Source organism: Myroides sp. A21, assembly GCF_000807225.1.
Taxonomy (GTDB): Bacteria; Bacteroidota; Bacteroidia; order Flavobacteriales; family Flavobacteriaceae; genus Flavobacterium; species Flavobacterium odoratimimum.
Genome location: NZ_CP010327.1, coordinates 3,994,432 through 4,052,102 on the forward strand (window position 1 = coordinate 3,994,432; position 57,671 = coordinate 4,052,102).

A 57,671-nucleotide genomic window follows, 5' to 3' on the forward strand; every position below is an offset into this window, starting at 1 on the left:
GTTACTACTATTAACAACACAATCAACTACTTTTTATCATGAAAAAGGGACTATCACTTGATAGCCCCTTTTTTAATTTATCTATAATAGATTCTAAAAAATACTCTTTATTCTTACTTATGATGCAGCTACTACTTTAAGCCCAATAATAGACCCTATCAAAGTAGCGATAAAAAACATCCTCCAAAAAGTAGCAGGATCTTTAAATACAAATATTCCTACTAATACTGTTCCTACAGCACCTATACCAGTCCATACTGCATAGGCTGTTCCTAGTGGTAAGGATTGAGTTGCCTTTACAAGGGCTGCCATACTACAAACTAAGGCTATCAAAAAAGCGGCATACCATCCTACTGCTTCTGTTCCCGTAGCCTCCTTAGCTTTACCTAAGCAAAAAGTAAAACCTACTTCAAATAATCCACCAATAATTAAAATTATCCAGTTCATTTGTTCTAAAAATTTAAGCGTGCAAAGGTGGATAATATAATTTTATTATTTTTTATCAAATGAAAATAAAATTGTTATTTATTTTTAATATAGGAGCTTATCTACTAAGCCTAATTATACTTGACCTATAAACAAGAATTAGCAAATGCTAAAATACTTCGGTTTAAGACAGCATATAGTTCTGCTGACAGTTCCTTATACCTCTGCTCTTGATTATCATTACTGAACTGTCCTACATCATTCCACGAGCCCATCCCCCCGAATACATACGCTCTATCAGTAGCTTCCATTAAGGCTAAAGCCTCTTCTGTATATCCTCCTTCTACAATCATATCTTTTAGATAGGTAGTAGTAGACGGTTTCTTATTCTCTAATACGCTCTTAGCTCCTGCAAATATAGTTTCCCAATTAGAAAGTTCTTCTACCTTACAAAAAGCTACTAGCTCTTCTAATACTGACATAAGGGCTAAGCTCTGTTCTTCTATCTCATATTTAATGCTTGGCAATTCGTCAATAGGAGCAAGTCTATAGGTTACATCCCATATTCTATCTGCACCTAACTGACGTTTATCCTCATTGACCTCCCACTTGCTATACCAAAACTCTGATCGATCTTCTAACACAGTCTCTACCATCCATACTCCCCCACCTCCTACAAAGCCTGCTGTCATATACTCTGGTGTATTCGGTTTTGCAAAAGATTGATAGAATAACTTTACTTGCTTTACTCCTCTGAATTTCAAAGAAATAAACCAGTCTATAGGTGCTTGAGTTGTATATTGATTCTTATCTCCTACTACAGGAATATGAAATAACACTTTATTACAATACATAGAGATTTTCTCTCCTTGATTAGAAATCTCTGGTAAATGATCATTTAAGTATGCGTTAGAATAACTAACTACACTAACCATCTGAAGGATCGATACATTCATAGCTATAAAATAAAGCCCTAAATTATATAAATATACGATAGGACACAAAAACTAAAAGCCAATATTCACAAAAATATTGAGCATAAAAAAGTATATCTATATGCTAAAAACTGTATATTGCTGGAATAGATAATACTTAATATTTCTAATCATGGCTAGTCCGGTTAAAATCCCTTATCAGAGTTTTATAAAAATAGATAGAAACTCTACTACTGCAGTATATATGCAAATCGCTAATCAGTTTAGCAATGCTATACAACGCAACTTTATCCCTGAAGGGACTAAACTACCTGGCACTAGAACAATCGCAACATTGCTTTCGGTAAATAGAAATACAGTAATCGCGGCATTTGAAGAAATAGCAACACAAGGATGGATAGAAATGATCCCTAATAAAGGGTGTTTTGTATTGAGCAAAAAGTCTATTCGCCCTAAAACAAGTACTGATATAGATTATCAGAATATTCAACAATATCCAAGTAAACCAGGATATTCCTTTCAAGTCAATAATGTGCTAGATTCTCCTTATGAGACAAATCATTGTGACTATATGTTTAATGATGGTACGACAGATACAAGAATAAGCCAACTGAGTCAACTATCTTCTTTCTATAGTGCTAACCTCAAAAGAAAAAGCAATCGAAAAAAACTATACAATATAAAAAGTGAGGATAACTACCCATTCAAAAGTAATATGGCGAATTATCTAAACCTATCTAGAGGACTACATATCAGTAAGAATAATATACTGATCACACGTAATACCGAAATGAGTATCTACATCGCTTGTAGAGTACTACTATCTCCTGGTGATAAAGTGATCGTAGCTAAGCTGAGCTACTACTCTAGTAATATGACATTTCAAGAAACTGGAGCTCATGTACTAACAGTACCTGTAGATGAGCATGGTATAGATGTACAAGCTATAGAAGAACTGTGTAAATCTCATACTATTCGTATGCTGTATTTAACACCTCATCATCACTACCCTACTACTGTAACACTAAGTGCACAGCGCAGAGTAAAACTTCTCAACTTAGCACGTAAGTATGGTTTTATTATTCTAGAGGATGATTATGATTATGACTTCCATTATGACAAAAGCCCTGTATTACCACTAGCAAGTGTAGACTCAGATGGTATGGTAATATATATAGGATCATTTGGCAAATCATTAGCGCCAACTTTTGAGCATGGGTTTATTGTAGCACCAGAAAGTGTATTAATAGAAATGCAGAAATACCTGAGATTACTAGATCCTAGAGGAGACATTATCATGGAACAGGTACTAAATGAATTAATAGAAGAAGGCGAAATCTTTAGATATCTAAAAAAAGCTTCTAAAATATACAAAGAAAGACGAGACTCTTTCGCTGAGTTATTACAACAGTTCTTTAATAATGATATTCATTTTACAGTACCTGCTGGTGGATTAGCTATTTGGACAGAATGGAACATTCCTATTAACCTGATGCAACTACATAAACAATGTGCTAAAAATAACTTATATCTACCTAAAACCCTACTCTATCAAGACAGAAAATTAACAGGAATGAGATTAGGATTTGGTCATTTAACAAAAGATGAAATGGAAGTTAACCTAGATATTCTTTATCGTACTATACATGCGCTAAAACCTTCTAAATAGAAACCAATTCACATTATTTTAAATACCCATATTTAATTTTTATCACTATATTTGTTTAGTATTTCCTAATTTTAACAATTAATATGAAAACATTTAAGACTAGTATTTTTATAATATTATGTGGAGTAGCCTTTTATAGCTGTAAAAAGGAAGAGAGCTTTAAACTTCCTGAAATGTCAGAACATGAAAAGTCATTAAGCATACATGTGATTGGTGATTGGACAGAATTCACTCCCTTTAATGAGAATAAGCCTAAGAGTTTTTCTTTAAAAGAGAATGGAGACGCTACATCAGTAAATATGATGACTAGTGAATATGAGAATTGGTGGATACAGAATCACGAACTTCTAGTGTTATCTAATAGAGATACCTTACATTTTACAATCAAAGCAAGTAGTGAGAATATCCTTATTTTAGAAAAAAACAATCAAGAGTTTACCTATAAAAGAGTAGGTACAAATTAATTTATACTTTCAAACATAAAAAAGAGAGGGAAGTATCATAACGTATACTTCCCTCTCTTTTTTATGTTGTCATATATCACCAAATCGGTATTTTATGTAGATAAGCTTGCTGGAATAATTTGTCCTCTATAGCATCACTTCTAATATATCCTTTATACTTAGGTGAGCTCATTTCTTTATAAATTCGCCTAGCTTGTCCTACTAGACCTTCTTGCTTTATAAAGTTATTAAAACCTAAACAATTCTCTTCATAAGAAGCAAAACATGCCATAAAATCTAATGGATAAACAAATTGCTTAGGAGACATATTTACATTAAATCTCCACCCTTGTTCAATAGTATAAGCTATCAGTGCCTCTCTATTTCTAAACTGCTCAAATATAGGATTCACATAAGTAGAAAGAAGCTCACTGAAAACAGCTGTTTGATCATCAATGTTTTTGGAGTTAATTTCCCAACTAAACTTCTTCGGGAGAGCAGGAATAACATCATTAAGATTAGCTATAAAAACAGTATCTACTGCCAAATCCTTACTTCTGTACTTCTGCAACCTCCATGCTTTTAACTGTTCTGACACCACCATGACAAGGCATGATAACTGTACACTAGTTTTCACTTCGCTCTGAATAGCATGAAACTTCAATACTAACTCAAAATCTGATGATTCTATTCGTTGTTTTAATATCAGACCTTTCTGAGTAGCTACAAAGCCTTCATGTAGATAAGGTGTACTGATATTCTGAATAAACTGTAAAAAAACTTGTTTCCCTGACATAAAAACAGTTTAAGAGTTGTATTTTATTCTCTTACTAGTTCAATACAGTTTGCATTCTCCTCTTTGTTTTCATGCTCTAACTTATAGATTAGGGCTTCCATCTTTCTATAGAAATTAAAATATGAAGCGAACACAAATAAAGTAAGTAACGATAGTGCATTAATGATTATCCCTAGTTCGATAATATACATAACATCTATTCTCGTAGCCATACTATACTGATAGATACGCAACAAATAGATCAATAAGAAACTAATCCAAATCAATAAAATCCAATAAGACCTAAACTTCTGTAATCTCGTAGTCGTATTCTTATGTATATACGATACCGCACTGATCGTCATCTTATTTAATAAACGATATGGCATCACTAGATTAAAAACAGGTATTAACCATCCAAAGACCACCCAATATTTAGAATCATGAAGACGAGTGTCTAAAGACTGCATATTCACATAAGCTCTATAAAACCATACAATAAATACAATAAGAAAAAAGGCCCCTGCTACAATATTCAATATCGTTACGATAAAATTTATAGTCTCAAATCTTACTAGGTCCTTATTGATATACTGTACTCCTAGATTCGCTTTAGTATATATATTGTGCTGAATAAGCAAACAGTTCAAGCTTGCTACAGATGATATAATCAATAACTTAATTGCGACCATTAAGGCGTCTCCTCTACTTACATTAGATAATAGCATATCTCTAATTTGTATTTATAGTTTATCTCCAAAGTTCTTGACTCTGAATCTTTATTTCTTTTACTGTATTTCCCTTTGTGTCTCCTATTTTATTCTCACATACTACCCAGTACATTAGTTTTCTTTTGCTCTTAGGGTTAGTATAAACACAGCTAAGCAAGGGAGAATCAGGACTGTTACCTCTACCATTCTTATACTTCATAGGTGTAGTACAGTAAGGTTCTAATTCTTCTATCGTTGTATTATATAGATATGTAGGGTCTGCAAATTCTACTTTGCCTTTGGCATCTTTGGTATATGTGCTTTGCATTAAAAACTGAAGAGTATAGAACAACTTCTCTCCCTGTTTTAGTTTCTCAACAGAAAAACGAGATTCTTCTGCAGTTTTATACGGAATATAATACAAGGTATCTCCTTCATAATTATCATATATACTGTAATCCATAGCTCCTTCTTTCATCTCTTTAGGAGCAATAGCTAAGGTCTTTAATATTTCTCTTACTTGACTATTATCAACATTCTCCTCTGTAACTAACTCCATTAATTGACCTATCTTCTGACTAAAAGATTGCTCCTGTGCACACATAATTGTTACACTAAGCAAGGCTACCATAGTAAATACTATTCTATACATAATTCTCCTTTTAATTTCTCTAAATTAAAACAATTGAAAGTGAACACAAAATAACTAGTACGTAAATTTCTGAATATATTCAGCTCGTTTCTCTTTACTGATTTTGAGTCCTTGCTCAATATAATTATCAACAGAACCGTACTCCTTCTCTATTCCTTCAAACATCGCTTGAATATAAATAGGCTTAATCCAAGAAAAGTTCTCTATAACCTGATAGTTAATCTTCGGAAAGATTACTTTGCCTACTTTAGCAAGCTTCATTCTTCCCTCTACTTCACTTACTCTATAATTATTAGATAACATATATTCAGAAATGATAGTCTCTCTCTCTACCTCTAAGATGCTAAGTATCATAGCTCCTATCATACCTGTTCTATCTTTACCTGCAGAACAATGGAACAACACTGCTTCTTTTGATTCAAAAACGTCATCCATTATCTCTCTAACTAACTGTGGGTTCTCTGTCATATACAGTTTATAAAACTCCATCACTAGGCTATCAGCCTGTACAGGAGTCACTCTTCCCTTAAGTACATCCTTTTTAGTCTTAGAGAACATATCCTCAGAATCGTCATACACTTGTACATTCTTATACGTTACGCCCTCAGGTATTCTATCTAGTTTCTTCGTTATTTCTTTATCCGTACGCAAGTCTATAACTGTTTTGACATTTAGATTTTCAAGTTTAGTATATTCTTTCTCCTTTAGCTTAGAGAGGTGTCCACTTCTAAAGAAATGCCCCCATATGACCTGTTTTCCGTCTTTATTTCTAATCCCTCCCATATCACGAAAGTTGTGAACCTTCTTAAACTCAATATGCCTATTTGATCGATACACAGTATCATGATTAGAAATAACGGGAAATACTTGTCTTTCATTAGTATGCACAAAGTACTTACCTACCTCTGTTTCTACTTGAGTATTTTGACCTAACACAAGCTTTTCATCAGGAGCCAATTGCACCATATACCCTTTTTTGCTTTCTGTTACACTATCATTTTTATCTAAATCAGAAAAAGAAATAGGTTGGTAAGTTTGATACGAACATCCTACAAATAAAGTTGATATAAATATTATCTTGAATAAAGTATAGTAGCGCATAAATATTGATATTACTGTTACTAACAAAAATAAGTATAATAATCTAGAATACAACTTCTGACATGGTTATGAAAAAAAAGATCCCAAATGCAAGAAGCAAAATGGGATCTTTTAAAATATATAGATAACTATTATGAATTCATGTGTTTACTGATGTCGAAGTTCAGTCCTTGTGCAATTCTAGTACCTAATTCAACATTAGCTCTAAACCAGTGACATAGCTGTCTTCCGATAATCTCATCACGCTTAGGTCCGTCTACACCACCCATTGCTGCAACGATATTAGCAACAGTATTCGTTTTCTCTTCTGCAGTCATAATCTCGTATAGTTTTCCTGGCTGACTGAAGTGATCATTCTCTCCTTCACCATTTCTATCATATCTATCAGCCACAACACTATGCAACTCTTGAGCTGGTTCTTTATAACTTTGATCTACTGTAATATTATCAAAGCTATTTGGGAAGTAGTTAGGTGCGTCATCACCATTACCATCTACTCTCATATAGCCATCTCTCTGATAGTTATTAGTCATAAATGGACAACGGTTCACTGGGATTTGCTCATAGTTAGTACCCAATCTATAACGTTGTGCATCTGGATAAGATAAAATACGACCTTGTAACATCTTATCTGGAGAGAATCCAATACCATCTACAATATGTGTTGGCGCAAAAGCTGCTTGCTCTACATCTTGGAAGTAGTTTTTAGGCATTCTGTTTAATTCAAGTACCCCTACATCGATTAGTGGATAATCACCATGTGGCCATACTTTTGTTACATCAAATGGATTAACAACTGCTTCTTTGGCTTGTTGTTCAGTCATCACTTGAATTTTTAGATTCCATTTAGGGAAATTACCATTAGAGATATTTTCATATAGATCTCGTTGTGCATAGTCCATATCAGTCGCTCTCATTTGGTCTGCTTCTGGCCCTGTAAGGTTTTTAATTCCTTGAGCTGTTTTAAAGTGGAACTTCACGAATACTCTTTCATTCTCGCTATTAATCATAGAGAAGGTATGGCTACCATATCCATTCATATGTCTAAATCCAAATGGAGTACCTCTATCAGACATCAAGATCAATACTTGGTGTAAACTCTCAGGGTTTAATGACCAGAAATCCCATACCATAGTAGGTGATTTTAGGTTAGTACCTGGGTGTCTTTTTTGAGTATGGATAAAGTCAGGGAATTTCTTAGCATCTTTAATAAAGAATACTGGTGTATTATTACCTACTAAATCCCAGTTACCATCTTCTGTATAGAACTTCACTGCAAAACCACGTGGATCACGCTCTGAATCAGCAGACCCTTTCTCTCCCCCTACAGTAGAGAATCTAACAAAAACGTCTGTTTGTTTTCCTACTTCACTAAATAATTTAGCTTTAGTATATTTCGTGATATCATTTGTTACTGTAAATGTTCCATAAGCTCCTGAACCTTTTGCATGTACAATACGCTCTGGAATACGCTCTCTATTAAAGTGAGCTAACTTCTCATGTAAAATATAATCTTCTAGTAATACAGGACCTCTAGCACCTGCTGTTAATGAATCCTCATGATCTACATAAGGTCTACCTGAAGCTGTTGTCAATTTCTGTTCTTTCATAATTATTATTTTTGTCGTTTATCTCTCTTTTTCTTTTACAAACTTACAGCTATAATCCACTGATAACTAGATTTTAGCATACTTTGAATCAATATATGTATTGATAAAATCTATCACTATTAAAAAACATATAACTCTTTTCAATACCTATGTTTATTTAGTGCACTCAAATTTTAAGCCATTTCTATATCTAAAAATACGTTTTTTTTAGCTTATTAACTTTATTCTCTGATTATAAAATAGTTAATAATAATTTCAATTAAAATATATTTATCTCTGTAAATGCAGTATCTTTCTAACTCTTAGCAAATGGTAATTTTCAACACACAATGAATACAGCAGAATTTAGCTTTATATGTTTTGATCAATTAAATTCAGTTCAGAAAGATAACTTAGTACAAAAAATTAAAGAACTAAGTAACTTACCACAATACTTACAGGCAGACAGTGGCAAAGTAAAATATTGGAATTCTATTTTTAAAGTATTTTCTAGTCAGCAATTTATAGTACTAGAGAATAATAACCTTGTTGCAACTATACATTGTGTGCCTTTACATTTAACTAAAACAGAGTTCGCTAAACTCTCAGATGGAGGGTGGAGATGGGCATTAGAGAAATCATTTGCCGACCATGAACGTATCCTAAAACCAAATACTCTGTGTTGCTTATCTATTTTTACGAATAAGTCTTATTCTGAAAATGAAGTACACCAATATGTAATAAACAACCTAAAGCTTTATGCTACTCAAGAAGAATATCAAAACATTATCTGTCCCATAAGACCTAAGATGAAACAACATTATCCCTTACAAGATATAATGAATTATTCTCAATGGATTAATAATTCGGGATTACCATACGATATTGAAATTAGAAAACACGTAATCAATGGAGCTATTATTCAAGGTGTCTGCACTACCTCATTCTACGTCGAAGGTACTATTCTTCAATGGGAAAAATGGACTGGGTATACTTTTCAGTCTTCTGGAGAATACATTTTACCTATGGGATTAACTACGCTTAGAGTAAACGTTGAGCTTAACAAAGGATATTATACAGAACCTAATATCTGGATGATATACAAGTTATAGATTTACCTATTTTGAATAGAAAAAGAGATAGAAGTACCCATTCCTTTTTTACTCTTTACAATGAGTTTTGAATTCACTCCTCGAAGTCGTTCTTCCATATTTTTAATTCCCAATCCTCGCTTAACCGATTTGAGATTAAATCCTTTACCATTATCAATAACTTCAATTCGAAAATATTGATCTGATAGATATTCTATTACCAATTTACATTTTTTAGCTACGGCATACTTCTGTACATTTTGAAGTGCCTCTTGAAGAACTCTATAGATATTCACTTTTACCTTATGGTTTAACTTTTCTAGCTCTACCCTAGAATCTATTTCAATACTAAAAACTGTACTGACATTTCTATTCTGTAAATAAACTAGCTCTTCTAAAAGCTGTCCAAAATTACTAACTAAAAACTTCTCTTCATTATACAGCGCATGAGAACTATTTCTAATAAAACGCTCTACCTCTTGTACTTCCTTAACTAAAGATTCTTTGACAAACTCTAGATTATCACTTTCTAATTGAAGAAGAGAAAATCGAGTAACAAATAACTTGTTCAATACTCCGTCGTGTAATTCTTTTGCAAACTTCTTACGTTCGAGTTCTTGCGCTCTTGTTATACTATTCTGAATATGGATAATAGAATCATAATACTTTTCTGTATCCTTTTGATACATTTGCACCAGAGCTATTTCCCTTGCCTTATTTCTATAAAAAATAACACATAGTATTCCAATAAAACTAAAAATAAGTGCTATACTCGCATAAGTAATGAGATTATTCTGATCTTTTAAAATCTGATTAGATCGAATAAGCGAATCTGATTCATATTTTAGTCTAGCGAACTTACTTCTTACAGCATTGATATCCTTATTTATCAATTCATTAATCTGCTTATAATGATAAAAGTTAGATTTAGAGTCAATCTTATCATACATCATAAGTAATTCGATTGCCTTTTTCTGTATTCTTAGATCATCATATTGAGTAGCAGAGGAAAGGACCTCTTCTAATAATTTAACCCCATTTACAAGCTCTCCTCTTTCTAACTGATATTCAGCATATAGTATTTTATTCAGATTATAAGCATGATAGTTACCTATAGTTAGACTATGATCCATCGCTTCCACGATATAACTTATTACAGAATCATAGTTTTTATTCTTTAGCTGAAGTGATGCATTCGTATGCAGGAGCATAGAATAAAAAGACTCTTTATCCTTATTCTCCAATTGTTCTAAATACCTAAAAGCTTCTTGAATCGCTTCTTCTGCTTCGTTATACTCTCCTTTCTCTATATAAGCTCGAGACAGATTATTTTTAATAGAAATCTTATTCATCAATATCTGCTCCCTTGAATAGAAGTTTTTAAGTACTTCTAAGTCTAAATATGCTTCAGCTTTTTTTAGCATAGTGATAGCCTCATCATTTTTTTCTAAGCCCAACTCTATCACTCCTAGTACAAAGGCTTGACTGTACAACGTATGTTTCGATACATTATATCCATTTAATGACATAGCTTGTAACAGCTGTATTTGGGCCTCTAAAAAAACACCTCTACTTGCTAATAATATACTGAAGTACAAATACGTTTTTTGAAGATCTTCAACGTTCTTTATTCCCTTATAATACTGAACAGATTTATTGTAGTAATAATAACTACTATCCGAAATAGCAGTGTATTGGTAATATTCACCTAGATCAAAATAAGTGTTCGCTAGTGATGCACTATCCTTATTCTTTAAAGCACTGACATACTCATAGGTTAACTTATTTTTTTCATTATAAGCATCCTCTTTATTCGCTAGATTATTTTGTTTATAATAATATGCATTACCTAATAACAGTAGACGTTTAGCCAAGCGACTTGTTTCTACATAATGAATAGAATCACTATTCTCTTCTTTGTCTATTAAATCTAGTTCTTGTGTCTGTTTTTGTACATCTAATTGCCTCTCCTTACTTTTAGTACAACTAAGAAAAAAGGGGATTAATAAGCAATATAAAATGTATTTTTTAAACATTATACTTCTTGATTCTAAGAAAAGTTAAATGTATGAAAAATTACGCTATCTCACCTATATCACCAACCTTTTTATTAATATTTTACACAATACGACCAAAATACATTAATATTCTCTCAATCCCTCCTTAAATACTTCTAAAGCTCTTTCTCTAGCAAACTTATGCTCAACTATTGGCTGTCTATAATAGAGTTCTCTCCACTCAGGAACCCATTTATCCATATAGCTTCCGTCTTTATCGAACTTTTTTGCTTGCTCTGTAGGGTTAAATATTCTAAAGTAGGGTGCCGCATCACAGCCACAGCCAGCTACCCATTGCCAATTCCCATTATTAGAAGCTAAGTCGTAATCTAGTAACTGTTGAGCGAAATATGCCTCTCCCCAACGCCAGTCGATCAATAAATGTTTTACTAAAAAGCTAGCAACTACCATACGCACTCTATTATGCATAAACCCTGTAGCATTTAACTCTCTCATTCCAGCATCTACTAACGGATATCCCGTATTACCTTCACACCATGCCAAGAAGTCTGCCTCATTATTGCGATATTTTATACCCTCATATTTAGACTTAAAACAATGCTTTTCTACTGCAGGGTATAAATACATGATCTGACTAAAGAACTCTCTCCAAATCAACTCTGATAGCCATACATCGTTTTCTTTTAAAGCAATACGTACACATTTCCTAATAGATACTGTACCGAAGCGCAATGCTGTACCCAATAGACTAGTCCCTTTTATACTTGGATAGTCTCTATACTGATCATACCTCGAGACGATAGCTAGATCTACTTCATTGGTTATCTTCCTGTTTTCAGAAGGACGATACCCTAGCTGTTCTAAAGATAGAATATCACTTTGAAAACGATGAAACAATACCTTTTCTAAGGCTACGGTATAATCAAACAAATGATTTTCTGTCAATAATGATCTCCATTTTTTAGCATAAGGAGTATATACTTGATACGCTGTGCCATCTTGTTTTAAGATTTCACCTCCTCTAAAAATAACGTGATCTTTATATTGATAAAAAAGGATATTCTTTTGTTGAAGAAAAGAAGCTACCTCTTGATCTCTTTGAATAGCCTGAGGCTCATAATCTTCATTGCTATAAACAGCCTTTATTAAATAGTTATCTGCTAATTGTTCGAATGCCTCAGATACTGTACTGTGATAACATTGAACGCTTGAATTATACTTCTTCAGCTCGTCATTTATCTTCCCGACCTGCTCGTGAATATACTGCACACGCCTATCCTCTACATTGCTAAACTGCTCTAAAATATCTTTATCAAAGATAAATAGAGGTAGAATAGGGTATCCACTCTCTGCTGCATGATAAAAGGCGACATTGTCTTCTAATCTTAAATCACGTCTAAACCAAACTACTACTACTTCTGCTTTTCTCATCGTTTTCTTATTTATCCCCAGATTACCTTCGTATTATCAAAAAAGGGCTAAGCATTCTTTTATTCCCGAAAGATATAAAAGAATACTTAGCCCTACATAATCAAATTATAAACTACTTATTAAAAAGCTCCTATTAAACTCATCCAACTCGTACCTACTACTAAATAAATAGCAAGTAACATTACTCCGATGATTAGACCATAAGTCCACCACGACTTTAACTCTACATATCCACTTCCGAAGAATACTGGTGCAGGACCATGTCCATAGTGTGTTAATGTTCCGTAGATAGATCCCATAAAACCTAACATCATCGCTAATAATACAGGTGGTACTCCTAACGAGACTCCTACTCCTAATAAAGCAGCATACATAGCAGCTACGTGAGCAGTCGCACTCGCGAAGATGTAGTGGCTAAAGAAGTAAACAATCACAATAATAGGGAAAGCATAATGCCAATCCATATCACCCATTTTACCTTTTACTAAATCACTGAACCATCCGATGAAACCTAATTTATTCAATGAACTCGCCATCATCACTAATACAGCGAACCATACAATAGTATCCCAAGCTCCTTTTTCTGCCTTTACATCGTCCCATGTCAACACAGAAGTCAACAGTAAGATCGCTAAACCAATAAACGCAGTAGTAGTCGCATCGATACTAAATAAGTCTCCAGTAATCCAAAGTGCTAACAGAATAACGAAAGTCATTAACATCAAGATCTCTGATATAGATAGCTTCCCCATTTCTCTTAATTTTTCAGCAGCCACCTTAGGTGCATCCCCTGTTTTCTTAAGTTCTGGTGGGAAGATTTTATACAATACTATCGGAGTCAAAATAAAAGCAACTAACCCAGGTACAAAACCTGCAGCCGCCCATGACATCCATGAAATATTAATTCCCATATCAGCAGCGAACTTCTGACACATCGGGTTACTCGCTGTACCTGTTAAGAACATAGACGATGCAATCAAGTTCATATAATAACAGTTCAGTGTCAAGAAAGAACCTAACTTCTTATGTGTTTCTGGTTTAGTCGCATCAGAACCGAAGTTCATAGCCATAGACTTCATAATAGGGTAGATGATTCCTCCTCCACGAGCAGTATTACTAGGAATAGCAGGTGCTAATACTAAGTCTGCTAAGCCTAGTCCATACGCTAATCCCAATGTACTTTTTCCAAAAGCGCGAATAAATAAAAACGCTATTCTATTTCCTAATCCTGTTTTGATAAAACCTCTTGCAATAAAGAAAGAGATACCGATTAACCAAATTACTTTATCTCCAAAACCACTTAAACTCAGTGCTATTGACTTACCTGGATCTCCAGGTGCTAACAATTGAAAGAATGCTGTTAGACCTACTGCTAACATACACATTGTTCCCATCGGTGCGGCTTTTAGGATAATACCTAAAATGGTACTTACGAATATGGCAAATAAATGCCAGGCATCTGGAGTTACTCCTTCTGGAATTGGACAAAACCATAGTGCAATCCCGATTACAGCTGTAATCGCAAGATTCTTAAGATTTACTTCTTTCATCACTTATACGTCTTTGTGGTACAATTAGAATCTACATTGCAATTGGATAAATGCTAGATTAGAATTATAAGTTTTCGAATCTTTTATATTTTCTTTAAAGTTGTCTATTTGCATCCCCAGTTGGATTCTTGCTCCATAATTTTTAAGGAACTCTAAACTAAACATAGGTGTCAATGTCTGACGTGCATTAGAGTTTAACTGTGACTCCGCATCTAGATACTCATATCGACATGCGAACTCGATAGCTTGGAAGTGCTTTTTACCTACTTCATATCGAATGTTTGGTAGCACATAGAAACTCTTCATCACATAATCATCTAACTTACCTAAGCGCTTATCAGCTGCCAGCTTAAAGAACGCATCGTGATTAGTCCCTTGCTTAGCCTCTGTTTGAAAATCAAAACACCAACGATCACCGATAGGAAACTTAGCTGCTGCCTCTACTCCTACTGCATATACGTTTTCTTTTTGCACCTCACCTATACCTCCACTAATACCTACATTAAAATCATGCTTCTTATTCAGGTTAAATAAAAGTCTACTTGAGTAATGCTTACCATCATCACTATCCGTCTTATTCTTTCCATTACCATTCGTCACAGAGAACCCGTAACTCATTGGCACCTTCCCTAAGTCTACGCTACCTGTAATAGCAGCACCTACCTGGAAGCTCATCCATCCGTTATTACCGAATAGATAATAAGAGTTAGAATAATCTATGGACTTAACGATATCTACTGCATACGTCTCTTCTAATCCGAATAGAGGTCTAAACTGTCCTACTGTAATCTGAAAGTAACGGTTAACCGTATACTTAGCATACGCATTTTCTAAAACACGTGTACTTACGTCTTTATTCTTAAAGTCCGCAAAATTAACAAGAGCTGTTACTTCTAAGTTTTCAGTAATCTTCGCATTCATAGAAACACGCATTCTCTTGATATCAAAAGAATTGTTAGCATAACTTGTCTTTTCTGGCGTTTCTGAGTGATGTAGTCCATCTATATCCACACCTTTTTTAAAGTTATCTAAGTATCGAGTCTGGAATACTCCTCCTACTTTAAACTTAGGATATTTCTGCGGTTCAGGATTGATAATAACCTTTTCTTCGAAGACTTGGATTGTATCTGTCTTGACTTCTTGAGCGAATGAAATAGCGGAGCAGCATAATCCTGCTCCTACTATTATTTTAAATTTTAAGCTATTATAGAGTGTGAGAGTGCTCATAGGCTTATTTTTTATTTGTTATTTCTTAAACTTTAAAAAGCTAGCACGATTGTACTCATAGTTCATACGTGCAATGTTTAGTACAGAAATACCTTGTGGGCATTCTACTTCACACGCTTCTGTGTTAGAACAGTGTCCGAAATCTTCTGCATCCATCTGCGAGATCATTCTCAACGCTCTTTCTTTACGCTCTTCTTGAGATTGAGGTAACAGGGCTAATTGAGTAATCTTAGCTGATGTGAATAGGGCAGCACTACCATTCTTACAAGTAGCCACACATGCTCCACATCCGATACACGCCGCAGAGTCAAAAGCTGATTCTGCTGTCTCATGTGACACAGGGATTGTATTAGCCTCCGGAGCCTGTCCTGTATTTACAGATACATATCCTCCAGCAGAGATAATACGGTCAAAAGCACTTCTGTCCACTTTTAGGTCCTTCTTCACTGGGAATCCCTTTGCTCTAAAAGGCTCTATTAATACCGTCTCACCATCTCTGAACTCACGCATGTGTAACTGGCATGTCGTTGTATTCTCTAATGGTCCATGAGGGTTTCCATTGATTACTACACCACATTGTCCACAGATACCTTCTCTACAGTCATGGTCGAACTCTACTGGTTCTTCTTTATTTACAATTAATTGTTCGTTTAATGTATCCAACATCTCCAAGAAAGACATATGCGGATTTACATTTTCTAACGTATAATCAACAAGTTTTCCTTGTGTTTTACGATTTTTTTGTCTCCAAATTTTTAAATGCAGTTTCATAGACTTTTTTAATTATTTATAACTACGGATAGTTGGTTGTACGAATTCGAATTTTAACTCCTCTTTATTCAAGATAGGCTCTTTATCTAATGACCCTGGCCACTCCCATGCAGAGATGTATTGGAACTCAGCGTCATTACGCTCAGCTTCCCCTTCCTCTGTCTGGTACTCTTCTCTAAAGTGTGCTCCACAAGACTCGTTTCTAGTCAATGCATCATAACACATTAACACACCGATCTCTAGATAATCTGCTACACGTCCTGCTTTTTCTAATTCAGCATTCATGGTATCATTCTCTCCTGGAACATGAACGTTTTTATAAAATTCATCTCTTAACTTTTTAATCTCTTCGATTGCATAAGTTAACCCTTCAGCTGTTCTAGCTAGACCACAATAATCATATAATAACTTACCTAATTTTTTGTGGTAGTAGTCCACTGACTTATCCCCTTTTATATTTAATAATTGGTCTATTTTTTCTTTATTCTCAGTCACCACTTTGTCGAACTCTGGATGATCTGTAGAGATCTTACCTACTCTAATCTGATCTGCTAGATAGTTTGCGATCGTATAAGGTGCGATAAAGTATCCATCTACAGAAGCCTGAAGCAATGAGTTCGCTCCTAATCTATTCGCTCCGTGATCAGCGAAGTTCGCTTCTCCTAATGCAAATAATCCAGGAATAGTAGTCATTAACTCATAATCTACCCATAGTCCTCCCATAGAGAAGTGAGCAGCAGGAGATATCTTCATTGGTTCTTTATACGCATTGATACCTGTGATCTTCTCATACATACGGAATAAGTTTCCGTACTTCTCAGCAATTTTTGGTTGTCCTTGTTCTTTGATTGCTTTAGAGAAATCTAAGTATACCGCATTCTTTAATGGTCCTACACCATGTCCAGCATCGATACGCTCCTTAGCTGCACGAGATGAGATATCACGAGGTGCTAAGTTACCGAATGCAGGATAACGACGCTCTAAGTAGTAATCTCTTTCATCCTCTGGGATATCATTTGCCTCTCTTGTATCATCTGCTTTTTTAGGTACCCATATACGTCCATCATTACGCAGTGATTCTGACATTAATGTTAGTTTAGATTGGTAATCTCCAGACTGAGGCAATGAAGTTGGGTGAATCTGAGTCCAGCTAGGAGAAGCGAAATACGCTCCTTTTTTATGTGCTCTCCAGATAGCAGATCCATTACATCCCATCGCTAAAGTAGATAGGTAATAAATCTTACCGAAACCTCCTGTTGCTAATACTACAGCATGTGCTGAGTGTTTCTCTATCTCACCAGTCTCTAAGTTACGCACTACTACACCTCTTGCTTTACCATCGATCACCACGATATCTAGCATCTCATGAGAAGAGTATAGTTGTACTGTTTTCTTATCCACTTGACGCATTAACGCTTGGTAAGTACCTAATAATAACTGTTGTCCCGTTTGACCTCTTGCGTAGAAGGTTCTACTTACCTGTACTCCTCCGAATGATCTATTGTTTAAGTATCCTCCGTATTCTCTACCGAAAGGAACCCCCTGAGCTACCGCTTGGTCGATCAAGTTAAGAGAACATTCTGCTAGACGATATACGTTCGCTTCACGCGCTCTAAAGTCTCCTCCTTTTAATGTATCTACGAACATACGGTACACACTGTCACCGTCGTTTTTATAATTTTTTGCAGCGTTCACCCCACCTTGTGCAGCTACAGAGTGCGCACGACGAGGTGTATCTTGAAAACAAAAAGCTTTTACATTATATCCCATCTCTCCTAGAGAAGCGGCTAATGAACTTCCTGCTAATCCTGTTCCGATAACGATTACATCAAGTTTTTTTCTATTCGCAGGGTTTACCAAACGAGCAGTTTTTTTATAGTTAAACCATTTTTCTTCTAATGGCCCCTGAGGTATTTTTGCATCTAATTTCATAGCTAGTTTTTAAGATTAGTGATGTAAATAAAAATTGGCATTGCAGCAAATCCTACACAAATAATTACTGAATAAGCAACTCCGAAGATATTAACCCAACGTACAAACTTTGGGTGAAATAAACCTAACGTTCTTACTCCACTCGTAATTCCGTGGATCAAGTGATAACACAATGCTACCATCGCGATAACATATACCACTACTAACCACAGCTCTTGGAATGCTGTAACTACTACTGCGTATAAATCTTTGTTTCCATTAGCATCGATGCCTATTTCTCCAAACTTATACACATACCAAAAGTTTTGAAAATGCAGAACAATAAAGATTAAAACTATTGTCCCTAATACTCCCATATTTCTGCTGTACCATTTACTAGCTCTACCTCTATTATCTTTTTTATAAGTACCTCCAGAAGCCTTGTTCTTAGAAGTAATAATTAAAGCATAGATGGCATGTCCTATAATAGAAGCATATAAAACATAAGAAACCATTTTTACCAATGGATTTCCGGTTAGAAAATGCGAGTACGCATTAAAGCTAAGTCTTGCGTGTTCTGGCTCTAAAAATAACTGTGTATTTCCTAAAAAGTGAATTAATAGGAAAAAGCAAAGAAATAATCCTGTCGCGGCCATTACAATCTTGCGTGAGAGTGTGTTCATCTTTGTACTTTGTTTTTAATAATTAATGAATCCTTATTATTGTTACTAAAAGCCTATTTAGAAAATCAGTACTATATTTTACTTCTATTTATTATGGAGTATTTTTTCGTTTTTACTTCTTTTAGATACATACATTCTACAAGAGTAAAATGTCTTGATACACTCAAAAACATCCTATAAACAATTTTATATTCTAATTTCAAATAGACTCTAATCGTTTTCTTTATTTATATGTTAAAAGTATAATTTTAGTGTTATTTCAAAGATGACATATATCAGCCCTCATTTGGTTTTACTCACTACCTATACACATTAACGTACATCAATATAATATTACAATCAATGTGAACTTGTATTTAAAATTATCAAATATTTTTAACATAAATAACGTTCCTTAAAAAAATAATTAGTTATAATAAAGTATATAATCATTATAAATAGCACTAATACTTCTAAAGAATACGCTGCTCTTTTAACAAAAAAAACAAATTCCATACCACAATGCTCTTTTTAACAAATTTAATTAGCACTACAAATAATAATACATCATACTTTTTATGTATTCTTTCAAATAAACACAACTAAATAGTAGTAAAAATCATTATATTCATTTCAGATCCCTAAAAAAGAAATCTATTATATTATTCATAATTTATAAACAGATAAAACCATGAAACCCTCTTATTTACTACATTTAAGTACATATTACATATATTCTAAAAAGTTATATAAACTGACTAAATAACTTTCTATAAAAGTTGTAATAAACCTAAATAAGCCTCATTTCTTCTTCTTTTATACACTAAACTGTATTTTCCTATTAATGGTTCATATTAAGAATTTAGTCTAAAAAGAAGTAATTCCTCTCCCGAAGATTACTTTTTCTACCTATCAAACCCTAAAAAGAGCGATTGCAGAATCCTCAATTTTACACTTCTATTTTTCTCTTTCTTTTAAAAGCTGTCATTAGAAGTGTGTTTAAATCAGAATAGGATAATGTAAGTGTATCAATGGAGCTTCTATTCCTATCTAATTTAGATTGAATCATAACATGGAATACAAGAACAGTAAGTGGAGTATAAAAGCACATTTGTTGGACTAACCCATGCTCTGCTCCACCATTATCGAGGTATTGTCCATGTATTGTCGAAGGATCTTCTTATAACACCTTTAAATACTAGGCTTGAGAGCTATTATAGATAAGTGCTAAAAAGAACATAAAACCAATTAACAAACTTATTATTAACTAGTTAACATAATTTCATATCAAAAAAAACACTCCTTATTTTTTATAAAAACAGCTATATATCCTTTATTTCATCTTTAAAATGAAAAAAAAAGAGTCTAAAAACTATATAATTGGTCTTTTAAGAGGCTATTTTCTACTCAAAAAGAAAAAAATGAGAAGCAATTTTAATAGAATACAAAACTAAAGCACATAAAAAAGCAATAGTAAACCAAAGTCTACTACTGCTTCATAATATATGTTTTCTGACCTATTCCTCTAAGACTGAAGTTCTACTTTAACCTAGATACGAGATAGACATCTAAACGAAAAGTAATTATACAAAATAGCTCTGAATTAGTGCGTAAAGCATACTATAATATGGTTTAAGAATTAATGAAAGAGTTATGAAGTAGAATTACCTTATAGTATTTGGTTAATGCGAATCTGGGTTTAGATACTTAACCAAGTACTTAGGTACATCCTCATACCCCTGTCTGAAATAGAAGCGATGTGCATCTGTCCTTCTACTATGACTGTGTAGTTCTATTCTATCACACCCCCTCCTTTTCGCTAAGGCTGTGACGTGTTCTTCTACTAACCTCCCCACGCCTTTACTCCTGATATCCTGATCTACAGTAAAATAACTTATCCTTGCAAAATCACCTTCTAAGGCTATCTGAGGAATAAAGTGTACTGAGATGAAGGCGATGACATGTCCCTCGTCCTCTACTACTAAGAGCGACTCTCTCTCACAGTTATTCATTTCTGCTATTCTATGAGGTAAAAAACCTAAGGTACTAGGATATCCCATTTGTTCTAAAAGATTAGCAACTACATCAGCATCGTTGATTTCCATCTTTCTTATTTCCATCTCTACTTATTTTAAAGAAAAGTAACTATTTTAAAAAACAGAGACAATGTTTTTATTCTTTTTTATACGTACGTACTCCAGACATACTTGATCCTGCATCTTTACTCAGATTAGTAAATACTAAACTAGACAGTATCGTGATCAATCCCATAACTAAGAAGGTATATCTAAACACACCTATCTTATCACCTGATTCTGCAATCTGACTGTTCTGAAACAACATCAACACCATCGCTGATAAAGATATTCCTAAACTTACTGCTAACTGCTGTGTCACAGATAGCAGACTGTTTCCTTCACTAGACGTATCTTGGTCTAAATCGGCTAAAGAAATGGTATTCATAGAGGTAAACTGTATCGCGTTAAAAGCACCGTTACCGATCATCAGTAAGATAATTACCCAATAAGGTGTAGTAGGCGTTATGAAGAAGAAACAGCTGATTAACAAGCCTGTCAGTACTGTGTTCGTAATCAACGTACTTCTGTATCCAAAACGTCTTACAATAGGTACTACGAAATTACGAGAAACCAAATTAGAAAAGGCTTGTGGTATCATCATCATCCCTGCGTACATCGCTGAGTACCCATATCCTACTTGTAATAATAAAGGGATCATCAATGGCATTCCCCCAATTCCGAAACGTGTAATTAAGTTACCAATCAACCCTAAACGAAGCGTGGTAATCTTAAATAAGCTCAATTTAATCAAAGGTTCTTTTGTCATTCTAGCATAGAATACATAAGCTACTCCCATTAGCATCGCTACAATAAATAGTGTAATTAATTGTACTGATGATATTGTCGGGCTATTCCATTTCTCTATTACTAAAGTTAAGGTAGTCAGTCCTCCACTAAACAACACCCATCCTAGAAGGTCAAAACGCCCTACCGTATTGGTAAAATTAGGGATAATCTTTCTAGCAAAAAGTACTGCTATCACACCTACTGGTACATTGATTAAGAATATCCAATGCCAAGACAACTTCTCTACTAAAAAACCTCCTACTGCAGGTCCTAGCATAGGTCCTATCAATCCTGGTATGGTGATAAAGTTAATCACCTTTAACAACTGGTTTTTAGGATAAGCATAAATTAAAGTTAATCGAGCTACAGGCACCATCATCGCTCCTCCAACAGCCTGAAATATACGTGCTAACACTAACTGATCTAAGGTAGCTGACATAGAACAGAATACAGAACCTAACGTAAATAGTCCTACTGCTAGTATAAAGATCTTCTTCGTACCAAATCGGTCTGCTAGCCATCCACTCAACGGAATCAATAAAGCGACTGTCAATGTATAGGACACGATGATACTCTGCATCCCTAAGGGCGACTCTCCTAAGCTCTTCGCGATAGAGGGTAATCCTGTGTTTAAAATTGTAGCATCTAGTGCTTGCATAAAGATGGCTAGAGCTCCTAGCCATGGCAAATATTTGCGTGTTCTTTCATCTTTTATTACTCCTGCTTGCATTGTATTCTAAATCATTTAGTAATTAATAATTTCTTTTTCACAGTGCAAAATTAGAGTATCTATTCTCATTTATTTAATGAATTAGATAGATATTTTTTATCCTAAATAGGCTTTAAAATGATGAAAAAACAGTAGTTATATCAATTATATAATTCCCTATATCTTTCTTTGTTAATATAGAATTTTTATAGCTATACTATTACTAGATAGATAATTTTTATATTATTTATACTGCAAAATATGATAGATAAACTCTATAATGATTGATAAAAAAATGCTATTACAAGCAAAACACAATAAATAATTTAACCATTATAGGGATAACACCCAATTATTTATGATTTCTCTACCATGAGAAGTAATATATGATTCGGGATGAAACTGTACTCCCTTAATATTATATGTTCTATGGCGAATAGACATGATAACTCCTTCATCACTAAGCGCTACTACCTCTAATTCTTCTGGAAAATCATTAGTCGATAAAGCCCACGAATGATATAACCCTACTGAAACAGGGGTATCTATAGTAGTAAATAAAGTGTCTTCTGTTCTATAATGTAAGGTAGTAGACTGTCCGTGATAGACATAAGACAGATTCTCTAATCTAGCTCCGAAGTACTCTCCGATAGTCTGATGCCCTAGACAAACACCTAAGATCGGTTTGTCTGCTTTATATCTATCTAATATTCGAAACAAGATAGGGTAACTACGAGGGACATCTGGTCCTGGAGATAAAACAAGCATATCAAACTTATGCAAAGATTCTAAAACAACCTCATCATGAGGAATTACTGTAATATTACAATGTTCGTTCTCATCAAAGAGTTGAACCAAATTATAAGTAAACGAGTCATGATTATCTATTATAACAATTTGTTTGATTTCACTCATAAACTATTTTGTACTTTTGAACCTTTAAACTTGATTAAATATGGTGCTCAAAGATACAACTATCTCTCTAATGAACTCATTGGGATCACAGAGAATTCCTTTCCTTTTTATCATTAGCTATGATGGAAAAGACTGTATCATCCACCCCTTAAAAGATATTGATCAAGAAGAAATAAAATATAACTTCAACGGAATAAGCAATACACAACCAAAAGAGCGTATCTCTGATCTAAAAATAGAAGCTACTCCCCTTAGCTTTGAACAATATCAAGAGAAGTTTGATATCGTCAAACAAGAGTTACAGCTAGGAAACACATACCTTATTAACCTCACTGTGGCTACTCCTCTAACTTCTGCGTATACCCTAGAAGATATCTATCATACTACTAAGGCAAAGTATAAACTACTAGTAAAAAATCAGTTCACTTGTTTTTCTCCTGAGATATTCGTTCAGATCAAGGATAATGCGATATACTCCTATCCTATGAAAGGAACTATTAAAGCAGATATTCCCAATGCTAGTGAATTGCTCTTAAAGGATAAAAAAGAGACGGCAGAGCATTATACGATTGTTGATTTAATCCGAAATGATTTAAACATTGTTTCTAAAAAAGTAAGAGTGAACCGATTTAGATATCTAGATCGATTAGAGACTTCTAAAGGACCTATCTTACAAATGAGTTCTGAGATAGCAGGAGAGCTATCTCCTAATTGGCACCATGGAATAGGAACTATATTTAGCAAATTACTACCTGCAGGCTCTATCACTGGGTCTCCTAAAGAAAGTACAGTAAATATCATAGCCAAAGCAGAACAATACGACCGCAATTACTATACTGGAGTATGTGGTATCTATGATGGCGAGAGCATCGATAGTGCTGTGATGATTCGCTTTATAGAGCAACAAACTAATCAACTGGTGTATAAAAGTGGTGGAGGAATCACTTCCTCTAGTGAGGTAGAAAAAGAATACGAAGAGTTACTTCAAAAAATATACATACCTAGTTGATTAATTTCAATTAAAATACAAATCAACTAGTATAAATTCATTTTTATCATTTTTAAAGTGATAAACAACTCTTATTAATAATAGTTAAAAAACAACTCTACTGAGCGAATTTAAATTATTCAATTATCATATTGCACTACTTTTTCTTGCATTTTAGTTAATTAAAATCACTAAAAACAAGCACTTTATCTATTCATAATTGATTATTTTATTTTTATATACATCTTAATTCTGTAAATTACCCCTACCAAAAACTAATTTAATAAAGAATGAAAGATTTGTATAAACAAATCGGTGAATTACTCATCGATCAGAATTACGATGCCTTACATGATCTAAAAATCGAAAAGCCAGAGTACTTTAACTGGGTACAAGAAGTGTATGAAGATATACACGTAAAAGAGACACCTGAGAAGACTGCCCTATTATGGACAGATGGAGAAGTGACTCATCACTACACCTTTCAGACCTTACATGATAGGTATAACCAATTGATTAACTTCTTGCGTTCTAAAGGGATTCAAAAAGATGATGTGATTCTAACACAAATGATGCTACAACGCATTAACTGGGTAACGCATTTAGCTACAATAAAAGCGGGGTATAGATTATCACCTGCTGCAAGTATATTAGGTGTAAAAGATCTAGTATACAGATTCCAAAAGATAGCTCCTAAAGTAATACTAGCTGATAGTGACAATGTAGAAAAGATAGATCAAGCAGAGAAAGAATCTGGTATAGTGATCCCTGTAAAGATTATCGTAGATGGACAAAGAGAAGGTTGGTACCCACTGACTGTACTAGATGAACAGAGCAAAGAGGCAAAAGGTGAAATGACTAAACCTGATGATACCCTATTTATGTTCTTTACCTCTGGTACTACTGGAATGCCTAAGATAGTATGCCATACTCAGTTAAGTCAACCTCTTGGGCACCTTACTACTACCTCTTGGATAGGACTTACTCGCAATGATATTCACTATAATATCTCACAACCTGGGTGGGCTAAATTTGCTTGGAGTAGTCTGTTCGCACCTTGGAATGTGGGCGCTACAATATTTGCTTTTGCTACAAAAGAACGCTTCAATGCTGCTAAAACACTAGAGATGATAGAGAAACACGAGGTGACATCTTTATGTGCTCCTCCTACTGTACTGCGTTTCTTTATACAAGAGGATCTGAAGAAATACAACTTTAGCCTAAAGAAATGTGTAGCAGCTGGTGAACCTCTAAACCCTGAGATCATTGAGGAATGGAAAGAAGGAACTGGGTTAGTCGTTAGAGATGGTTTTGGTCAAACAGAAAGTACTTGTATGATCGCTAACTATCCTAATGCTAAGCTAAAATATGGTTCTATGGGTAAACCTACTTTCTTATACGACATTGTCATTGCAAATGATGATGGAAAAGAAGTAGCGATCAATGAGGAAGGGAATATCTGTGTAAGAACAGGTACAGGACAGCTAAACGGGATATTTAAAGAATACTTATACGACAAAGTAAAACAGAGTGAAGTATTTAAACATGGATTATACTACACAGGCGACAAGGCATATAAAGATGAAGATGGTTATATCTGGTTTATCGGTAGAGATGATGATGTGATCAAAGCTTCTGATTACCGCATCGGCCCATTCGAAGTAGAAAGTGTATTATTAGAACATCATGATGTAGTGGAGTCTGCTGTAGTAGCAAGTCCTCATCCTGTAAAAGGGTTTGAAGTAAAAGCGTTTATTATCTTAAATGACCATACTAAAGCATCTGCAACTTTAGCACAAGAGTTATTTAAATACTCTCGTGAACATCTAGCACCTTATAAGATGCCACGTAAGATAGAGTTTGTGACAGAGCTACCGAAGACCATTAGTGGTAAAATAAAGCGCGTAGAACTAAGAGCATTACAAGCTGAAAGAATTGCTAAAAAACAAGATGTTGAACTAGAGTTTGACTACGTAAAATAAGAAAAGAGAAAAGGGCTGCCAGATATCTGACAGCCCTCTCTAATTATAAATAAAAAACTTACTATTCTAACGTAAAACTAATAGACACATTAGATACTACTTCTAATTCTCCTAATGCGATAGTTTGTTCTCCGAAGTCTGCTGATGCTTTCATCATTGCCATCGGTCTAACGATAATGGGTGTAGATGCACTACTGTCAGATACTAAAATAGCTTTACCTACTTTTTGACCTAATGCATTTGCATAATCAGTAGCTTTTTGTTTTGCTTCTTTTACTGCTAGTGTACGAGCTTCTGCTTCATACATTGCTGTCTTAGAAGACTGGAAGTCTACTCCATCGATTCTATTCACTCCAGACTCTGTAAGTCCTACCATTAACTTCTCATACTTAGAGATATCTGTCAATGTAATAGATAAAGTCTGAGATGCTGAGAAGTAATCTTTCTTCTCTTCATAGTCTCTAGATTTATAAAGACTCACGCGTTCTGTTTGCATGTCTTTATCTTCTATTTTCATTGATTTTATGTACTTAATGATCGTTGCGATAGCTTTATCATTTGCTTTTTTAGCATCTGCTGCTAAATCAGCTTTATTCTCTACTCCTACTCTAATGACTACTTTATCTGGTGTAACATTTACCTTCCCTACTCCATTTACTTGAATCTGTGGAACAACTACACCGTTGTTATTTTGAGCTACGATAGCTGTTGTTGTCATTAATAATGACGCGAACATAATTGACATTTTTTTCATTTGTGACTTTCTTTTTGCTTTGTTATATTACAAATGTATCTAAAAAACATACTGTAAATAGTACCAAGGTCATAAATAATTGCCAAAAAAAGTCTATTGAATCCTTTTACTTCTATACATTCCCACTAAAATCAGTACGGGGATTAATAGTATTGCTATTAATTTAAATTCTGTTTGGATCAAGATAGGATATTTTAATACAATCAATATTAAACCTGCTAATGCTCCTCCAATATGTGCTGTATGTCCTATACCATCATTATTCTTCTTCATTCCATAAAGTGAATACAGTAAATACCCTACTGCAAATATATAAGCAGGGATAGGAATCGGTATAAAAAACATATACAGACTCATAGAAGGATTAAGCATGATAGACGCATATAATACTCCCATAATAGCTCCTGATGCACCTACTGCTCTGTAATGAGGTTGGTTCTTATAGAACTGATAGGTCAATATATTTCCTACCAATAAACTTGCAACATAGACTATCAAGAAGTATAATACTCCCGAAACCTGGATAATAATATCTGCAAAAAAATACAGAGTTAACATATTAAATGCGAAGTGCATCCAGTCAACGTGTAAGAAACCTGATGTTATGAAACGATAGCGCTCTCCTCTATTAATTTGATTAATATCAAAGCAATACTGATTAAAAAAGCTAAAATCATTTAACCCTTTGTAAGTAACAAGTCCATTTAACCCCAAAAGAATTAGGGTAACCGTAGATATATCCATATAAAAATATTTGGTTAAAAATAAAGAATTGTTCGCTACTCGCCTATTAAATTTGTGTTAGATTATGGTATTAAACTATCTTTGCACAAAATCAAACAGAATGAATTTCCTTATATATATAATTGTTTACCCTATAATATGGCTAATCTCTAAGATGCCTTTCCCTATATTTTATTTTATCTCTGATATCTTCTATATATTGTTATATAAAGTTGTCGGATATAGAAAGAAAACAGTGAGAGAGAATATCAGAATGACTATGCCTCACTTATCTGAACAAGAGATAAGAATAGTAGAGAAAGAATCTTTTAGACATCTATGTGATATCTTCTTAGAGATGATCAAAACATTTACTATCTCAGAAGCAGAGCTCAAGAAGAGATTTACCTTTACAAATCTAGACACTGTCTTAGAAGTAGAGAAACAAGGAAAGAGTGTCATGCTGTTCTGTGCACATTATGCTAACTGGGAGTGGATCATCATCTTAGACCGCTTTATTCAATTCCAAGGTTATGCTGTCTATAAGAGAATTGCAAATCCTTACTTCGATAAGTTAATTAAGAAGATTCGTTCTCGCTTTAACACCGTACTTGTCGAAATGAAGGAAACCATCAAGGTAATCAGACAAAATGAAGTGAATAAAAACCATGGTGTCTATGCTTTTATTAGTGATCAATCTCCTATGGTGAGTAAAGCCAATTGTTGGCAAGATTTTATGGGGATAGAAGTTCCCGTATTTACAGGAGGAGAAGCACTGTGTAAGAAATTCGATATGGTACCTATGTATCTTAAAGTAGAATATGTTAAACGCGGGCATTATAAGACAACTTTTGTTCCTTTATTAAAAGAAGGAGAAGCACTAGAGGATGTTCCTAATTATGAATTGACTCATCGATTCTTAGGTGAATTAGAGAAGCAAATTATAGAAGCGCCTTCATACTACTTCTGGACACATAAGCGATGGAAACACCAAGGCAAAAAACCTGCTAATATCAAATAGTAATATCATTAAATCCTTTCTAATCAGAAAGGATTTTTTATTTACAATAAAAGTAAGTCCACATCGCTAATATCATTGTAAATTATTACATTAGCACATTATAAGTATTCTAATTTTTTATGAAATACATCAAATTATTAATTAAGATAATCTTAATTTCAATCTCTACTTTAGGGATATGTGTTATTATTTATTTTTTAGCTGCCAGAGGACTTTCGAATATTACAGTAAATGAGATACAAGAAGAACCTCAAGAATTCACCATGTACCTTACCACTAATGGTATGCATACAGACTTCGTGTTTCCTGTTAAATCAGATTTAATTGATTGGAGTAAAGAGCTAAAATTCGAACATACAAAAGGACAACGTAGAAACTTCGCTTATATCGCATTAGGTTGGGGAGATAAAGGATTCTTTTTAGACGTAGAGGATTGGGATAACGTAAAACCAGGTATAGCTATCAATGCTGCCTTTGGGTTAGGAACTACTGCAATACACTCTACTTACTTATCTAATATAGAACTAGACGAAAATACAAGAGAGGTGAAATTATCCAAACAACAGTACCAGATACTCATCGATTACATCTTATCTTCGTTTAAACGAGATACAGATAACAATATAATTAATATCAAAACTGATAAAGCATACGGATTAAACGATTCTTTTTATGAAGGAGAAGGAAAGTATAGCTTCTTATATACATGCAATACTTGGGCTAATTCTGGTCTAAAAAAAGCTAAGATGAAAGCTTGCTTATGGACTCCCTTCCAAGAAGGTATCTTTAGAAAATATAATTTGTAAACATCTTTTATATCGGAATGAGGATTTCCGTATAGTTTTATTATAAAGGTGTAGTACCTTTGTTCATGCGCTAGGTAAGTGATTCTGTACTAAGTATACTACTATACAGAATTCAATAAATACTTATTATACAAATAAAGGGAACCGATTTGGTTCCCTTTGTTATTTGCTATAATTCTATAGTTATATTCCAGCAATCACTTTTAACTCGTCTATCATACGCAAAGCTAAACTGTCTGCATCTTCTTGTGTTCCAGCTTCTGTATATATACGAATAATCGGCTCTGTATTAGACTTTCTTAAATGTACCCATGACGAAGGGAAGTCTATCTTCACACCATCAACTGTAGATACTTCTTGATTTTTATAATTCTCAGCAATCTGTTCTAAGATCATATCTACATTTAATTTAGGCGTAAGTTCTATCTTATTCTTACTCATATAATACTGAGGGTATGAAGCTCTAAGCTCTGCCACAGTCATATCTAAGTTAGACAAATGTGTTAAGAATAAAGCTACACCTACGATAGAATCACGTCCGTAATGTGTCTCTGGATAAATGATACCTCCGTTACCTTCTCCTCCGATTACTGCATTAGTAACCTTCATCATTTCCACTACATTTACTTCTCCTACAGCTGATGCATTATAAGTCCCTCCATGTTTCTGAGTAATATCTCTTAATGCACGTGATGATGATAAGTTAGACACTGTATTACCAGGTGTTTTACTTAATACATAATCTGCTACTGCTACTAAAGTGTACTCTTCTCCAAACATTTCGCCATCATTCGAAATAAAAGCTAAACGATCAACGTCTGGATCAACTACTACACCGAAGTCTGCATTCTCTTTTTTCACTAAGGCACAGATATCACCTAAGTGCTCTTTTAGAGGTTCTGGATTATGAGGGAAGTGTCCTGTTGGATCACAATAAAGCTCTACTACCTCTACCCCTAACTTTCTCAATAAAGCAGGAATAATAATTCCTCCAGATGAGTTAACAGCATCTACTACTACCTTAAACTTACGTTTCTTAATAGCTTCAACATCTACTAACTTTAGTTTTAATATCTCCTCTATATGGATGTCCATATAGTTGTCTTTATGTTCTATAGTTCCTAAACTATCTACATCTGCAAAATCAAATGCATCTTTCTCAGCAATCTCTAAGATGATTTGCCCTTCAGCACCACTTAGAAACTCTCCTTTACTGTTCAATAATTTTAGAGCATTCCATTGTTTTGGATTATGAGAAGCAGTTAAGATAATACCTCCATCTGCCTGCTCTAATGGAACAGCTATCTCTACAGTAGGCGTAGTAGATAAACCTAAGTCTATTACATGAATACCTAACCCAACTAAAGTATTTACTACCAAATTATGAATCATAGGTCCTGAGATACGAGCATCTCTACCAATCACTACTTTTAAACTTTCTTTATTTGAGTTGTTTTTAAGGAATGTTCCATAAGCTGATGCAAATTTCACTGCATCAATTGGAGTAAGATTATCCCCTACTTTTCCTCCTATAGTACCACGTATACCAGATATAGATTTAATCAATGTCATAATTACATATTTTTTATTAACACAAAGATATAGAATTATAGGTGGGACAGCCTGAACAATTTTGTAAAATACCGTATTTTTATAGTCAAAATGAGATTATGAACTTCTTAGCCCATATATACCTCTCTGGGGATGACACTTTACTTAAAATAGGAAACTTTGTAGCGGATAGTATTCGAGGAAAAGACTACCTCAATTATCCTACTAAAATTCAACAAGGTGTAATCTTACATCGAGAAATAGATACTTATACAGATACTCATGAAATATGGAGAAAAAGTAAAAAGCTTATTGTACCTCAATACAACCATTACGCAGCAGTATTAATAGATATGTATTATGATCACTTTCTAGCGAAAAATTGGAATCAATACAGTTCTATCCCATTAGAAGAATATGCTCAACGTTTCTATACCGAATTACAAGAGAACTTTACTGCCCTACCTGTTAAGGTTCAAAACTTCTTACATATTATGCTTGAAGAAAATTGGCTTGTAAAATATCGTTCTATAGAAGGGTTAAGATATATACTGACACAAATGGATCGTAGAACGAAAGGAGTCTCTAAGATGTCTTTTGCTACAACAGAACTAGTAGAACATTATGATACATTCGAAGAGCATTTCTCTACTTTCTTTACAGAATTACAAAAACATTTAATTGATTTTAAAAAAACAGAGCGTTACTTATTAAAATAATATCTTATCTTATATCTTTCTATTATCACGAATAACAAAACTAGATAATTATTACCAAAAGGGTTTTCTTTTACATTATTTTTGCAATATGAAAATTATAAATCCCAAGAAAATAAAGTACTACGCTGGTCAAGTGTTTAAGTATGCTGAAGGAATACTATTCTTCCTGAAGTCTATCTTAAGCAATAGGCAGTTTTTATATTTCTCTTGCGTCTTAGTAGGGGCATCATCTGCTATTGCTGTTACAGTTTTGAAGTACTTTGCTCACAATGTATTTAAACTTGCTACCTATATAGACAACATCTCTCATCTACCTTATATGAACAGTATTCTACCTATTATAGGTATTTTACTTACCGTATTCGTTGTTAGAAAATTTCTAAATGGATCTATTGAGAAAGGTACATATCAGATCATGATTGCTGTTGCTAAGAAGTCTGGTATTATGCCACGTAAGCAGATGTACTCACAGATTATCACAAGTTCTTTGACTGTAGGTATGGGAGGTTCGTTAGGTCTTGAATCTCCAATTGCTATTACAGGGGCTGCTTTTGGTTCTAATTATGCTCAGAACTATAAGCTTAATTACAAAGATCGAATACTATTATTAGGTTGTGGTGTAGCTGCTGGAGTATCAGCTGCTTTTAATGCGCCGATAGCTGGTGTTCTTTTTGCTATAGAAATTATCTTAGTTGATGTTTCTGTATCTGCTTTTATACCTATTATGATTTCTGCTGCTACAGGTACTATTGTAACGAACTTAATTATCAAAGAAGACATTTTACTTTCTTTTAAAAATCAGTTGGTATTTGATACAGGTAACACAGCTTACTATATTTTACTAGGTATTTTATCTGGTTTCTTTTGTGTATATCATGCTAGAATGTTCCGAAAGACAGAACACTATATATCAAGTATGAAGTTTGGTGCTTATAAGAAAGCATTAATAGGGGCTTCTATGTTAGCAGTCTTAATTTTTCTCTTTCCTACACTTTTTGGTGAGGGATATGAAAGCATTAAAATACTAACTAGTGATGCGCCTCAGTCTATTCTAAATAATACTTTGTTAGCTGATTTTTCTAATAAACAATGGGTATTATTACTCTTTGTTGGAGGGGCAGCATTAGTAAAAACTTATGCTGTAGGATTAACAATGGGAAGTGGAGGAAATGGAGGTAACTTCGCTCCTTCTCTATTCGTAGGTTCTTATCTTGGTTTTACTCTAGCCAAACTATTACAGTTATTAGGTATAAAGGAGATTCCTGTTCAAAACTTCACGGTAGTAGGAATGGCAGCTGTAATCAGTGGATTGTTTCATGCTCCTCTGACAGGTATTTTCTTAATTGCAGAAATAACAGGAGGATATGGATTAATGGTTCCTCTATTAATCGTATCATCTATTAGCTTTGCAATCTCTAAGCACATGGAAAAATACTCTATGGATATTAAATCTATAGCTACAACGGGGATGGTCTTCACTTCTGATAAAGATTCTAATATATTATCAACTATAATAGCAAGTGATTATATTAAAAATGATATTAAGACTTTAACACCACAACACACTACCGCAGCTGTTGTAGATATTTTTGCAAATACTAAACAGACCTTTATTCCTATACTAGATAGTGAACAAAAAATCATTGGTATCGTTAACCTTGATAGTGTAAGACCTATTATATTCAGTGAGTTTCAAACCAAATTCACACCTATTAAAGACCTAATAGAAACACCTATAATTGTATCTAAAAACGATTCTTCTAAAATCATTATGCAGACTTTAGAAACTAACAACTTAGAATTTGTACTAGTACAAGAAAACAAAAAATATATAGGATATCTAATTAAAGCAGAATTACTTAAAGCATATCGTATCAACCTAAAGTCACTGTTATTAGAATAAAAAAGGGTTCCTTATTGAAGGAACCCTTTTTATTTTAAGTATGTATTTTTTTTTGTTTCACAAATTTTGAAATAGAACAACAAAACCAAATCCCTTTTTAAGTAGCCAGCTCAAAAGAAATTAAAATAAAAAATCTATTTCAGAAACAAAACACATAACTGATTGAATTACTTCGCCTTTGTAATTCTCTAACAAAGATAAAATAATATTGTATAGTAAAAAGAGAGATCCTTTGTTTTTAACAACTATTATCCCAAATAGATACTTTGCCACTATCCGTCTTCTAAATAAGCCGTTTTAAATACATTTCATAAATAAACCACTATGGACTGAAAGTCCATAGTTTGTTAAAGCAGACTAAAGTCTGCCTGTGTGGAAATACAGAACTTAGTAGTTTTACTTAAAACTAACTTTTAAAATATCGTAATTTCAGAATGCACTAGATAACCAATTCACAAATAACAACAACCAATATTGTGAAAGGTTTTTAGAAGCTGAAAGCTAAATGCACTAAAGTGCATAGTTTTAACTACCGTCTGCGACCAATAAAATGAAAGTTTTGTTAAACACTCTTCAACCTTCGTTGTACAATTCTTACATTTACATAATAATGTATTTATTATCAAATATTACTATAGTTATGTATATTAAAAGGTATTTCCTTTATTGTATACATACTTTAATTCAAATTACGTTTATTCATGCAAAATGATTTCGTTAGAGAGATACTGACACAAAATGAAAGTTCACAATCATTCTTAGACAAACAAAGAATTGAAAAATTCACTGATACGTTATTTCATTTTCTATTTCAATTAGAAGATAAAAAATACTTATCAGAAGAAGCTATCAATATCCGTTTATCTACACTAAAGTTAGAGTTACTTTCTATTGTATTTAAAATTAATAATGATGTAGATAAGTCTCAAAAAATAGCTAATGACTTTTTCGAAGCTTTACCACATATTTTCTTTACACTTAAAACAGATGCGCAAGCTATTTTAGAAAATGACCCTGCAGCTACTTGTTTACAAGAAGTATACATAGCTTACCCAGGATTTTATGCGATTGCTATTTATCGTTTTGCACATCAACTACACACACAGAAAGTAGTGCTATTACCAAGAATATGGACAGAACATGCACATAGTAAGACAGGTATTGATATTCATCCTGCTGCTATCATTGGATCTCATTTCTGCATAGACCATGGAACGGGTATCGTGATAGGAGAAACTTGTGTTATTGGTCAAAACGTAAAAATATATCAAGGTGTTACTTTAGGAGCTATTTCTGTATCTAAGGACAAAGCAAATACAAGAAGACACCCATATATTGAAGATAATGTTATTATTTATTCTGGTGCAACTATATTAGGAGGTGATACTATTATAGGTCATGATACTGTAATAGGTGGTAATGTATGGTTAACCAAAAGTGTAAAGCCTAACTCTATAATGTATAGTAAAAGTAAAAGCTATTCTAAAGATCAAGAAAATTATCCTGAACCAATTAATTTCATAATTTAATTAATCAAAAAAATCTAAGAATCATGAAAATAAATAGTGTACTTGAGGCAATAGGAAATACCCCTCATATTAAAATAAACAAGTTATTTCCAAATGATATTAATGTTTGGATTAAACTAGAGAAACAAAATCCAGGAGGAAGTTTAAAAGACCGTATTGCCTTAGCTATGATTGAAGATGCTGAAGCAAAAGGGTTAATCAATAAAGACACTACTATTATAGAGCCTACTTCAGGAAACACTGGAGTTGGTCTAGCTATGACCTGTGCTGTTAAAGGTTATAAATTAATCCTAGTAATGCCTGAGTCAATGAGTATCGAACGCAGAAAGCTTATGGCTGCTTATGGAGCTAAATTTGTCCTAACGCCAAAAGAATTAGGAACATCTGGTTCTGTATCTAAAGCAACTGAACTAGCAGAAGAAATGGAGAACGCATGGGTACCTCAACAGTTTAACAACTTAGCAAACCCAGAAGTACACCGTAAAACAACTGCTCTAGAAATCATCAATGACTTCCCTGAAGGTATTGACTATCTAATCACTGGAGTAGGAACAGGTGGACACATCACTGGAGTAGCAGAAGAGTTAAAAAAAGTTTTTCCTAAATTAAAAGTGTTTGCTGTAGAACCTGAAAACTCTCCTGTCTTAAGTGGAGGAAAACCAGGTCCACACCCATTACAAGGTATTGGTGCAGGATTTATACCTAAAGTAGTGAATACAGATATCTTTGATGGTATTATCACTATAGGTAAAGAAGAAGCGTATGCTTATACTAATAAAATTGCTAGTCAAGAAGGTATTTTGGCTGGTATTTCTACAGGTACATCTTTAGCTGCTATTGCTAAAAAATTACCAGAAATAGAAAAAGGAGCTACTATTTTAACCTTCAACTATGATACAGGAGAAAGATATTGGTCTGTTTCTGAATTATTTGATGAAAAAGCAGCAGAAATAAAGTAATTATTATTCATACGATCTATATCAAGGGAGTTTAATCATAAACTCCCTTTTTGTTTTTCGTTTCTGTTTATTTAACAATTTTTAAAGAAGGCTAACTAAGCTGTATTCCTCTAACTGTAGCTCTCTTCCAGATTATTATTGTATTTTTGTGCTTGTAACAGAAAATAATAAAACACATGCTTAAAAGATCTTTTCTAATAGCAGCTTTAGCTTTTACAGCTTTAACTGCATGTAAGTCAGTACCACAAGGAACAACTACAACATCAGAAAACGCCTTAAACAACATTGAAGTAAATGGAAAGTTATACTCAGCTGTATTTCAACAAAATGCTGCTGAATATCAAGCATTAGCTGCTCAGGCTTTCAATATTGCTACATTGCAACTAGATCGCATTCTTACAGAACAACACAATAAGCCTCTTGCTATTGTTACTGACATCGACGAAACTTTCTTAGACAACTCTCCTTATGCTGTACAAATGGCTAGAGAAGGTAAATCTTATGACCAAGCAACTTGGACAGAATGGACTTCTAAAGGAGAAGCTCTTCCTCTATTAGGAAGTTTAGAGTTCTTTAACTATGCTAAGTCTAAAGGTGTAGAAGTATTCTATATCACAAATAGAAACCAGAATGACAAACCTGGTACTATGAAAAACTTAGTAAAGTATAACTATCCTTATGCAGATGATACACACGTTATCGTTAGAACTGCTGAGTCTAGTAAAGAGGCAAGACGCCAAAAACTAAGCGAAACTCACGAAATCGTAATGCTTTTAGGAGATAACTTATCTGACTTCTCTACGCTTTGGGATAAAAAGACTCAAGAAGAGAGAATAGAGAATGTAAGAAACAATAGAGAACAGTTTGGTAAGAAATTTATTGTTTTACCTAATACAGGTTATGGAGATTGGCAAGCGGCATTATTCCAATACAGAAAAGACCTTTCTAAAGAGGACAAAGATAAAATCTACGACAAAAGCGTAAAAGGTTTTAAATAATAACAAAAAACTAACAACTTAATATCAATGAAAAAATTAATGGCTTTAGTACTTTTCGTAAGTGCTACTCTATCTTTCACAGCATGTTCTAACGATGACAATGCTCCTATTAGATCTGAGATAAATGCTGAAGGAACATGGTATGCAGATAAATTATCTTATACTTATGGGACAACAGAAATGACTCATAACTATACTGAAATGCCTGGTGAAAATGCCGTATATCAAACAGATAAACTAGTCATTATTAATAATAAAGTTACACTTACAGAATATTTTAAAAATGTTTCTGAACCTGTAGTTACAACAGGTACGGTTAAAAACAATATAATTACTTTTGATAAAGAAGGATACGCTCCTCGTCAAATCAATGGTATTGTTAATGGGCAATTATCACTTACCTATAATTACACAATGAGAGGTGCAACATTACCTGTAACTGTTACTTATGGTAATTCTAACCCTACTCAATACATTGGTACTTGGATTTCTCACGAATTGTCTTATACTTATGGAACAACAGAAATGATTCATAACTATACCGATATGCCTGGTGATAATGCAGTAAATCAACCTGATAATTTAGTATTAACAGAAAATACTGCTGTTCTTACTGAATACTTCAAAAACAAAAAAGAACCTGTTATTACTAACGGAACAATTAAAGGTAATATCATTACTTTCGAAAAAGAGAATTATACTCCACGTAAGATTAATGGTATTGTTAAAGGTCAATTATCTCTTACTTATGACTATACAATGAGAGGTTCAACATTACCTGTAACTGTCACTTACACTTCAAATAAATAAACTAATATTAGTTAATACACTAAGCCTCATAATTAATTTTATGGGGCTTTATATTTTATTACAACATTCAATTCATTTTTTTTATATATTTCCACACAAATAACAAACCATCATAAACTAATGAAAAAACTATTATCTATCAGTTGTTTCCTTTTAACTACAATTCTATTCACTAGCTGTAGTAATGACAGTGGAATCACAGTAAAAACTTATTTTGGAAAATGGGAATCTAACACTATCAGATTAAAAGATGGTAGTACAGTTAAATACACTGAAATCGGTACCTTTAATAAAAATGAAGAACTAGAGGTTTTCACAGATCAACTTGAATCAGTCAAATTAGTTCAATATTATAGTAATGAAATAAAACCTAAAGTTAAGTTAGGTAACGTTTCTGATGATTTTATTGTTTTTGAAAGTGTTAATGACAAAAGACAAATTGTCAAAGTAGAACAAAACGAGCTCTCTTTAGTAACTAGGGTAAGTATAAATGGTCAATTAGAACTTGTTCAAATAAATTATACAAAAATAGGTCCTCCAAGAGATGAAGAACCTATAAAATAAAATTATCAGCCTATAAGACAAAGCCTCATAATTAATTTTATGAGGCTTTTTTATTACAACATATTCATTATAAACACTTCTCACACAAAATCCATACTTTAAAGGATTAGCAATAAAACGGCAATATGTAGTTTTATTCTAAATAATATTGTACAGATATTAAATTCTATTGATTTTTATGTATCTTCAAGCTCTTTACAAACAACATAAAACAATCATGAATATTGAAACTAAAGTCAAATCCAAAAAAATAACCTTATTACAATCTCTAATCCCTATGATAGTCCTTATTGCACTATTAGGTACTAATGTATTCGTTTATGGTAGTGCTGCTTTAGCGGGTTCTAACCAATTCGTTCTATTAATAGGTGGGCTTATCGCAATCGGAATAGGTCTATACAATAAAGTCGATTACGAAGATATTATTAAAAAAATCACTAAGAACGTTAGAGAGACCACTAGAGCTATCTATATACTGTTATTAGTAGGAGCCTTATCAGGAACTTGGTTATTGAGTGGTATTATTCCGACAATGATTTACTATGGTTTACAGATTTTAGAACCTCATATATTCTTACCAGCGACAGTAATTATCTGTTCCATTATCGCCTTGGCAACAGGTAGTTCTTGGACCACATCTGCTACAGTAGGTATTGCTCTAGTAGGTATAGGTAATGCGATGGGTATTGATCTAGCGCTTATTGGAGGTGCTGTAATATCAGGAGCATACTTTGGAGATAAGTTATCTCCACTATCAGACACTACTAATCTAGCCCCTGCTATGGCTGGTACAGATTTGTTTACTCATATAAGATATATGATGTTCACTACTATCCCTACCTATGTACTAACCTTAATCATATTTATCATAATCAGTTTTAATCTTGATGTACCTGAGACCATAGATATGTCCGCTTCATTACAGGCAATTGACCAAACATTCAATATTACACCTTGGTTATTCTTAGTTCCTGTCATCGTAATTGGAGCAATATTAAAAAAGATGAAACCAATACTTGCTTTAACTTTTAGGAACCTTATTAGGAGCTGTATTCGCTCTATTTTTTCAGCCAGATATAGTAGCCTTTGTAGGAGAAGGAACTTCATTGACACCAGTTACAGCCTATAAAGGAATTATGAATGCCATCACTACAGATATTGCTATCCTATCTCCTATGGAAAGTTTAAATAGCTTATTCGAAGCAGGAGGAATGAAAAGCATGCTAAACACAGTATGGTTAATTATCTGTGCAATGTTCTTCGGTGGAGCAATGGAAGCTATTGGAGCTTTAAAGAAAATAACACAAACCCTATTGAGCATAGCAAAGTCAGTTTTTGGATTATTCGCAAGCACAATGGCAAGTTGCGTTGTTGTAAACTTAACTGCTTCTGAACAATATTTATCATTAGTAATACCTGGTAAAATGTTTTCTAAAGCCTATAAGGATAAAGGACTTGCGCCTGAGAACTTAAGTAGAACACTAGAAGATTCAGGGACTGTGACATCAGTACTAATTCCTTGGAATACTTGTGGGGCTTATCACTCAGGAGTACTAGGAATTGATACAATGACATATGCTCCTTACGCATTCTTTAATATTATTTCACCATTTGTATCTCTTACTTATGTTGTATTAAATATTAAAATAAGACGTTTAGTAGATACTATAAAAGCATAATTACTCACTTATCTTATAAAAAATAATAGGGCTATTTCGTACGAAATAGCCCTATTATTTTAATTATATCTCTAAGGTTGTTGCGAATTTGTAATCCGTAACATACCATCTAACACTATCTAGAATAGTTAGGTGCAGATTTAGTAATCGTAATATTGTGAGGGTGACTCTCTCCAATACCAGAAGCTGTTAACTGAACAAATCTAGCCACTTCTTGTAATGTAGGAATATCTTTAGCACCACAGTATCCCATACCAGCTCTAAGACCTCCTATGAACTGTAACATACTCTCGCTAAGCTCTCCTTTATAAGGCACTCTACCTTCGATTCCTTCAGGTACCAATTTTTTCACATCATCTTCTACATCTTGGAAGTAACGATCTTTAGAACCTTGCTTCATAGCTGCTACAGATCCCATTCCGCGGTAAGCTTTGAACTTTCTTCCTTCGAAGATAATAGTTTCACCTGGAGATTCCTTAGTACCTGCTAGCATTGATCCTAACATTACACAGTCTGCTCCTGCTCCTAACGCTTTAGGGATATCTCCTGTATAACGAAGACCTCCATCACCAATCACTGGTACACCTGTTCCTTTTAGAGCAGCTGCTACTTCCATGATAGCTGAGAACTGTGGGAACCCAACCCCTGCTACTACACGTGTAGTACAAATAGATCCAGGTCCGATACCTACTTTAACAGCGTCAGCACCATTCTCTACTAAGAATAAAGCAGCCTCTGGAGTAGCGATATTACCTACTACTACATCGATTTCAGGGAAAGCAGTTTTTACCGCTTTTAACACCCCTACCACTCCTTGAGAGTGACCATGTGCAGTATCTATAATTAACGCATCTACACCAGCTTGTACTAATAATTTAGCTCTATCTACAGCATCAGCAGTTACTCCTAAAGCAGCTGCAACACGTAGTCTACCGAACTTGTCCTTATTAGCATTTGGTTTTAAAGTAAGTTTAGTGATATCTCTAAAAGTGATTAATCCTACTAATTTATTATCAGCATTAACTACTGGTAATTTTTCGATTTTTTTCTCTTGAAGAATTTCTTCTGCTTGATCTAAAGTAGTACCCTCAGCAGCAGTTACTAGATTATCTTTAGTCATTACCTCTGTGATAGCACGATCGTTTTGTTTTTCGAAGCGCATATCTCTATTCGTAATGATTCCTTTAAGAAGCCCATTGTCATCAACAATTGGAATACCTCCGATTCCGAATTCAGCCATTGCCTTTTTCGCATCACCTACAGTAGCTGTAAGAGGAAGAGTTACTGGGTCTATAATCATACCTGACTCAGCTCTTTTTACCTTTCTTACTTCTTTTGCTTGCTCTTCAGCAGTCATGTTCTTGTGAATCACTCCGATTCCCCCCTCACGAGCCATAGCAATAGCCATTTCACTTTCCGTTACAGTATCCATCGCAGCAGATACTACAGGAACGTTCAAAGTAATGTTTCTAGAAAATTTTGATTTTAAACTAACTTCTCTTGGAAGTATTTCTGAATAGTTTGGAACTAGTAATACGTCATCGTAAGTAAGTCCTTGACCGATGATTTTAGTTGTGTGTGCTTTCATGTGCAATGTCGTTGAATTGCACGCAAATTTACTATTTTTCTATGTAATAAAAAACTTTAATGGTAAAAATTAAATATTTTTAAAGCTTCATTATATGAGCTTTCAAATGACATAGCACTCAAGTTCGTATCTACCTTATTTGCTGTAAAGTAGCTCAACATCTTCTCTGTTGGCATATTTCCAGTCAAATCATCTTTTGCCATTGGACATCCCCCATAACCTTTTATTGCACCATCATAACGTAGACATCCAGCCTTATAGGCCGCATCAATCTTCTCAAACCAACTATCAGGAGTAGTGTGTAGATGTGCTCCAAACTCAATATTAGGATAAGCTGGAATCAAATTGCTAAATAAATAATCTATCACTTCTGGTGTAGAACTTCCTACCGTATCCGATAATGAAAGAATCTTCACTCCCATCTTTGACAGCTTTTCAGTCCAATCCCCTACGATATCTACATCCCACGGATCTCCATAAGGATTACCAAACCCCATAGATAAATAAGCCACAACCTCTTTATCGGCTTTAGTAGCGATATTCAATATCTCATCTAAAGTAACGATAGATTCTGCAATAGTCTTATGTGTATTACGCATCTGGAAGTTCTCAGATATAGAAAAAGGGAATCCTAAATACTGTATTTCTTTATGCTCAGCAGCTTGTTCTGCACCTCTTGTGTTTGCGATAATAGCTAATAGCTTGCTCTCTGTCTTACTCAAGTCTAACTGAGCTAATAACTCAGCCGTATCCTGCATCTGAGGAATAGCCTTAGGAGAAACAAAACTACCAAAATCTATGGTATCAAACCCCACTCTTAAAAGAGACTGTATATACTGTACCTTTTTTTCTGTTGGGATAAACATCTTAATGCCTTGCATGGCATCACGAGGACATTCTATAATTTTTACTGCTGGTTTCATATAATTCAAATATAAATGAAAAGCCACAATTTTACAATGTGATTTTCTTTATTTTATTTACTTAACATACTCAAACAACATTCTATTGATTATCTGACACATAGAGTTCCTATAAACAAAAAAAGTTCTAAAGATATTATCCTTAGAACCTTTTTTACTATTATTTTCTTCTTAGCTTACTAGTAGAAAAACTGCTAATCCACTAAAAACGATGATTTGAAGCCACTTTAAAAATATATTGACATATTTATTATCTCTCATATAATCTGTCAGCTTAGCTGCTATAGTACAGATGATAAAGAAAATGACTACTGCTTCTGTAATAAACACGGTACCTAGTACAAAAACTTGTTTCTGTACACTCCCTGCACTTTCTGTAATAAACCCTGGGAATAAAGCCAAAAAGAACATCATAACCTTTGGATTTAATACATTCATCAGCAATCCTTTTCTGACAAATCCCATAAAAGTCTTATCATTCTGTCCTGAACTAGATTCATCAATGACGATTACATTCTCTTCCTGAAATACTTTATAAGACAACCAGAATAGATATAAGGCTCCGAATAACTTAACACCTTTAAACAGTAATTCAGATTGCGTAATTAAAGCGGAGATTCCAAAAGCAAATAATGATAAATGGAATAATAAACCTCCTACCTGTCCTACCACTACCGCATATCCATACTTACGCCCTCTGGTAATGCTCTGCGAAACCACATATAGAATATCTGGCCCTGGAGTAATAATCAATAAAAAACAAGTTATAAAAAAAGTATATAATACTTCTGTTGACATAATTAATTCTAGTATTTAGATAATATGGCCTTATTAATCTTTTTAATCAAGCCTGGTCCTTCATATATAAAGCCAGTATAAAGCTGAATTAAGCTTGCTCCTGCCTCTAGTTTTTCTATCGCATCTTCTGCAGAATGTATACCTCCCACACCGATAATAGGGAATGCTTTATTACTCTTCTCAGATAAGAATCGAATAACCTCTGTACTTCTCTTCGTCAGAGGCTTTCCACTTAGTCCCCCTGTCTCCTGCTGATGAATAGACTTCAGATTACTGCGATCGATAGTAGTATTCGTAGCGATTACTCCAGCTATTTTTGTTTCTGTAACAATCTCTATAATATCTAATAACTGATCATCTGTTAAATCTGGTGCTATCTTCAGTAAAATAGGCTTAGGAGCCTCTTTCTGATTATTTTTAACTTGTAATCCGTGAAGTAACGCTTTCAGTGGTTCTTTATCCTGTAATGCACGTAAATTAGGTGTATTAGGTGAACTCACATTTACCACGAAATAATCTACATAAGGAAACAACGCTTCAAAACAGATTTCATAATCTTCATTTGCTTGTTCATTAGGAGTCACTTTGTTCTTCCCAATATTCCCTCCTATCAGCGTTCCTTTATTCTTCTTTAGACGCTCAATAGCCTCTTCTATCCCTCCATTGTTAAATCCCATTCTATTGATAAGACCATTGTCTTCTTTTAGACGGAATAATCTCTTTTTAGGATTTCCAGGTTGTCCTTTTGGAGTAAGAGTCCCGATTTCTATAAAACCAAAACCAAAGTTTTCTAATTCTCTGTATAACTTAGCATCCTTATCCAGACCTGCTGCAAGACCTACTGGATTCTTAAACTTTAATCCAAATACTTCTCTCTCTAATCTAGGGTCATTTACTTGACAATTGGCGCGAATAAGTGCGGATACACCAGGAATACTATTCACGAATTTAAGAGCACCGAAGGTAAAATGATGCACTTTCTCTGGGTCAAACCTAAAAAATATAGGCTTAATAATGCTTTTATACATACTAAATGACTTTGTGTTGTTGTGTGTCTAAATTTTGTGCAAAGGTAGTATTTAAACCTTGGATTTCATAGCGGTCTTTTTTTGTTTTTTATGATGGCCTTCCAATAGTTATTTCTAACACTAACCAATTAGGTCAAAACAGTTTACAAAAAAGTCCTTCTAAGTAATCTCTACTAATCTTTCTCTACCAACCAAGCCCTATTTTCCTTGCACTTTCTTGAGGTTTTCTTGGAGATTCCTTGGGGTTTCCTAGCCCAGAAAGCATTTTTCTCGAAGAAAGGTGCAAGAATACCTCAAGAAAACCCCTAGCAATCTCGAAACATTATAATTTAAACATTATTCATCACCATACCTCCAACTACCGCATCTTATTTAAATCCAGTATAAACAAAGCGTTCCACTCTTATCTTTTTTATATGTTTTGTAAATTGTAGCATATTAAAAAAGATAGAAATATGTTACCATTACAATACCAAAAGTTCAAAGAAGAACTAGCTAATCACTTAGATTCTGATAGAATTATCACTAATCCGATTCAACTATTAGCGTATGGTACTGATGCTAGTTTTTATAAATTAGTTCCTAAAATAGTTGTTCAAGTACACAATCACCAAGAAGCTGTAGCTACTCTACAGACTGCTACAAGGCATAATGTAGCGGTGACGTACCGAGCGGCAGGAACAAGTCTATCTGGACAGGCAGTAACAGATTCTGTCTTGATGGTGGCTACTCATCAATGGAAAAAATACGAAATCTTAAACAATGGGCTTCAAGCGAAGTTTCAGCCTGGTATTATTGGAGGAAGAGCTAATATTATCCTGGCTCCTTATGGACGTAAAATCGGTCCTGATCCTGGCTCTATCAATGCCGCAATGATAGGCGGTATCGCGGCTAATAACGCTAGTGGAATGTGCTGTGGTACTTCGCAGAACTCTTATAATACAATTGCAGATATTAAGATTGTTCTTTATGATGGAACCGTATTAGATACAGCAAGCGATGAAAGCAAAAAAGAATTCGCTGAGAAACACCCTGAAATCATCAAAGAAATAGAGCGTCTAAGGGATGCTATTCACACAGATCGCACACTATACGATCGAATAGAGCGCAAGTTTAAAATCAAAAATACCACAGGATATAGCCTTAACGCGTTTATAGATTATCACGATCCTTATGAAATCATTAAACATATTATGATAGGGTCTGAGGGTACATTAGCCTTCATCTCTGATATTACATATAATACAGTCATTAATTACAAACACAAAGCGTGTACATTAATGATTTTTGAAACGATAGAAAAAGCCTGTCAAGCTGTACCTTTTTTAAAGAAAAGCCCTGTAGCTGCAGTAGAGTTACTAGATAGAAATAGTATTAAATCTATCGAAGATGAAGCTCTTGCCCCAGAATATTTCAAGACATTACCAGAAACGGCTTGTATCTTACTTGTAGAAGCACAAGCAGAGAATGAAACTGAAATGTCAACTAAACAACAACAGATTAGAGAAGCTATCGCTTCTACTCCTACTTATAAACCTTTTGAGTTTACTTCAGAACCTCAACAATACGCATTCAATTGGAAGGCTAGAAATGGTCTGTTACCTACGACAGGAGCATTGAGAAAGACAGGTACTACTTGTATCATTGAAGATGTTGCCTTTCCTGTAGAGAAATTAGCCGATGCGTGTATTGCCATGAAAGATTTGTTTGCAGAATTACAATACCATGATGCAGTACTATTCGGGCATGCCTTAGAAGGAAACTTACACCTAGTATTCTCACAAGATTTCTCTACTCAAGAAGAAATAGACAGATATGCTCGATTAATGGATGGGTTGGTAGAAATAGTAGTAGATAGATTTGAAGGTTCATTAAAAGCTGAACATGGAACAGGGCGAAATATGGCTCCTTTCGTAGAGAAAGAATGGGGTAAACAAGCTTATGACATTATGCTAAAAGTCAAAGCAATCTTTGACCCACATAACTTAGTGAACCCAGGTGTAATTATCAATGCTAATCCTCATGTTCATTTAGAGAACTTCAAAGCTTCTCCTGCTACTAACGAAATAGTAGATAAATGTATCGAATGCGGATTCTGTGAATCACACTGTGTATCAGAAGGGCTCACACTATCACCAAGACAACGTATCGTGGTAGGTAGAGAAATAGCAAGACTACAAGCTATAGGGAAAGATACAGAAGAGTTAGAGAACTTAGTAAATAGTGCTCATTACTATGCTGATGAAACATGTGCTACAGATGGACTATGTGCCTTAGCATGTCCTGTAAAAATAGATACGGGTAAATACATTAAAGATATTCGTCATAGCGCTATTACGGACAAAGACAGAAAAAATGCTGAGTATTTTGTAGAAAATATGGAACGCGTTACTGCCATGGGGCGTAAGGCATTAAACACCGTTGGGGTATTCCAAAATATCTTAGGGAATAAGATTATGACTAGTGTGTCAAGTGGTATGCGTAAGATGTCTGGTAATAAAATACCACAATGGAATGTAGCCATGCCTAAAGGCAATAAGCATAAAATAACAGAACCTATCGTTAATCCTGGACAAGATAGAAAAGTAGTTTACTTCCCTTCATGCATTAATAGAACAATGGGTAAATCTAATGACTATCCTAAATCTGATATGGATTTAACAGCTAAAACAGTAGAACTACTTAAACGTGCTGGATATACCATTATATACCCAGAAAACGTAAATAATATGTGCTGCGGAATGCCATTTAGCAGTAAAGGAATGAAAGAAGAAGGACATACTAAATCCTCAGAATTAGAACTTGCTTTATTAAAAGCTACTGAGGATGGTAGATACCCTGTATTATTTGACATGAGTCCTTGTTTTTATACCTTCTATGATGCTCATAAAGATGGTAAACTAAAAATGCACGATCCTATCGAATTTATGTTGGATTATGTAATGCCTATATTACCTGTTAAGAGTCCAAGAAAAGAGATCAGTGTATTCCCTGTATGCTCTGTTAAGAAAGTAGGATTAGAAGGCAAGTTACTTGAATTGACTAAGCTGTGTGCTGAGAAAGTAAACTATATTGATAGTAACTGTTGTGGCTTTGCAGGAGATAGAGGGTTTACGTTCCCTGAATTAAATAAACATGGTAATAGACACTTAAAAGAACAAATACCTACTGATGCGAAGGATGCATTCTCTACCAGTCGTACGTGTGAAATAGGGCTAACAGAATATGGAGGTGTAAACTTTAAGTCTATCTTCTACTTGATAGATGAAGTAACTAAATAGAACCTACTTATTAAAAATGATATAATATGGCATAGACAACAAGTCTATGCCATATTTTATTTAGATTTGTTTTTAAACCAATTCAAAAAACATGCTAAATATAGACTTAACCATATTTCCTATACTCGAAACAGATAGACTTATTCTTAGACGTTTAGATATAAATGACTTAAATACGATGTACACCATGCGTACAGACCCAGAAGTGATGAAGTATATCCCTGTACCTGTTACACAATCAGAAGAAGAAATAAAACAATATATCCATTCTATAGATGAAAGAATGGCAGCTAAAGAATGTGTTAATTGGGCAATCACACTAAAAGAAGAAGGTACAATGATTGGCACCATCGGGTTTTATCGTATGAAACTAGAGCACTATAGAGCAGAAACAGGATATATGTCTTTGCCCCAGTATAATGGAAAAGGTTATATAACTGAAGCTCTTCAAGCCATCGTACATTATGGCTTCTCTACCATGAAATTACATTCTATAGAAGCGCTCTTAGATCCAGAGAATATTGGTTCTATGAAAGTTCTTGAAAAATGCGGCTTTATCAAAGAAGGTCATTTAAAAGAAAACTGGTTCTTTGATGGTCAATTCTTAGATACGGTGATCTATTCTAAGCTAAACAAATAAAGTAAGGCTACCTTCTTAGAGGTAGCCTTACATTTTTATATTCACTATTTATAATGCAATTTGATTATAAGCAGCACTAATATAGTTACTTACATCCGAAGCAACTAGACTATGTGGATGAATATTCTCAATAGCTAAATCACCTGCTAATCCATGTAAATAGACTCCTACTATAGCGGCTTCTTTACTAGTGTAACCCTGCCCAAGTAAAGAGGTAATCATACCTGTCAAGGTATCTCCTACTCCAGCAGTAGCCATTCCCCAGTTACCTGATGAGTTAAAGTAGATCGTTTCGTCTGGTGCTATTGTTATCGTATGTGCTCCTTTTAATACAAAGATGACATTGTGCTTTTTAGCCAACTGTTTTACTTTATCAATCTTATCAAAGTCATTATCCCACTCACCGATAAGTCTTTTCAGTTCTTTTTCGTGTGGGGTTAAGATACTTTCTGCTGGAACTTTATCTAAACACTTCTGTTCACTAATAATATTAAGAGCATCTGCATCTATTACTAATTTCCTATCCTTATTCTCTTTTAAAAAACTGATTAATGCAGTAGCTGTATCTTTATGTAATCCTATACCACACCCTACTCCTACTGCATCATAATGTTCTACAGATGGAAATACTTTTATATAGTCTTCACTAGTACATGTATCACACATGACTTCAGGTATCCCTGTCTGTACGATAGTATATCCGCAACTCGGTACATAGGCCGTCACGATTCCACTTCCTGTATGCATAGCAGCCTTACTTGCTAAAGTCACAGCTCCTATTTTTCCTTTACTCCCACCGATTAATATTACTCTACCAAAGTCATCCTTATTACTAAACTTAGTTCCTGATTTCACTAAGTTTTTCACTTTATCCTGTTCTACAAAATAAGCATCCGACTTAGTACTCTCTATATAGTCTAGATCGAGTCCTATATCTAATATTTCTAGTTCTTTCACATATTCTTTAGCATCAGATAACAGTAATGCTGTTTTTGGTAATTGGAATGTATAAACTACATCAGCCTTAAATACAATAGCTTCTTTTGGTGTTGCCACATCTGCTAATAATCCTGAAGGCATATCTATAGAAACTCTCTCTAGACATGGAGTTTCATTTAAAAAATCAAAGATAGGACGCCACTCTTCATCTAAAGGACTATGTAATCCTATACCAAATAAAGCATCTACGATAACATCATCTTTCTTTACTTTTAATTTACTCTTTGTATTAAACTTCTCTACATTGATATCTCTATCCTCTAATAGATCTTGATTCTGAGCATTATCAGGACTATATTTCTTAGTTTGCACCAAGAATACCTTCACCATAGCTCCTCCTTCTTTTAATAATCTAGCTAAGGTTAATCCATCACCTCCATTATTTCCCGTTCCACAAAAAATAACAAATGATGTTTGATATAATTTATATCTAGTTTGCAACTTCTCAAAGACTTTAGTTGTTGCTCTCTCCATTAACTTAAATGAAGATATATATTGATTGGATACTGTCTCTTTATCCAATGCTTGCATTTGTGCTGTATTAAAAATTTTCATATTGCTACTTATAGTTAATCATCATGAGTAAAGGTAACAAATACAACTATTGAAAACTGAGCTATACACTACTATACCACCGAATTATCTAAGTGTGAAGAAACATATTGATTCTCACTTTGAGTAATACTAATTATATCAAAAAAATAACAAAACAATGATTATTTACTATAAAATCAACTAAATACTAAAAGCATAAAATAACACTTTTACTGTCAAACTATATTGTCTCTGTATATTTATGTTCAAATGTGATTTAGTATCTTTGAGTTTCTAAAAGGATATTTCAGATGAAACTATATATAAAAAACATGGTGTGTGAAAGGTGTAAAATGGCAGTAGATAATCTACTGACAGAAGCAAAATACACCCCTACTAAAATAGAACTAGGAGAAATAGAAATACAAGAAGACTTGAACTCTTCACAGCTAAAAGAGATTGAAGTTAAATTACAAAAGATTGGTTTTGAACTCCTAGACAATCAAAAAAGTAAAACAGTAGACAAAGTCAAAACAGTATTAATAGAATTAGTACAAAAACACAATGCTAATCTACAAATACCACTATCTGCTTATATAGCGGATAAAATGCAAATGGATTACCACGCTCTAAGCCTATTATTTTCGCAACTAGAATCTACTACTATAGAGCAATACTTTATTCAATTAAAAATAGAAAAGGTAAAAGAACTGTTAGTATATGACGAATTAAGCCTAAAAGAGATAACCTATCAATTAAATTATAGTAGTGTAGCTCACTTAAGCAAACAGTTTAAAAAAGTAACAGGTCTAACTCCTACTCATTTTAAAACTACTGGGGCAGAACGCCGCAAGGTTATTGATAAAATATAACAAAAAAGACGATTTGGTTAAATCGTCTTTTTTGTTCTTATAATTTTGCTTCTAGAGCCTCTTTAGCATGACTAAACCATTCGTCTTTAAGCATACTAAATATAGCAGTATCTCTACGTCTACCACTGTGAATAATGATTTCACTTCTCAATACTCCTTCTAACGTACAACCTACACTCTGAACAGCCACTTTACTTCTCTCATTCGTATTGTCTACTCTAAACTCTACCCTTTCCATTCCCATCACTTCAAAAGCATATTTAAACATCATATACTTACAGTGCTTGTTTACTCCAGTTCCTTGAGTAAGTTTACTATACCAAGTATACCCTATTAATAGCGTCTTGTTCTTTTGATCAATATTATAAAATCGTGTAGAGCCAACATACTCTTCTGTCCTTTTATCAAAAACAATGAAAGGATACGCTTTACCCTTATTCCTATCTTCAATCGCTTGGCTAATATACTTTTTCATTCCATCAGCTCCTTCAACTCCGACAGTTGCATATTTCCATATTTCAGGTTCTTTAATTGCAAACCCTACTAAATCATTGTAATTATAAGCTTCTAGTGGTTTAAGAGTGACGCGATCATCCATTAACACAATATCCTCCATATCCCTATGCTTTTTTTTCTTTTGAGATTTCAGTCACTAAAACATATCTGAAAGATGGTGCATCAGCAGGAGGATTAGCTATATCTATTCTCTTCACTTCTATTTTATACTCATATCCTTCTTCATAATTAAACCCCTCTATCTCTTGATACATTAACTCCCAAGGTGCATCCTCTTCTTCCTTGACCATCATACATTTTTTAGGGGCAATACCCGCACACTCATCCAGCTTAGAAGCTACATATAATACCTTCACCTCTTCAGAAGCATCTATTTCGGTTACTTCAGGCACATCATTATGCTCAACAGTACTATTTTCTCCTTGCTCTATATTTTTATCCTTACAAGAAATTAATACACCTAAAGACATTATGGCTAATAAAACTATTTTTTTCATTCTTTATAATTTTCTAGTTTGGTAAAAATATAAATTTAAAACTCAATGAGTCGTTTTTACGTACTTAATTCTAGTATAAACAAAAAAAGCTTGCCCTATGCATAGGCAAGCTCTTCTATTATTTCACTGTCTAATAAAGCTAATTCAGCTCTAAGATTAGGTTGTTCTTTTAAAAATTCATTAACCCAAATCATTAGTTGTTCTAAATCATAAGGTAATAATGCATGCATTGCTTTTTCTAATTCTTTAGAAAACAAGGCCGAATCAAAACTGACATTCTTAAGTACAAGGGTAGTGTACTCTAACATCATTCGTTTGTTCATAACTACAATTTTTTTCTTTTTCTATGAACAAACTTACACACTTTCTGTTAAAACAAAAAACATAACACAAAACTTAACCTTAAAAGACATTTAATTACATAAAATTAATACTAGAATAACAAAAAAATAACCACAAAAAACCTAAAAAAGTACATTAGTGTTAATCTAAAATCGAATAAATAACTAATATTATTCATGATTAAATAAATATCTAATTGACAGTATATTTTCCTTCTTTGTCATTTTATGGAAGTAGATTATCCTTTATACCCGACTAACATCTCCCTTTTACCAGGAGGTCCAGGAACCTTCTCTATTTTAAATCCTACTTCTTTCATCGCCCTTTTAATAGGCCCCCTACAAGCATACGTGGCTATAACGCCTGTATCGCCTAATGCGTCATAAACCTTCTGGAATATTTCTACAGACCATAAATCTGGTTGAAACTGATATCCAAAAACATCAAAATAAATAACATCAAAATAAGACTGATTGACTACTGCTTCTTCAAAGGTACTATGGATCTTATGCAACGTAAACTCTGCTGTAACCTCATGTGATACATCCCAAGTACACTGATGCATCTGTTTAAACAAGATATCATCTCCATCTCTGTCATATAAAGCACTAAAATCTAATGCTACGCTTTCTTGTTCTGTTACAGGAAAAGCTTCAATACTGTGATACTCTACTATTTTTCCCTTTCTTCTAGCCTCTACTAGTGTTAAAAAAGCATTTAGTCCTGTACCAAACCCCATTTCTAATACTTTCACAGTAGTTTTCTCTATCCTATCAAAACCTCTTTCTATATAGACATGTCTTGCCTCCTGAATAGCTCCATGAATTGAATGATATGTTTCTCCCCATTCTTCAATTTCAATAGATGTAGAGCCATCTGAAGTTGTCACTATTTTTCTTTTCACTGTATCAATAATTTTTTAATCCTAGGAATAGGCCCACCACACTTCTTTTGATGACATGTTAAACATGAGTTTATCATATCATTAAACTGTTGTACTTTATCACCTTCATTATCTTGATAGAGAATCTGTTCTAGCTTTAAATACTGCTCTGCCTGCTCAGTAAAAAACATATCTCTATCACTAGGATCTGTCATCTTAGCAGTAAGAATATCTCTATGTTTATCAGGTAAAGTTCCCAATTCTTTCTTTTCTTGCTCTATTTCTGCCTTTAAAAATGCTCCTTGAGCATACATCTCTTCCATAAGAGATGCCATCGGAGCCATATTATACATCTTAAATGCAGTTGTATCTTTCGTCACAGATTCTTTATTATCTTCTATTTGTTTAGTTTCTTTTTTACAAGATAACAAAACTGAAAACACTAATAGAACAAGACACAATATTGATTTATTTCTCACCTTCTATTACTTATCTTTATTAATTGCGATACCATCTGCTGTAAAAGCGTAAGTAACCTTAGGTTCTGTAATAGCTGCTATTTCTTCGTCAGACTTACCTGCATCTTTAGCATAGTGTTTTAGTTCATCTACAGATACTACAGATATAAACGCTCTACCATCTAGTATAACTTCATGTCCAGCGGCATTCATAGGCGCAAAGAATCCGTAATCTGTAAAACGAACAAATCCTTTTTTCTCACCTGGCAACTCTACATTCATCCAACAACCTTTCTTTTGGCACACATCATTAATAGTTGTTTCAAATTGTACTTTTATAGTATCTCCTTCTTTTAATTCTTGGTATCTCTTAAGCATAGCTTCTTTAGAAAGAACATCTCCCATTACTACACTATCTCCAAAATATTCGTATGTCTTCTGTACATCTACTAGAGTAGAATTATCCTTATTTTCATTTTTACAACCAGTCAAAATGAAAGCCATTATGCTTAAAGAAGCAATTATTCTTATCATGATAAAAAAATTAAGTATTCGGTAGACCAAAATTAAGTCAAAAAAATAAATCAAAAAGATTTAGTTTATATAAACATCTTTCATGGATTATTATAATTTCAGTAAATAATTTCGATTAAACAATATTTATCACGGCATTTTAGATAAAGTTCAACAAGAAACTATTTTTGAGTACTTTTTTTGATAATTTTGTAATGTGTTGCTTTTTTAATACATTGCAAGCATAAGTAAACAGACAATTAAAAAAACATTATAAGAAATGAGTTTAGAAACAAACAACCTTTTTTCTATTGAGAAAGTAGAAAAATCAAAAATAGCATCAGTTGACTTCGAAAACCTGAAGTTTGGTTCTGTATTTACTGACCACATGCTAGTATGCCACTACAAAGATGGTAAATGGGGACAAGTAGAAATCAAACCTTATGGACCAATGTCTTTTGCACCTTCAACAAATGTGTTCCACTATGGACAAGCTATCTTTGAAGGAATGAAAGCATACAAAGATGCAAATGAAGATGTATGGTTATTCCGTCCACGTGAAAACTGGGCTCGTTTCAACAAATCTGCAGAACGTATGGCTATGCCACATATCGACGAAGAAAGATTCGTAGATGGATTAAAAGCACTAATCAACCTTGATAGAGACTGGGTTAAACAAGGACAAGGAAATGCTTTATACATTCGTCCTTTTATGATCGGAACTCATGAAGGTGTAGTAGCTGGACCTTCTAGTGAGTTTATGTTCTGTATCATTTGTTCGCCTGCACGTACATACTACTCAGGAAAAGTAAAAGTTCAAATCGCTGAACACTATAGCCGTGCTGCTAATGGTGGTGTTGGTTATACTAAATGTTCTGGTAACTATGCTGGACAATTCTACCCAACTAAATTAGCTCAAGAAGCAGGATACCAACAAGTAATCTGGACTGATGATGCTACTCATACTAAACTAGAAGAAGCAGGTACTATGAACGTATTCTTCAGAATTGGAGATACTTTAATCACAGCTCCTACTAGTGAGAGAATCTTAGATGGTGTGACTAGAAAAAGTTTGCTTGACATCGCTAAGAGCAAAGGAATTAATGTAGAAGTAAAATCTATCGTAGTTCAAGATTTACTAGATGCACATGCTAAAGGTGAATTAAAAGAAATCTTCGGAGCAGGAACTGCAGTTACAGTAGGACAAATCGAAGGATTTGCTTTCCAAGATAATTACTATGGATTACCAGAAGTGAGTGATGAGAACTCTTTTGCAATTCAATTAAAAACAGCTCTTCAAGGAATTCAACAAAAGAATATTGAAGATACTTTTGGATGGACAGAAAAAATCTAATCTAAAGTTTCTTTTATCATATTAAAAAACGGCAGTAATTCTGCCGTTTTTTTTATCTACAATCTAACTCTTTTGACTATTTTTGCTAAAAAATAATTATGTTTACACCTGGACAACTTAAGTTTGCTATATTTTTCATTATTGCTTTTACCATAGTAATGATTATCATGTATAGAAAAGATATAAAACTACACCGTATCTATTACAAAAATAGACTATGGGTCTTAGTTGCCTTTTTATCATTTATAGGTTCTTTATTTATTTTAAAAAACTTTTTGAAGTAATTCATATAGCCCTAAATTGTTATGAAAATTCTAAAGTATTTCTCTCTTTTACTACTATTAACATTAGTTTCTCTTTTTGTATTCATACTTACTCAAAGTCCCGAATATAAAGTAGAGAGAACATTCACTGTGGATGCTCCTAAAGAAATAGTCTATAATTATATCAATGATTTAGACAATTGGACTGATTGGATGACTTCCCAAAAGTCTAATAATGGAACTTACCAAATAGAGTTAGAAAATTTAGGATCTTATCATATAAGAGCAGAATATAGCCATCCATACGATAGCTTATCTCAAGATATTTTAAATGACAATAAGATTTCAAATATTATTTGGAGATTAAAAGGTCAACAAAATAAAACACAAATTACTTTTACTTTTAATGGGACTTTAGACCTGCAAACAAAGTTTACTTCTTTTTTTAAAGGATCACCTAACCAAGTAGCTACTAATAGTCTTAACAAAAACATAGATGCTTTTATTGTTTACTTTATTAAACAGTATAAAGAATATGAAGTAAAACTAGATGCAGTCAAGTCAACTCCTAGTATCGAATACCTATACCTAGAAGCTTCTTCTTCTATAGGAACATTAAATGAAGACTTATTAGCCTTAAATAAGGACTTATCTGATTTTTGTTCTACTAACCAAATAGAAATAGCAGGAGATCCCTATTTGATATTGAACAATTCGAAAGCACAAAACACGCTTACTTATCGATTTGCCTTACCTATTAAAGGGAATATATACTTAAACGAAGAAGAAAAGTATAAAATAGATAAACTTGATAAACAGAGTTATTTTGAATCAACACTAATCGGTTATTACACATTCTTACCAGAAGCAATGCGTAAGACAAGAACAGAGATTAGTGATAAAGAATTAAACATTCTACCTGATGAACCTATTATCTTACTGCTTAAGAAGTCTGTTATTGACTCTAGATTAGCAGCAGAATGGGAGACTATAATCAAAGTACCTATTGAGAAAAAGGAAGTTCCAATCCCTACTCCTGTTTATCAAAATAATACAAACAGTAACAATACTCATGAAGTAAATACTGAAACAGAAAACAAAGAGGAAATAACCAATTCTACTATATAAAAAAAGAGGCTTTAAATTTTATTTTAAAGCCTCTTTTTTTATCTTAATTCTGGATTATCTGCTATTATCTGTTTAGCTCTTTCTAAATCTTCTGGTGTATCTATTCCTATCCCTAAATGCTTTGTAATAGCCATTTTAATACGCTTACCATACTCTAAGTATCTTAGTTGCTCTAACTTCTCAGAAGCTTCTAAAAACTTCATTGGTAAAGTAGTAAACTCAAGTAAAGCTTCTTTTCTAAAAGCATATACTCCAATATGTTGATAATACTGTACTTTCACTTCCTTATCTCTTGGATAAGGAATTACAGAACGAGAAAAGTATAGTGCTGTATTGGTATCATCCACAACTACTTTTACATTATTAGGATTCTCTATTGTAGTCCATTCATCAATTGGAGTCATTAAAGAAGCTAAATCTACTTGCTTAGTCTCATCTCTCTGAAATATATCAATTAACTTCTCTAAATTCTCTTTACTAACGAAAGGCTCATCTCCTTGTACATTAATAACAATATCAGCCTCTATATCTTTTACAGCTTCTGCTATACGGTCACTCCCACTCTCATGTTCTTTGATACTCATTACAGCTTTTCCTCCATGGTTGATAATTTCATTGT

The 57,671-nt window shown here is 33.7% G+C and carries 52 protein-coding genes and 1 pseudogene (1 of these 53 running past the window's edge); 21 read left to right on the forward strand and 32 right to left on the reverse strand.

Annotated features, from left to right (window positions below; translation table 11 throughout):
* Positions 1–117: 117 nt before the first annotated feature.
* Both MYRA21_RS17895 and MYRA21_RS17900 read right to left on the reverse strand, forming a co-directional pair.
* Positions 118–447, reverse strand: coding sequence for a multidrug efflux SMR transporter (locus tag MYRA21_RS17895; RefSeq protein ID WP_006258431.1), 330 nt, complete (start codon positions 445–447; stop codon positions 118–120).
* A gap of 125 nt (positions 448–572) precedes the next feature.
* Positions 573–1,382 (reverse strand): hypothetical protein, encoded by an 810-nt coding sequence (locus MYRA21_RS17900; protein WP_039330176.1) that lies wholly within the window; start codon positions 1,380–1,382, stop codon positions 573–575.
* Positions 1,383–1,533: 151 nt separating this feature from the next.
* Here MYRA21_RS17900 and MYRA21_RS17905 point away from each other — a divergent pair, with 151 nt between their 5' ends.
* Both MYRA21_RS17905 and MYRA21_RS17910 read left to right on the forward strand, forming a co-directional pair.
* Entirely contained in the window at positions 1,534–3,030 is a 1,497-nt protein-coding gene (locus MYRA21_RS17905) for a PLP-dependent aminotransferase family protein (RefSeq protein WP_006265759.1), read from the forward strand.
* Positions 3,031–3,113: 83 nt separating this feature from the next.
* Positions 3,114–3,494, forward strand: coding sequence for a lipocalin family protein (locus MYRA21_RS17910; protein WP_039330178.1), 381 nt, complete (start codon positions 3,114–3,116; stop codon positions 3,492–3,494).
* Between the two features lie 76 nt (positions 3,495–3,570).
* Here MYRA21_RS17910 and MYRA21_RS17915 read toward each other — a convergent pair whose 3' ends face one another.
* From MYRA21_RS17915 to MYRA21_RS17935, 5 genes are all read right to left on the reverse strand, one after another.
* Positions 3,571–4,269 carry a hypothetical protein gene (locus MYRA21_RS17915; protein ID WP_039330180.1) on the reverse strand — a complete coding sequence of 233 codons (699 nt, stop codon included), beginning with the start codon at positions 4,267–4,269 and terminating at the stop codon, positions 3,571–3,573.
* Between the two features lie 23 nt (positions 4,270–4,292).
* A complete protein-coding gene (locus tag MYRA21_RS17920; RefSeq protein WP_039330182.1) occupies positions 4,293–4,976 on the reverse strand; it encodes a DUF4328 domain-containing protein in 684 nt (227 codons plus the stop codon).
* A gap of 22 nt (positions 4,977–4,998) precedes the next feature.
* Positions 4,999–5,610, reverse strand: a complete 612-nt coding sequence (locus MYRA21_RS17925; RefSeq protein ID WP_039330184.1) for a hypothetical protein — start codon at positions 5,608–5,610, stop codon at positions 4,999–5,001.
* A gap of 54 nt (positions 5,611–5,664) precedes the next feature.
* Positions 5,665–6,711, reverse strand: a complete 1,047-nt coding sequence (locus tag MYRA21_RS17930) for a tyrosine-protein phosphatase (RefSeq protein ID WP_039330186.1) — start codon at positions 6,709–6,711, stop codon at positions 5,665–5,667.
* A gap of 131 nt (positions 6,712–6,842) precedes the next feature.
* A complete protein-coding gene (locus MYRA21_RS17935) occupies positions 6,843–8,321 on the reverse strand; it encodes a catalase (RefSeq protein WP_006264158.1) in 1,479 nt (492 codons plus the stop codon).
* A 329-nt stretch (positions 8,322–8,650) separates the two neighbouring features.
* On the opposite strand from MYRA21_RS17935, the gene MYRA21_RS17940 reads away from it, so the two are divergent.
* Positions 8,651–9,412: a hypothetical protein gene (locus tag MYRA21_RS17940; protein WP_006261688.1), complete on the forward strand. Its 762-nt coding sequence runs from the start codon at positions 8,651–8,653 to the stop codon at positions 9,410–9,412.
* 2 nt (positions 9,413–9,414) lie between these two features.
* Here MYRA21_RS17940 and MYRA21_RS17945 read toward each other — a convergent pair whose 3' ends face one another.
* From MYRA21_RS17945 to MYRA21_RS17990, 10 genes are all read right to left on the reverse strand, one after another.
* Entirely contained in the window at positions 9,415–11,427 is a 2,013-nt protein-coding gene (locus tag MYRA21_RS17945) for a sensor histidine kinase (RefSeq protein ID WP_039330188.1), read from the reverse strand.
* A gap of 105 nt (positions 11,428–11,532) precedes the next feature.
* A complete protein-coding gene (locus MYRA21_RS17950) occupies positions 11,533–12,840 on the reverse strand; it encodes a deoxyribodipyrimidine photo-lyase (RefSeq protein WP_039330190.1) in 1,308 nt (435 codons plus the stop codon).
* Positions 12,841–12,959: 119 nt separating this feature from the next.
* Positions 12,960–14,390 carry an anion permease gene (locus tag MYRA21_RS17955; protein WP_006258443.1) on the reverse strand — a complete coding sequence of 477 codons (1,431 nt, stop codon included), beginning with the start codon at positions 14,388–14,390 and terminating at the stop codon, positions 12,960–12,962.
* Positions 14,391–14,414: 24 nt separating this feature from the next.
* A complete protein-coding gene (locus tag MYRA21_RS17960) occupies positions 14,415–15,617 on the reverse strand; it encodes a porin (protein ID WP_039330193.1) in 1,203 nt (400 codons plus the stop codon).
* A gap of 18 nt (positions 15,618–15,635) precedes the next feature.
* Positions 15,636–16,388, reverse strand: coding sequence for a succinate dehydrogenase/fumarate reductase iron-sulfur subunit (locus MYRA21_RS17965; RefSeq protein WP_006258445.1), 753 nt, complete (start codon positions 16,386–16,388; stop codon positions 15,636–15,638).
* 12 nt (positions 16,389–16,400) lie between these two features.
* The gene (locus MYRA21_RS17970; RefSeq protein ID WP_006258446.1) at positions 16,401–18,320 is read right to left on the reverse strand and encodes a fumarate reductase/succinate dehydrogenase flavoprotein subunit; all 1,920 of its coding nucleotides are present in this window, start codon (positions 18,318–18,320) and stop codon (positions 16,401–16,403) included.
* Between the two features lie 2 nt (positions 18,321–18,322).
* On the reverse strand, positions 18,323–18,982 hold the full coding sequence (locus tag MYRA21_RS17975) for a succinate dehydrogenase cytochrome b subunit (protein WP_006258447.1): 660 nt from the start codon (positions 18,980–18,982) through the stop codon (positions 18,323–18,325).
* 1,661 nt (positions 18,983–20,643) lie between these two features.
* The gene (locus tag MYRA21_RS17980) at positions 20,644–21,081 is read right to left on the reverse strand and encodes a GNAT family N-acetyltransferase (RefSeq protein WP_039330195.1); all 438 of its coding nucleotides are present in this window, start codon (positions 21,079–21,081) and stop codon (positions 20,644–20,646) included.
* Between the two features lie 52 nt (positions 21,082–21,133).
* Positions 21,134–22,555 carry a multidrug transporter subunit MdtD gene (gene mdtD, locus MYRA21_RS17985; protein ID WP_039330196.1) on the reverse strand — a complete coding sequence of 474 codons (1,422 nt, stop codon included), beginning with the start codon at positions 22,553–22,555 and terminating at the stop codon, positions 21,134–21,136.
* A 312-nt stretch (positions 22,556–22,867) separates the two neighbouring features.
* On the reverse strand, positions 22,868–23,449 hold the full coding sequence (locus MYRA21_RS17990) for an aminodeoxychorismate/anthranilate synthase component II (protein ID WP_006258450.1): 582 nt from the start codon (positions 23,447–23,449) through the stop codon (positions 22,868–22,870).
* A 40-nt stretch (positions 23,450–23,489) separates the two neighbouring features.
* Here MYRA21_RS17990 and MYRA21_RS17995 point away from each other — a divergent pair, with 40 nt between their 5' ends.
* Both MYRA21_RS17995 and MYRA21_RS18000 read left to right on the forward strand, forming a co-directional pair.
* Positions 23,490–24,458: an aminodeoxychorismate synthase component I gene (locus tag MYRA21_RS17995; protein WP_006258451.1), complete on the forward strand. Its 969-nt coding sequence runs from the start codon at positions 23,490–23,492 to the stop codon at positions 24,456–24,458.
* 269 nt (positions 24,459–24,727) lie between these two features.
* Complete coding sequence (locus MYRA21_RS18000; protein WP_039330198.1) at positions 24,728–26,419, forward strand: acyl-CoA synthetase; 1,692 nt, start codon at positions 24,728–24,730, stop codon at positions 26,417–26,419.
* Positions 26,420–26,480: 61 nt separating this feature from the next.
* On the opposite strand, the gene MYRA21_RS18005 is transcribed toward MYRA21_RS18000, so the two are convergent.
* A complete protein-coding gene (locus tag MYRA21_RS18005) occupies positions 26,481–27,173 on the reverse strand; it encodes an SIMPL domain-containing protein (RefSeq protein ID WP_006265775.1) in 693 nt (230 codons plus the stop codon).
* Between the two features lie 93 nt (positions 27,174–27,266).
* Complete coding sequence (locus MYRA21_RS18010; RefSeq protein ID WP_039330200.1) at positions 27,267–27,917, reverse strand: rhomboid family intramembrane serine protease; 651 nt, start codon at positions 27,915–27,917, stop codon at positions 27,267–27,269.
* 100 nt (positions 27,918–28,017) lie between these two features.
* Between MYRA21_RS18010 and MYRA21_RS18015 the strand changes: the two genes are divergently transcribed.
* Both MYRA21_RS18015 and MYRA21_RS18020 read left to right on the forward strand, forming a co-directional pair.
* The gene (locus MYRA21_RS18015) at positions 28,018–28,917 is read left to right on the forward strand and encodes a lysophospholipid acyltransferase family protein (RefSeq protein ID WP_039330202.1); all 900 of its coding nucleotides are present in this window, start codon (positions 28,018–28,020) and stop codon (positions 28,915–28,917) included.
* Between the two features lie 119 nt (positions 28,918–29,036).
* A complete protein-coding gene (locus MYRA21_RS18020) occupies positions 29,037–29,723 on the forward strand; it encodes a TIGR02117 family protein (protein WP_039330204.1) in 687 nt (228 codons plus the stop codon).
* Positions 29,724–29,906: 183 nt separating this feature from the next.
* Here the strand turns inward: MYRA21_RS18020 and glmM are convergent, their stop codons facing one another.
* Positions 29,907–31,295 (reverse strand): phosphoglucosamine mutase, encoded by a 1,389-nt coding sequence (glmM, locus tag MYRA21_RS18025; RefSeq protein ID WP_039330206.1) that lies wholly within the window; start codon positions 31,293–31,295, stop codon positions 29,907–29,909.
* Between the two features lie 98 nt (positions 31,296–31,393).
* On the opposite strand from glmM, the gene MYRA21_RS18030 reads away from it, so the two are divergent.
* From MYRA21_RS18030 to nhaC, 8 genes and pseudogenes are all read left to right on the forward strand, one after another.
* Positions 31,394–31,993: an ACP phosphodiesterase gene (locus MYRA21_RS18030; RefSeq protein WP_039330207.1), complete on the forward strand. Its 600-nt coding sequence runs from the start codon at positions 31,394–31,396 to the stop codon at positions 31,991–31,993.
* Positions 31,994–32,081: 88 nt separating this feature from the next.
* Complete coding sequence (locus tag MYRA21_RS18035) at positions 32,082–33,896, forward strand: chloride channel protein (RefSeq protein WP_006258459.1); 1,815 nt, start codon at positions 32,082–32,084, stop codon at positions 33,894–33,896.
* Positions 33,897–34,597: 701 nt separating this feature from the next.
* The gene (locus MYRA21_RS18040) at positions 34,598–35,425 is read left to right on the forward strand and encodes a serine O-acetyltransferase (RefSeq protein WP_006258460.1); all 828 of its coding nucleotides are present in this window, start codon (positions 34,598–34,600) and stop codon (positions 35,423–35,425) included.
* Between the two features lie 23 nt (positions 35,426–35,448).
* On the forward strand, positions 35,449–36,384 hold the full coding sequence (cysK, locus tag MYRA21_RS18045; RefSeq protein ID WP_006258461.1) for a cysteine synthase A: 936 nt from the start codon (positions 35,449–35,451) through the stop codon (positions 36,382–36,384).
* A 176-nt stretch (positions 36,385–36,560) separates the two neighbouring features.
* Positions 36,561–37,382, forward strand: a complete 822-nt coding sequence (locus MYRA21_RS18050) for a 5'-nucleotidase, lipoprotein e(P4) family (protein ID WP_039330209.1) — start codon at positions 36,561–36,563, stop codon at positions 37,380–37,382.
* Positions 37,383–37,409: 27 nt separating this feature from the next.
* A complete protein-coding gene (locus tag MYRA21_RS18055) occupies positions 37,410–38,192 on the forward strand; it encodes a hypothetical protein (RefSeq protein WP_036473962.1) in 783 nt (260 codons plus the stop codon).
* 120 nt (positions 38,193–38,312) lie between these two features.
* Positions 38,313–38,756, forward strand: coding sequence for a hypothetical protein (locus MYRA21_RS18060; RefSeq protein WP_006258464.1), 444 nt, complete (start codon positions 38,313–38,315; stop codon positions 38,754–38,756).
* Between the two features lie 178 nt (positions 38,757–38,934).
* A pseudogene (gene nhaC / locus MYRA21_RS19485) lies at positions 38,935–40,435 on the forward strand (Na+/H+ antiporter NhaC).
* 115 nt (positions 40,436–40,550) lie between these two features.
* On the opposite strand, the gene guaB reads toward nhaC, so the two are convergent.
* From guaB to MYRA21_RS18085, 4 genes are all read right to left on the reverse strand, one after another.
* Positions 40,551–42,023 (reverse strand): IMP dehydrogenase, encoded by a 1,473-nt coding sequence (gene guaB / locus MYRA21_RS18070; RefSeq protein WP_006258466.1) that lies wholly within the window; start codon positions 42,021–42,023, stop codon positions 40,551–40,553.
* A gap of 56 nt (positions 42,024–42,079) precedes the next feature.
* The gene (locus tag MYRA21_RS18075) at positions 42,080–42,946 is read right to left on the reverse strand and encodes a hydroxymethylglutaryl-CoA lyase (RefSeq protein WP_036471599.1); all 867 of its coding nucleotides are present in this window, start codon (positions 42,944–42,946) and stop codon (positions 42,080–42,082) included.
* A 171-nt stretch (positions 42,947–43,117) separates the two neighbouring features.
* Positions 43,118–43,744, reverse strand: coding sequence for a LysE family translocator (locus MYRA21_RS18080; RefSeq protein ID WP_039330214.1), 627 nt, complete (start codon positions 43,742–43,744; stop codon positions 43,118–43,120).
* Positions 43,745–43,752: 8 nt separating this feature from the next.
* The gene (locus MYRA21_RS18085) at positions 43,753–44,772 is read right to left on the reverse strand and encodes a quinone-dependent dihydroorotate dehydrogenase (protein ID WP_006261705.1); all 1,020 of its coding nucleotides are present in this window, start codon (positions 44,770–44,772) and stop codon (positions 43,753–43,755) included.
* Positions 44,773–45,227: 455 nt separating this feature from the next.
* On the opposite strand from MYRA21_RS18085, the gene MYRA21_RS18090 reads away from it, so the two are divergent.
* Positions 45,228–48,053, forward strand: a complete 2,826-nt coding sequence (locus tag MYRA21_RS18090) for an FAD-binding and (Fe-S)-binding domain-containing protein (protein WP_039330216.1) — start codon at positions 45,228–45,230, stop codon at positions 48,051–48,053.
* 91 nt (positions 48,054–48,144) lie between these two features.
* Positions 48,145–48,693 carry a GNAT family N-acetyltransferase gene (locus tag MYRA21_RS18095; RefSeq protein ID WP_006258471.1) on the forward strand — a complete coding sequence of 183 codons (549 nt, stop codon included), beginning with the start codon at positions 48,145–48,147 and terminating at the stop codon, positions 48,691–48,693.
* A gap of 48 nt (positions 48,694–48,741) precedes the next feature.
* Here MYRA21_RS18095 and MYRA21_RS18100 read toward each other — a convergent pair whose 3' ends face one another.
* Positions 48,742–50,247, reverse strand: a complete 1,506-nt coding sequence (locus MYRA21_RS18100; RefSeq protein ID WP_039330218.1) for a bifunctional ADP-dependent NAD(P)H-hydrate dehydratase/NAD(P)H-hydrate epimerase — start codon at positions 50,245–50,247, stop codon at positions 48,742–48,744.
* A gap of 290 nt (positions 50,248–50,537) precedes the next feature.
* On the opposite strand from MYRA21_RS18100, the gene MYRA21_RS18105 reads away from it, so the two are divergent.
* Positions 50,538–51,098, forward strand: a complete 561-nt coding sequence (locus tag MYRA21_RS18105; RefSeq protein ID WP_006258473.1) for an AraC family transcriptional regulator — start codon at positions 50,538–50,540, stop codon at positions 51,096–51,098.
* A 37-nt stretch (positions 51,099–51,135) separates the two neighbouring features.
* Here MYRA21_RS18105 and MYRA21_RS18110 read toward each other — a convergent pair whose 3' ends face one another.
* From MYRA21_RS18110 to MYRA21_RS18135, 6 genes are all read right to left on the reverse strand, one after another.
* A complete protein-coding gene (locus tag MYRA21_RS18110) occupies positions 51,136–51,714 on the reverse strand; it encodes a GNAT family N-acetyltransferase (RefSeq protein WP_006264178.1) in 579 nt (192 codons plus the stop codon).
* A gap of 4 nt (positions 51,715–51,718) precedes the next feature.
* On the reverse strand, positions 51,719–52,111 hold the full coding sequence (locus tag MYRA21_RS18115) for a DUF4377 domain-containing protein (RefSeq protein WP_039330221.1): 393 nt from the start codon (positions 52,109–52,111) through the stop codon (positions 51,719–51,721).
* Positions 52,112–52,206: 95 nt separating this feature from the next.
* Positions 52,207–52,434: a hypothetical protein gene (locus MYRA21_RS18120; protein ID WP_006258477.1), complete on the reverse strand. Its 228-nt coding sequence runs from the start codon at positions 52,432–52,434 to the stop codon at positions 52,207–52,209.
* Positions 52,435–52,691: 257 nt separating this feature from the next.
* Positions 52,692–53,357: a tRNA (5-methylaminomethyl-2-thiouridine)(34)-methyltransferase MnmD gene (gene mnmD, locus MYRA21_RS18125; protein WP_039330224.1), complete on the reverse strand. Its 666-nt coding sequence runs from the start codon at positions 53,355–53,357 to the stop codon at positions 52,692–52,694.
* Positions 53,354–53,815 carry a hypothetical protein gene (locus MYRA21_RS18130; protein ID WP_235280006.1) on the reverse strand — a complete coding sequence of 154 codons (462 nt, stop codon included), beginning with the start codon at positions 53,813–53,815 and terminating at the stop codon, positions 53,354–53,356. The genes mnmD and MYRA21_RS18130 overlap by 4 nt, the downstream gene beginning before the upstream one ends.
* A gap of 6 nt (positions 53,816–53,821) precedes the next feature.
* Entirely contained in the window at positions 53,822–54,298 is a 477-nt protein-coding gene (locus MYRA21_RS18135; protein WP_039330225.1) for a DUF4920 domain-containing protein, read from the reverse strand.
* Between the two features lie 289 nt (positions 54,299–54,587).
* On the opposite strand from MYRA21_RS18135, the gene MYRA21_RS18140 reads away from it, so the two are divergent.
* From MYRA21_RS18140 to MYRA21_RS18150, 3 genes are all read left to right on the forward strand, one after another.
* A complete protein-coding gene (locus MYRA21_RS18140) occupies positions 54,588–55,661 on the forward strand; it encodes a branched-chain amino acid aminotransferase (protein ID WP_006264181.1) in 1,074 nt (357 codons plus the stop codon).
* 98 nt (positions 55,662–55,759) lie between these two features.
* A complete protein-coding gene (locus tag MYRA21_RS19450; protein WP_006258484.1) occupies positions 55,760–55,945 on the forward strand; it encodes a hypothetical protein in 186 nt (61 codons plus the stop codon).
* Positions 55,946–55,966: 21 nt separating this feature from the next.
* Complete coding sequence (locus tag MYRA21_RS18150) at positions 55,967–57,052, forward strand: hypothetical protein (protein ID WP_039330227.1); 1,086 nt, start codon at positions 55,967–55,969, stop codon at positions 57,050–57,052.
* A 38-nt stretch (positions 57,053–57,090) separates the two neighbouring features.
* On the opposite strand, the gene kdsB is transcribed toward MYRA21_RS18150, so the two are convergent.
* On the reverse strand, positions 57,091–57,671 hold the 3' portion of the coding sequence (gene kdsB / locus MYRA21_RS18155; protein ID WP_006265783.1) for a 3-deoxy-manno-octulosonate cytidylyltransferase. Its footprint extends 166 nt past the window's final position; the window shows 581 of its 747 coding nt (coding positions 167–747); its start codon lies off the right edge, out of view; it ends in the stop codon at positions 57,091–57,093.

Excerpts from the sequence above, each read along its gene's own strand:
- MYRA21_RS18035 (WP_006258459.1), top strand. The coding sequence starts at position 32,082 with ATGAAAATTATAAATCCCAAGAAAATAAAGTACTACGCTGGTCAAGTG.
- MYRA21_RS17940 (WP_006261688.1), top strand. The coding sequence starts at position 8,651 with ATGAATACAGCAGAATTTAGCTTTATATGTTTTGATCAATTAAATTCA.
- MYRA21_RS17920 (WP_039330182.1), bottom strand. The coding sequence starts at position 4,976 with ATGCTATTATCTAATGTAAGTAGAGGAGACGCCTTAATGGTCGCAATT.
- MYRA21_RS17955 (WP_006258443.1), bottom strand. The coding sequence starts at position 14,390 with ATGAAAGAAGTAAATCTTAAGAATCTTGCGATTACAGCTGTAATCGGG.
- MYRA21_RS17980 (WP_039330195.1), bottom strand. The coding sequence starts at position 21,081 with ATGGAAATAAGAAAGATGGAAATCAACGATGCTGATGTAGTTGCTAAT.
- mdtD (WP_039330196.1), bottom strand. The coding sequence starts at position 22,555 with ATGCAAGCAGGAGTAATAAAAGATGAAAGAACACGCAAATATTTGCCA.
- MYRA21_RS18055 (WP_036473962.1), top strand. The coding sequence starts at position 37,410 with ATGAAAAAATTAATGGCTTTAGTACTTTTCGTAAGTGCTACTCTATCT.
- MYRA21_RS18015 (WP_039330202.1), top strand. The coding sequence starts at position 28,018 with ATGAATTTCCTTATATATATAATTGTTTACCCTATAATATGGCTAATC.
- MYRA21_RS17910 (WP_039330178.1), top strand. The coding sequence starts at position 3,114 with ATGAAAACATTTAAGACTAGTATTTTTATAATATTATGTGGAGTAGCC.
- MYRA21_RS17930 (WP_039330186.1), bottom strand. The coding sequence starts at position 6,711 with ATGCGCTACTATACTTTATTCAAGATAATATTTATATCAACTTTATTT.
- MYRA21_RS18105 (WP_006258473.1), top strand. The coding sequence starts at position 50,538 with ATGAAACTATATATAAAAAACATGGTGTGTGAAAGGTGTAAAATGGCA.
- MYRA21_RS18120 (WP_006258477.1), bottom strand. The coding sequence starts at position 52,434 with ATGAACAAACGAATGATGTTAGAGTACACTACCCTTGTACTTAAGAAT.
- MYRA21_RS18010 (WP_039330200.1), bottom strand. The coding sequence starts at position 27,917 with ATGGATATATCTACGGTTACCCTAATTCTTTTGGGGTTAAATGGACTT.
- MYRA21_RS17950 (WP_039330190.1), bottom strand. The coding sequence starts at position 12,840 with ATGAGAAAAGCAGAAGTAGTAGTAGTTTGGTTTAGACGTGATTTAAGA.
- MYRA21_RS18100 (WP_039330218.1), bottom strand. The coding sequence starts at position 50,247 with ATGAAAATTTTTAATACAGCACAAATGCAAGCATTGGATAAAGAGACA.
- MYRA21_RS17970 (WP_006258446.1), bottom strand. The coding sequence starts at position 18,320 with ATGAAATTAGATGCAAAAATACCTCAGGGGCCATTAGAAGAAAAATGG.
- MYRA21_RS18030 (WP_039330207.1), top strand. The coding sequence starts at position 31,394 with ATGAACTTCTTAGCCCATATATACCTCTCTGGGGATGACACTTTACTT.
- MYRA21_RS18095 (WP_006258471.1), top strand. The coding sequence starts at position 48,145 with ATGCTAAATATAGACTTAACCATATTTCCTATACTCGAAACAGATAGA.
- MYRA21_RS18075 (WP_036471599.1), bottom strand. The coding sequence starts at position 42,946 with ATGAAACCAGCAGTAAAAATTATAGAATGTCCTCGTGATGCCATGCAA.
- MYRA21_RS18090 (WP_039330216.1), top strand. The coding sequence starts at position 45,228 with ATGTTACCATTACAATACCAAAAGTTCAAAGAAGAACTAGCTAATCAC.
- cysK (WP_006258461.1), top strand. The coding sequence starts at position 35,449 with ATGAAAATAAATAGTGTACTTGAGGCAATAGGAAATACCCCTCATATT.
- MYRA21_RS18140 (WP_006264181.1), top strand. The coding sequence starts at position 54,588 with ATGAGTTTAGAAACAAACAACCTTTTTTCTATTGAGAAAGTAGAAAAA.
- MYRA21_RS18000 (WP_039330198.1), top strand. The coding sequence starts at position 24,728 with ATGAAAGATTTGTATAAACAAATCGGTGAATTACTCATCGATCAGAAT.
- MYRA21_RS18040 (WP_006258460.1), top strand. The coding sequence starts at position 34,598 with ATGCAAAATGATTTCGTTAGAGAGATACTGACACAAAATGAAAGTTCA.
- MYRA21_RS17900 (WP_039330176.1), bottom strand. The coding sequence starts at position 1,382 with ATGAATGTATCGATCCTTCAGATGGTTAGTGTAGTTAGTTATTCTAAC.
- MYRA21_RS17995 (WP_006258451.1), top strand. The coding sequence starts at position 23,490 with ATGGTGCTCAAAGATACAACTATCTCTCTAATGAACTCATTGGGATCA.
- MYRA21_RS17935 (WP_006264158.1), bottom strand. The coding sequence starts at position 8,321 with ATGAAAGAACAGAAATTGACAACAGCTTCAGGTAGACCTTATGTAGAT.
- MYRA21_RS18110 (WP_006264178.1), bottom strand. The coding sequence starts at position 51,714 with ATGGAGGATATTGTGTTAATGGATGATCGCGTCACTCTTAAACCACTA.
- MYRA21_RS18135 (WP_039330225.1), bottom strand. The coding sequence starts at position 54,298 with ATGGCTTTCATTTTGACTGGTTGTAAAAATGAAAATAAGGATAATTCT.
- MYRA21_RS17945 (WP_039330188.1), bottom strand. The coding sequence starts at position 11,427 with ATGTTTAAAAAATACATTTTATATTGCTTATTAATCCCCTTTTTTCTT.
- MYRA21_RS17905 (WP_006265759.1), top strand. The coding sequence starts at position 1,534 with ATGGCTAGTCCGGTTAAAATCCCTTATCAGAGTTTTATAAAAATAGAT.
- MYRA21_RS17925 (WP_039330184.1), bottom strand. The coding sequence starts at position 5,610 with ATGTATAGAATAGTATTTACTATGGTAGCCTTGCTTAGTGTAACAATT.
- MYRA21_RS18020 (WP_039330204.1), top strand. The coding sequence starts at position 29,037 with ATGAAATACATCAAATTATTAATTAAGATAATCTTAATTTCAATCTCT.
- MYRA21_RS17975 (WP_006258447.1), bottom strand. The coding sequence starts at position 18,982 with ATGAACACACTCTCACGCAAGATTGTAATGGCCGCGACAGGATTATTT.
- MYRA21_RS17990 (WP_006258450.1), bottom strand. The coding sequence starts at position 23,449 with ATGAGTGAAATCAAACAAATTGTTATAATAGATAATCATGACTCGTTT.
- MYRA21_RS18115 (WP_039330221.1), bottom strand. The coding sequence starts at position 52,111 with ATGAAAAAAATAGTTTTATTAGCCATAATGTCTTTAGGTGTATTAATT.
- MYRA21_RS17895 (WP_006258431.1), bottom strand. The coding sequence starts at position 447 with ATGAACTGGATAATTTTAATTATTGGTGGATTATTTGAAGTAGGTTTT.
- MYRA21_RS17960 (WP_039330193.1), bottom strand. The coding sequence starts at position 15,617 with ATGAGCACTCTCACACTCTATAATAGCTTAAAATTTAAAATAATAGTA.
- guaB (WP_006258466.1), bottom strand. The coding sequence starts at position 42,023 with ATGAAAGCACACACAACTAAAATCATCGGTCAAGGACTTACTTACGAT.
- MYRA21_RS18150 (WP_039330227.1), top strand. The coding sequence starts at position 55,967 with ATGAAAATTCTAAAGTATTTCTCTCTTTTACTACTATTAACATTAGTT.
- MYRA21_RS18050 (WP_039330209.1), top strand. The coding sequence starts at position 36,561 with ATGCTTAAAAGATCTTTTCTAATAGCAGCTTTAGCTTTTACAGCTTTA.
- MYRA21_RS17915 (WP_039330180.1), bottom strand. The coding sequence starts at position 4,269 with ATGTCAGGGAAACAAGTTTTTTTACAGTTTATTCAGAATATCAGTACA.
- MYRA21_RS17965 (WP_006258445.1), bottom strand. The coding sequence starts at position 16,388 with ATGAAACTGCATTTAAAAATTTGGAGACAAAAAAATCGTAAAACACAA.
- MYRA21_RS18005 (WP_006265775.1), bottom strand. The coding sequence starts at position 27,173 with ATGAAAAAAATGTCAATTATGTTCGCGTCATTATTAATGACAACAACA.
- glmM (WP_039330206.1), bottom strand. The coding sequence starts at position 31,295 with ATGACATTGATTAAATCTATATCTGGTATACGTGGTACTATAGGAGGA.
- MYRA21_RS18060 (WP_006258464.1), top strand. The coding sequence starts at position 38,313 with ATGAAAAAACTATTATCTATCAGTTGTTTCCTTTTAACTACAATTCTA.
- MYRA21_RS18080 (WP_039330214.1), bottom strand. The coding sequence starts at position 43,744 with ATGTCAACAGAAGTATTATATACTTTTTTTATAACTTGTTTTTTATTG.
- MYRA21_RS18085 (WP_006261705.1), bottom strand. The coding sequence starts at position 44,772 with ATGTATAAAAGCATTATTAAGCCTATATTTTTTAGGTTTGACCCAGAG.
- MYRA21_RS19450 (WP_006258484.1), top strand. The coding sequence starts at position 55,760 with ATGTTTACACCTGGACAACTTAAGTTTGCTATATTTTTCATTATTGCT.